General features: G+C 38.1%; 56 protein-coding genes, 1 other RNA gene and 1 riboswitch (2 of these 58 cut by a window edge). Of the genes, 10 read left to right on the forward strand and 47 right to left on the reverse strand.

The window, feature by feature from the left end; translation table 11 throughout:
* Window positions 1-449 carry the 3' portion of an HAD-IC family P-type ATPase gene (locus tag LI241_RS03160; protein WP_008688337.1) on the forward strand. It extends 1,918 nt beyond the left edge of the window, so the window shows 449 of its 2,367 coding nt (coding positions 1,919-2,367); the start codon falls outside the window, past its left edge; its stop codon occupies window positions 447-449.
* A 132-nt stretch (window positions 450-581) separates the two neighbouring features.
* Here the strand turns inward: LI241_RS03160 and LI241_RS03165 are convergent, their stop codons facing one another.
* Genes LI241_RS03165 through LI241_RS03175 form a run of 3 tightly spaced genes read right to left on the reverse strand, consistent with a single transcriptional unit; the run spans window position 582 to window position 3,868 of the window.
* A complete protein-coding gene (locus LI241_RS03165; RefSeq protein WP_008688335.1) occupies window positions 582-1,787 on the reverse strand; it encodes an ABC transporter permease in 1,206 nt (401 codons plus the stop codon).
* The gene (locus tag LI241_RS03170; protein ID WP_008688332.1) at window positions 1,788-2,924 is read right to left on the reverse strand and encodes an ABC transporter permease; all 1,137 of its coding nucleotides are present in this window, start codon (window positions 2,922-2,924) and stop codon (window positions 1,788-1,790) included.
* An 11-nt stretch (window positions 2,925-2,935) separates the two neighbouring features.
* The gene (locus LI241_RS03175) at window positions 2,936-3,868 is read right to left on the reverse strand and encodes an ABC transporter ATP-binding protein (RefSeq protein ID WP_008688329.1); all 933 of its coding nucleotides are present in this window, start codon (window positions 3,866-3,868) and stop codon (window positions 2,936-2,938) included.
* Between the two features lie 151 nt (window positions 3,869-4,019).
* On the opposite strand from LI241_RS03175, the gene LI241_RS03180 reads away from it, so the two are divergent.
* Together LI241_RS03180 and LI241_RS03185 are read left to right on the forward strand one after the other, a co-directional pair.
* A complete protein-coding gene (locus LI241_RS03180; protein WP_008688328.1) occupies window positions 4,020-5,117 on the forward strand; it encodes a sensor histidine kinase in 1,098 nt (365 codons plus the stop codon).
* Entirely contained in the window at window positions 5,098-5,715 is a 618-nt protein-coding gene (locus LI241_RS03185; RefSeq protein ID WP_008688326.1) for a response regulator transcription factor, read from the forward strand. Before LI241_RS03180 ends, LI241_RS03185 begins: the two co-directional genes overlap by 20 nt.
* Before the next feature lie 22 nt (window positions 5,716-5,737).
* Here the strand turns inward: LI241_RS03185 and LI241_RS03190 are convergent, their stop codons facing one another.
* Window positions 5,738-7,345, reverse strand: coding sequence for a gamma-glutamyltransferase family protein (locus tag LI241_RS03190; protein ID WP_008688324.1), 1,608 nt, complete (start codon window positions 7,343-7,345; stop codon window positions 5,738-5,740).
* A 206-nt stretch (window positions 7,346-7,551) separates the two neighbouring features.
* Here LI241_RS03190 and LI241_RS03195 point away from each other — a divergent pair, with 206 nt between their 5' ends.
* Both LI241_RS03195 and LI241_RS03200 read left to right on the forward strand, forming a co-directional pair.
* Entirely contained in the window at window positions 7,552-8,106 is a 555-nt protein-coding gene (locus LI241_RS03195; protein WP_008688321.1) for a chromate transporter, read from the forward strand.
* A complete protein-coding gene (locus LI241_RS03200; protein WP_008688319.1) occupies window positions 8,103-8,672 on the forward strand; it encodes a chromate transporter in 570 nt (189 codons plus the stop codon). Before LI241_RS03195 ends, LI241_RS03200 begins: the two co-directional genes overlap by 4 nt.
* 53 nt (window positions 8,673-8,725) lie before the next feature.
* On the opposite strand, the gene LI241_RS03205 is transcribed toward LI241_RS03200, so the two are convergent.
* A complete protein-coding gene (locus LI241_RS03205) occupies window positions 8,726-9,310 on the reverse strand; it encodes an alkaline phosphatase family protein (protein WP_227161020.1) in 585 nt (194 codons plus the stop codon).
* Window positions 9,196-9,840, reverse strand: a complete 645-nt coding sequence (locus LI241_RS15950) for an alkaline phosphatase family protein (protein ID WP_227161019.1) — start codon at window positions 9,838-9,840, stop codon at window positions 9,196-9,198. The genes LI241_RS03205 and LI241_RS15950 overlap by 115 nt, the downstream gene beginning before the upstream one ends.
* Before the next feature lie 97 nt (window positions 9,841-9,937).
* A riboswitch (cobalamin riboswitch) is annotated at window positions 9,938-10,113 on the forward strand.
* A gap of 76 nt (window positions 10,114-10,189) precedes the next feature.
* Here LI241_RS15950 and LI241_RS03215 point away from each other — a divergent pair.
* Together LI241_RS03215 and LI241_RS03220 are read left to right on the forward strand one after the other, a co-directional pair.
* Entirely contained in the window at window positions 10,190-10,684 is a 495-nt protein-coding gene (locus tag LI241_RS03215) for an ATP-binding protein (RefSeq protein ID WP_008688315.1), read from the forward strand.
* Between the two features lie 485 nt (window positions 10,685-11,169).
* Window positions 11,170-11,592 (forward strand): DUF4430 domain-containing protein, encoded by a 423-nt coding sequence (locus LI241_RS03220; RefSeq protein ID WP_008688311.1) that lies wholly within the window; start codon window positions 11,170-11,172, stop codon window positions 11,590-11,592.
* Between the two features lie 213 nt (window positions 11,593-11,805).
* On the opposite strand, the gene LI241_RS15955 is transcribed toward LI241_RS03220, so the two are convergent.
* From LI241_RS15955 to LI241_RS03275, 10 genes are all read right to left on the reverse strand, one after another.
* Complete coding sequence (locus LI241_RS15955; protein WP_008688308.1) at window positions 11,806-12,549, reverse strand: DUF3781 domain-containing protein; 744 nt, start codon at window positions 12,547-12,549, stop codon at window positions 11,806-11,808.
* A 422-nt stretch (window positions 12,550-12,971) separates the two neighbouring features.
* Window positions 12,972-13,316, reverse strand: a complete 345-nt coding sequence (gene rbfA, locus LI241_RS03235) for a 30S ribosome-binding factor RbfA (protein WP_008688305.1) — start codon at window positions 13,314-13,316, stop codon at window positions 12,972-12,974.
* 14 nt (window positions 13,317-13,330) lie between these two features.
* Complete coding sequence (gene infB / locus LI241_RS03240; protein ID WP_008688303.1) at window positions 13,331-15,181, reverse strand: translation initiation factor IF-2; 1,851 nt, start codon at window positions 15,179-15,181, stop codon at window positions 13,331-13,333.
* Window positions 15,182-15,189: 8 nt separating this feature from the next.
* A complete protein-coding gene (locus LI241_RS03245) occupies window positions 15,190-15,483 on the reverse strand; it encodes a ribosomal L7Ae/L30e/S12e/Gadd45 family protein (protein WP_008688301.1) in 294 nt (97 codons plus the stop codon).
* Window positions 15,480-15,737 carry an RNase P modulator RnpM gene (gene rnpM / locus LI241_RS03250; protein WP_008688300.1) on the reverse strand — a complete coding sequence of 86 codons (258 nt, stop codon included), beginning with the start codon at window positions 15,735-15,737 and terminating at the stop codon, window positions 15,480-15,482. Before rnpM ends, LI241_RS03245 begins: the two co-directional genes overlap by 4 nt.
* A gap of 20 nt (window positions 15,738-15,757) precedes the next feature.
* Window positions 15,758-17,437 (reverse strand): transcription termination factor NusA, encoded by a 1,680-nt coding sequence (gene nusA / locus LI241_RS03255; RefSeq protein WP_008688298.1) that lies wholly within the window; start codon window positions 17,435-17,437, stop codon window positions 15,758-15,760.
* Between the two features lie 20 nt (window positions 17,438-17,457).
* Window positions 17,458-17,925: a ribosome maturation factor RimP gene (gene rimP, locus LI241_RS03260; protein WP_008688295.1), complete on the reverse strand. Its 468-nt coding sequence runs from the start codon at window positions 17,923-17,925 to the stop codon at window positions 17,458-17,460.
* A gap of 224 nt (window positions 17,926-18,149) precedes the next feature.
* Entirely contained in the window at window positions 18,150-18,320 is a 171-nt protein-coding gene (gene rpmF, locus LI241_RS03265) for a 50S ribosomal protein L32 (protein ID WP_008688294.1), read from the reverse strand.
* A 15-nt stretch (window positions 18,321-18,335) separates the two neighbouring features.
* Window positions 18,336-18,845 carry a DUF177 domain-containing protein gene (locus tag LI241_RS03270; protein ID WP_008688292.1) on the reverse strand — a complete coding sequence of 170 codons (510 nt, stop codon included), beginning with the start codon at window positions 18,843-18,845 and terminating at the stop codon, window positions 18,336-18,338.
* A 302-nt stretch (window positions 18,846-19,147) separates the two neighbouring features.
* The gene (locus LI241_RS03275) at window positions 19,148-20,077 is read right to left on the reverse strand and encodes an alpha/beta fold hydrolase (RefSeq protein ID WP_008688290.1); all 930 of its coding nucleotides are present in this window, start codon (window positions 20,075-20,077) and stop codon (window positions 19,148-19,150) included.
* Window positions 20,078-20,251: 174 nt separating this feature from the next.
* Between LI241_RS03275 and LI241_RS03280 the strand changes: the two genes are divergently transcribed.
* Together LI241_RS03280 and LI241_RS03285 are read left to right on the forward strand one after the other, a co-directional pair.
* Window positions 20,252-21,349: a nucleotidyltransferase family protein gene (locus tag LI241_RS03280; protein WP_008688289.1), complete on the forward strand. Its 1,098-nt coding sequence runs from the start codon at window positions 20,252-20,254 to the stop codon at window positions 21,347-21,349.
* Complete coding sequence (locus LI241_RS03285) at window positions 21,322-21,915, forward strand: YdcF family protein (protein WP_008688288.1); 594 nt, start codon at window positions 21,322-21,324, stop codon at window positions 21,913-21,915. The genes LI241_RS03280 and LI241_RS03285 overlap by 28 nt, the downstream gene beginning before the upstream one ends.
* 160 nt (window positions 21,916-22,075) lie before the next feature.
* On the opposite strand, the gene LI241_RS03290 is transcribed toward LI241_RS03285, so the two are convergent.
* The 8 genes from LI241_RS03290 to LI241_RS03325 all read right to left on the reverse strand — a co-directional run bounded on the left by LI241_RS03290 (window position 22,076) and on the right by LI241_RS03325 (window position 31,679).
* On the reverse strand, window positions 22,076-22,594 hold the full coding sequence (locus tag LI241_RS03290) for a GNAT family N-acetyltransferase (RefSeq protein WP_008688287.1): 519 nt from the start codon (window positions 22,592-22,594) through the stop codon (window positions 22,076-22,078).
* Window positions 22,595-22,630: 36 nt separating this feature from the next.
* On the reverse strand, window positions 22,631-24,832 hold the full coding sequence (locus LI241_RS03295) for a bifunctional (p)ppGpp synthetase/guanosine-3',5'-bis(diphosphate) 3'-pyrophosphohydrolase (RefSeq protein ID WP_227150997.1): 2,202 nt from the start codon (window positions 24,830-24,832) through the stop codon (window positions 22,631-22,633).
* Between the two features lie 41 nt (window positions 24,833-24,873).
* Complete coding sequence (locus LI241_RS03300; protein WP_227150996.1) at window positions 24,874-25,389, reverse strand: adenine phosphoribosyltransferase; 516 nt, start codon at window positions 25,387-25,389, stop codon at window positions 24,874-24,876.
* Window positions 25,390-25,448: 59 nt separating this feature from the next.
* Entirely contained in the window at window positions 25,449-27,053 is a 1,605-nt protein-coding gene (locus tag LI241_RS03305) for a DHH family phosphoesterase (RefSeq protein ID WP_117547559.1), read from the reverse strand.
* A gap of 248 nt (window positions 27,054-27,301) precedes the next feature.
* Window positions 27,302-27,547, reverse strand: a complete 246-nt coding sequence (locus LI241_RS03310; protein WP_008978446.1) for a hypothetical protein — start codon at window positions 27,545-27,547, stop codon at window positions 27,302-27,304.
* 47 nt (window positions 27,548-27,594) lie between these two features.
* Entirely contained in the window at window positions 27,595-28,812 is a 1,218-nt protein-coding gene (gene thiI, locus LI241_RS03315) for a tRNA uracil 4-sulfurtransferase ThiI (protein ID WP_008688281.1), read from the reverse strand.
* Entirely contained in the window at window positions 28,793-29,923 is a 1,131-nt protein-coding gene (locus tag LI241_RS03320; RefSeq protein WP_008688279.1) for a cysteine desulfurase family protein, read from the reverse strand. Before LI241_RS03320 ends, thiI begins: the two co-directional genes overlap by 20 nt.
* A gap of 1 nt (window position 29,924) precedes the next feature.
* Window positions 29,925-31,679: a septation ring formation regulator EzrA gene (locus LI241_RS03325; RefSeq protein ID WP_008688277.1), complete on the reverse strand. Its 1,755-nt coding sequence runs from the start codon at window positions 31,677-31,679 to the stop codon at window positions 29,925-29,927.
* Between the two features lie 329 nt (window positions 31,680-32,008).
* On the opposite strand from LI241_RS03325, the gene rpsD reads away from it, so the two are divergent.
* Window positions 32,009-32,611 (forward strand): 30S ribosomal protein S4, encoded by a 603-nt coding sequence (gene rpsD, locus LI241_RS03330; RefSeq protein WP_008688275.1) that lies wholly within the window; start codon window positions 32,009-32,011, stop codon window positions 32,609-32,611.
* Between the two features lie 130 nt (window positions 32,612-32,741).
* Here rpsD and LI241_RS03335 read toward each other — a convergent pair whose 3' ends face one another.
* The 23 genes from LI241_RS03335 to LI241_RS03445 form a co-directional block, all read right to left on the reverse strand.
* Window positions 32,742-33,839, reverse strand: a complete 1,098-nt coding sequence (locus tag LI241_RS03335) for a glycerol dehydrogenase (protein WP_008688273.1) — start codon at window positions 33,837-33,839, stop codon at window positions 32,742-32,744.
* A 161-nt stretch (window positions 33,840-34,000) separates the two neighbouring features.
* Window positions 34,001-34,351, reverse strand: a complete 351-nt coding sequence (locus LI241_RS03340; protein WP_008688272.1) for a hypothetical protein — start codon at window positions 34,349-34,351, stop codon at window positions 34,001-34,003.
* 226 nt (window positions 34,352-34,577) lie between these two features.
* Complete coding sequence (locus LI241_RS03345) at window positions 34,578-34,904, reverse strand: single-stranded DNA-binding protein (protein WP_008688269.1); 327 nt, start codon at window positions 34,902-34,904, stop codon at window positions 34,578-34,580.
* Between the two features lie 176 nt (window positions 34,905-35,080).
* Entirely contained in the window at window positions 35,081-36,364 is a 1,284-nt protein-coding gene (yfmH, locus tag LI241_RS03350) for an EF-P 5-aminopentanol modification-associated protein YfmH (RefSeq protein ID WP_008688267.1), read from the reverse strand.
* On the reverse strand, window positions 36,345-37,601 hold the full coding sequence (yfmF, locus tag LI241_RS03355; RefSeq protein WP_008688264.1) for an EF-P 5-aminopentanol modification-associated protein YfmF: 1,257 nt from the start codon (window positions 37,599-37,601) through the stop codon (window positions 36,345-36,347). Before yfmF ends, yfmH begins: the two co-directional genes overlap by 20 nt.
* A gap of 141 nt (window positions 37,602-37,742) precedes the next feature.
* Window positions 37,743-38,693: an ABC transporter permease gene (locus tag LI241_RS03360; protein ID WP_008688262.1), complete on the reverse strand. Its 951-nt coding sequence runs from the start codon at window positions 38,691-38,693 to the stop codon at window positions 37,743-37,745.
* A complete protein-coding gene (locus tag LI241_RS03365) occupies window positions 38,690-39,793 on the reverse strand; it encodes an ABC transporter permease (RefSeq protein WP_132223120.1) in 1,104 nt (367 codons plus the stop codon). Before LI241_RS03365 ends, LI241_RS03360 begins: the two co-directional genes overlap by 4 nt.
* On the reverse strand, window positions 39,790-41,316 hold the full coding sequence (locus LI241_RS03370) for an ABC transporter ATP-binding protein (RefSeq protein ID WP_008688258.1): 1,527 nt from the start codon (window positions 41,314-41,316) through the stop codon (window positions 39,790-39,792). The genes LI241_RS03365 and LI241_RS03370 overlap by 4 nt, the downstream gene beginning before the upstream one ends.
* A gap of 276 nt (window positions 41,317-41,592) precedes the next feature.
* Window positions 41,593-42,660 carry a BMP family protein gene (locus LI241_RS03375; RefSeq protein WP_008688256.1) on the reverse strand — a complete coding sequence of 356 codons (1,068 nt, stop codon included), beginning with the start codon at window positions 42,658-42,660 and terminating at the stop codon, window positions 41,593-41,595.
* Window positions 42,661-42,756: 96 nt separating this feature from the next.
* Window positions 42,757-43,596, reverse strand: a complete 840-nt coding sequence (locus tag LI241_RS03380) for a YjjW family glycine radical enzyme activase (RefSeq protein WP_008688254.1) — start codon at window positions 43,594-43,596, stop codon at window positions 42,757-42,759.
* A complete protein-coding gene (locus LI241_RS03385) occupies window positions 43,574-45,082 on the reverse strand; it encodes a YjjI family glycine radical enzyme (RefSeq protein ID WP_008688252.1) in 1,509 nt (502 codons plus the stop codon). Before LI241_RS03385 ends, LI241_RS03380 begins: the two co-directional genes overlap by 23 nt.
* Window positions 45,075-47,471 carry a DNA translocase FtsK gene (locus tag LI241_RS03390; protein ID WP_008688250.1) on the reverse strand — a complete coding sequence of 799 codons (2,397 nt, stop codon included), beginning with the start codon at window positions 47,469-47,471 and terminating at the stop codon, window positions 45,075-45,077. Before LI241_RS03390 ends, LI241_RS03385 begins: the two co-directional genes overlap by 8 nt.
* Before the next feature lie 26 nt (window positions 47,472-47,497).
* On the reverse strand, window positions 47,498-49,159 hold the full coding sequence (locus LI241_RS03395; protein WP_008688249.1) for a ribonuclease J: 1,662 nt from the start codon (window positions 49,157-49,159) through the stop codon (window positions 47,498-47,500).
* Window positions 49,160-49,340: 181 nt separating this feature from the next.
* Window positions 49,341-50,780 (reverse strand): tRNA (N6-isopentenyl adenosine(37)-C2)-methylthiotransferase MiaB, encoded by a 1,440-nt coding sequence (miaB, locus tag LI241_RS03400; protein WP_008688247.1) that lies wholly within the window; start codon window positions 50,778-50,780, stop codon window positions 49,341-49,343.
* 86 nt (window positions 50,781-50,866) lie between these two features.
* Window positions 50,867-51,040: a 4Fe-4S binding protein gene (locus LI241_RS03405; RefSeq protein ID WP_008688245.1), complete on the reverse strand. Its 174-nt coding sequence runs from the start codon at window positions 51,038-51,040 to the stop codon at window positions 50,867-50,869.
* A gap of 282 nt (window positions 51,041-51,322) precedes the next feature.
* Window positions 51,323-52,108 (reverse strand): TIGR00282 family metallophosphoesterase, encoded by a 786-nt coding sequence (locus LI241_RS03410; protein ID WP_008688244.1) that lies wholly within the window; start codon window positions 52,106-52,108, stop codon window positions 51,323-51,325.
* Between the two features lie 5 nt (window positions 52,109-52,113).
* Window positions 52,114-53,670, reverse strand: coding sequence for a ribonuclease Y (gene rny / locus LI241_RS03415; RefSeq protein ID WP_008688243.1), 1,557 nt, complete (start codon window positions 53,668-53,670; stop codon window positions 52,114-52,116).
* Between the two features lie 202 nt (window positions 53,671-53,872).
* Window positions 53,873-54,904: a recombinase RecA gene (recA, locus tag LI241_RS03420; RefSeq protein ID WP_008688242.1), complete on the reverse strand. Its 1,032-nt coding sequence runs from the start codon at window positions 54,902-54,904 to the stop codon at window positions 53,873-53,875.
* Window positions 54,905-54,920: 16 nt separating this feature from the next.
* The gene (locus LI241_RS03425) at window positions 54,921-55,397 is read right to left on the reverse strand and encodes a CinA family protein (protein WP_008688241.1); all 477 of its coding nucleotides are present in this window, start codon (window positions 55,395-55,397) and stop codon (window positions 54,921-54,923) included.
* Window positions 55,398-55,988 carry a CDP-diacylglycerol--glycerol-3-phosphate 3-phosphatidyltransferase gene (pgsA, locus tag LI241_RS03430; protein ID WP_008688240.1) on the reverse strand — a complete coding sequence of 197 codons (591 nt, stop codon included), beginning with the start codon at window positions 55,986-55,988 and terminating at the stop codon, window positions 55,398-55,400.
* Window positions 55,972-56,910, reverse strand: a complete 939-nt coding sequence (locus LI241_RS03435; protein ID WP_008688239.1) for a RodZ family helix-turn-helix domain-containing protein — start codon at window positions 56,908-56,910, stop codon at window positions 55,972-55,974. The genes pgsA and LI241_RS03435 overlap by 17 nt, the downstream gene beginning before the upstream one ends.
* Window positions 56,911-57,110: 200 nt before the next feature.
* An RNA gene (gene rnpB, locus LI241_RS03440) (RNase P RNA component class B) lies at window positions 57,111-57,452 on the reverse strand.
* Window positions 57,453-57,458: 6 nt separating this feature from the next.
* A protein-coding gene (locus LI241_RS03445; protein WP_008688238.1) for a DivIVA domain-containing protein crosses the window boundary here: on the reverse strand, window positions 57,459-57,671 show its 3' portion. It continues 114 nt past the right edge of the window; only the last 213 of its 327 coding nucleotides appear in the window; its start codon lies beyond the right edge, outside the window; its stop codon occupies window positions 57,459-57,461.

Here is a 57,671-nt window from a genome sequence, read left to right on the forward strand (position 1 = left end):
TCCCTTCTTTCTTCTTAGCTTTAGAAGCCAATCATGCCAAAGTGAAAGGCAACTTTTTATTAAATGTCTTAGGACGCGCATTGCCAGGAGCTTTATGTGTTGTCTTAAGTATCATTTATGTTAATATCCTATCTTTACTCATGCCGCTTACACCAGATGAGATGTCAACGATGTGTGTGTTGTTAACGGGAGCAAATGGCATTATTGTATTATATCGTGTCTGTATTCCATTTACACGAAAACGTTTTATCATCTTTACCTCAATGTCCATCTTCTTTATCCTTGGCATTGTCTTCTTCCCTAGCCTATTCTCCTTGGTTCGCTTAGACTATCTGCCATTCCTTTGTACAATCGGCGGTATTGCCGCAATCCCATTTGTTATGGATTTCTTCTTTCGCTTCTCCCATTACTTTAAATTAAAACAACGCATCATCAATATAGGTAAATAAACTGAAAGGTTTCTTGTTTTCACTCTTGATTTCAAACACTTCTCATCGCTCTTCTTTGTCTAGATTCTAAAATAATATGATTTACGAGGAATGGAAAACAGCCGTGTCTTGTTACAACGGCTGTTTTCTCATTTATGCTTTATTATTATCAACAAACTCATCTTGTGATCGATGTTTACGCATGATGACAAGACCAATAAGGAAGAAAGTAACAGCAAATAATGATAAGACACCATATGTCTGCCACACTTTCGTCCAAGTCCCTGTATCCACCTGCATTTGCGAAGTCAAAGCATCATTTAAGTTCACATACCAATACGAAGGTAATAGCTTCGCAAACGTGAGAATGCCACTAGGAATCAAATGCTGGGGCACAAAAGCTCCTCCTAGGAAACTGAACCCTAACGATACAACATTGCTAATGCCATTCATCACATCTTCTACATAGCGCACGGTACACGTAAGCGCTGAAAACATAAATGCTAATGTTACCGTCATAATAGCAAATAGTAATGAGTTCAGTAACAATAACATACCACTAGTATTCATCATGACATCTCCATTAAAGATAAAGATAACAACGATCATGATAAGCCATATTATAATACCAAACAAAATATTCGATAACACTAAAAAGGAATTCATATGCAAACTGGAAGTAGGTGATACACTGTTTCGTTTCAAGATTTCTGAACGATATACACTATGCATGGTTAAACCAACAACCATTAATATGATAGCCAATAGCACATAAGACATATAATTAAAGTACATGCCTCTTGTGACCACTTTCATATTTATGCGTTCACCACTTGATAGTTGCATTTTACTTTTGACTTTTAAATCTGCATCTGCCCGCTGTTTTATTTGTGTTAAGGTTTCATTCGGAAACTGTGCTTGATATGTGTACACCCGTTGCAAATAAGCATTCATCTGTTGTTTTAACATCATTCCCTGCGCACTGTCAGGCCGTTGTGCAACATCTAGTAAATTTTCTTTCCCTTTGCGAAAAGCATGACCAAATCCCTTGGGCACCTGCACAACCGTATCTACCTCATCATAAAACAAAGCATCTTGTATTTCAGAAGTGCTGCTGCCTACCTGCTTTATTTCTGTCTTCTCATGCAGATACTCCTTTAGTAGGGCACTTTCAGCAGATTGATCATGATCAATGAAGGCAATGTTCGTTTTCACACTCTCATAAGCGTCTGGCATACTATTATTCGTTTGCATATAGGCTGTAAACAAACCAAAAACAACCGTAAAGATAACCAGATACGTCAAAATGCTTGTTTTTTTATCATAAACGATTTTGAAGTATAATTTCACGATATTCATTTACTGCACCCCCAAACTCTGATAGCGTGTTTTACGCAAAGAACGATAACAGATGAGATAACATAACAGAGAGAATATCAATAAAGAAAACAGATTCAGATAATAGCGTTCACCTACTCCATAATAATATAACGAATATAAGGCATCCGTAACCATGTTAACAGGATTAATATATGCCAAGATAGGAGCATGTACCTGAACCAGATATTTCATCTGAACCATCATCATACCTGCCAGAAAACTTCCCAACATAGTAATAGAGGTCAAAACACCGGTTTTGGTTCCTATATCTTTTTGAGGTAATAAAATTCCAATTAACAGTCCTAAACCATTGCCGGCAAGAACACCCATAAAGATGGCCAAGACAACAAAACCTAATTGGTTACCAAAATCCACTTGTAAGATCGTATACATATAGAAGAAAACGATGCTTAGAATGGTCATTTGAAAGACAATGTTTAAAAAGAGATCAATAAACAAATTTAATCCTTTATGTGTTGGTGCAATTGCTATACGAGCAGCCGTAGTGCTTTGATTTGCCTGCAAGGAATACATGGAATTAATTGCCCAATAGCCTCCAAATAATGCATTCATCGCTAATAAAGTATAAAAGAAGATACAGGATAGATTCGTATTTTCCTCATTGTTTGTTTTGATAAAATCATGCGTATTGGTAAACGTCTGCATAAGTTGTTCTGGGGTACTGCCGGCTGCTAACAGCTGCATGGCCATATGCTCATTTTGGGTATATTCATCAAAGAAATTTTGTGTCATCGTCTGTTTGATTCCGGTTTCTTTAACTAAGATGGTTGTTTCATCACCAATCGTGATCATCGCGTCTACATCGCCCTTTTGCAGTAATTGTTTTCCTTTTTTTGTTGAGACTTCCTGCACCTTAAACATTGGCGTATCTTCCATTCGCAAGGATTTGAGTGTCTTTTGCAAGGTGGTATTCTTTTGATAAGCAGTATTATCAATCATCGCAATGGAAATTGTTTCAAATGTTGTTAGGTCATATGCATGACGCAACACCGCTCCAAATAGCGTTGTCAAGATAAGTGGAAAAAGCAATGTCCAAAACATCAAAGGCCGATTCATGAACATACACTTTGCCCGGTATTTTAAGATATGCAACATAAGCTTCCCTCCTAATCACGCAACTGTTTGCCTGTGATTTCCAGGAAAACATCATTTAGCGTTGGTGTTTGCGAATAAACTTTTCCATAGCTGATATCCTCTTGAGCAAAATAATCCATCAGATTCAGCATATTCCGCTTACCCTCCATAAATTTCACCTGCAGTGTATGCGAATGATAAGAAACATCGTATACATTTGCTATACCCTTTATCTCTTCTATCTGTCTTAGCGATATGGTCACCTGTTCCACTTCTACTTTTTCTTTCAACATGATATTCGCCTTTAATTCTTCCTTACTGCCACTGGCAATCATTTTGCCTTTATCCATAATGATGATACGATTACATAGTTCTTCTACCTCTTCCATATAATGAGAAGTATAAACGATTGTCGCTCCTTCGTTGTTTAAGCGGCGTATTCCTTCTAAGATAGCATTACGACTTTGAGGATCTACGGCTACGGTCGGCTCATCCATAAAGATCAGCTTTGGCTTATGTGCAATACCACAAGCAATATTCAAACGTCGTAATAATCCTCCACTTAATTTTCCTGGTTTAAACTTACGATATTCATCTAACGCCACAAAAGCAATCGCTTCATCAACTAATTTTTTGCGTTTTGCTTTATCACGTATATATAGTCCACAGAAATAATCAACATTATCCTGGACATTTAATTCATGAAAAACTGCTACATTTTGCGGAATGATACCAATATCTTTTTTACTATCATAAGCATCTGGTGTCATTTCTTTATCAAATATTTTAATCTCACCTTTATCAAAACTCAACAAAGATAGCATGCAGTTAATAGCTGTTGTCTTACCACTGCCATTTGGGCCTAATAACCCTAAAATTTCACCTTCTTCTACTTGCATATTAAAATGATCTAACGCAATAACATCCTTATAACGTTTTACTAGGTTTCTTACTTCTATGATCATATGTGATTCCTCCCTTTGCATAGCTACAGTATACGAAAGTTTCATGCGCAAAAACAGTGTATATCTTCACAACCGCATATGACAGATGTCATATTTTCATTTGTAACTAATAAAAAAGCATGCTAAAATCATAGTATATCGGAGGATCATCATGAATATCTTATTAAACGATCTATTGCTACTCTTTATATCTGTTTTATTTCTCATATTTGAAGAGATTGATGTTTCTACAACCACAGCACTTCTTTGTGCTATCATTTTAGCGGCAACCTCTTATTTATATTCAGATAAAAGATGGACATCTTTATTACGTTTATGCTATTTGATTTTAACTGTATGGAATAGGGCTTTTTTTTATACGCTCCCACTTTTATTTTATAATGCTCCGCTATGGAAACAAAAAGAATTAAACATTCCATGCGTATTGCTCTATTTGTTACCCATGATCTTTCATTTGAATTTTCATTATCTTGGATTTGATTTATTATGGTTATTAGCCATGCTGTTTTCTTTGTTATTAAAACAACAAACACTTTCGCAGCAGCAATTGGAACAGGATTATAAAAAACAGCGTGATACATCACGTGAACTAGCGATGATCTTAAGTGAGAAAAACAAAAATTTGTTAATTCAACAAGAACAAGAAGTACGCATTGCCACCTTAAATGAGCGCAATCGCATTGCTCGTGAAATACATGACAATGTGGGGCATCTTCTCAGCAGTGCCTTGTTACAAATTGGCGCTATCCAAGCCATCTTTACGCAAGAAGAGTTACAAGAACCATTAACAAATCTTCGCTCAACCATTTCTACCAGCATGGACAGTATACGAAGCAGCGTTCATAATCTCCATGATGATGCATTGGATCTTCAAGCGGCACTACAAACACTGATACAAAATTTCACCTTTTGTAAGGGAAATTTCGTATATGATGTAACACATTCCATGTCACAAGAAATGATTTATCATATCTTAGCTATCGTAAAAGAATGTATGAACAATACCATGAAACATTCCAACGCAACTGTCTTTACCGTTACTCTTCGAGAACAACCTACGTTTTATCAGCTTATCTTAACCGACAATGGGACTTCTATCAAAAAACAAGATACGGGGATTGGTTTAAAAAACATCCGCGAACGCGTGGAAACCATGCATGGCTTTTTAAACATTCAAACAGAACAAGGATTTTGTCTTTTTATTACTTTGCCAAAGGAGGAAATAGCGCATGAGAATATTAATTGTTGATGATGATGCACTGGTATGCAGTTCATTAAAAACTATTTTAGAAGCTAAAAACATACAAGTAGATGCTATTGGGAATAGCGGTGAGGAAGCAATAGCGTTATACCGACAATATCAAAGCGATGTATTGTTAATGGATATCCGAATGGAAAAGATGAATGGCGTAGAAGCTAGTGAAGCTATTTTAAAAGAATTCCCACAAGCGCGTATTTTATTTCTGACGACCTTTAGTGATGATGAATATATCGTAAAAGCTTTAAAGCTAGGTGTGAAAGGCTATATTCTGAAACAAAATTTTGATAGCATCGTATCTGCTTTAGAAGCCGTTTATGCTAACCAAAACGTCTTTAATACTGAAATTATTGAAAAATTACCTGATTTACTAAATAATAGAGATACAGCAAAAGAGCAATATGATCTAAATGATCGTGAGCAACAGTTTATTTCTTTAGTAGCTAATGGATTGAATAATAAAGAAATTGCTGAGACCTTGTTTCTTAGTGAAGGTACGGTGCGTAATTATTTAAGTAACCTTTTAGATAAATTAGGATTGCGTGATCGCACACAACTGGCTATTTTCTTCTATCAGCATCTAAAATAAAAAAGTATCGTACGATACTTTTTTAATAGCAGGCAATATTGCTATCAGTACGTGATTCACAGCCACCGACATACACACCATTCTCCATGCGCATAATCATTTGTCCACGTCCAAAACTTGACACCTCTTCTTCCACACAAATTTGGTGTCCACGTTTGCGCAGAGCGTCAATGATCGTAGCATCAAAGCTTTTTTCAACCCGGAAAGTTTTATCCTTGATCCATTGCCAACGAGGCGCATCCAATGCCATTTGTGGATTTAAATGAAAATCAATCAGATTCATTGCCACTTGTACATGTCCTTGCGGCTGCATATAGCCCCCCATAACGCCAAATGGACCTAAGGCTTTTCCATTTCGTGTAATAAAGCCGGGAATAATCGTATGATAACTTCGTTTTTGTGGCCGCAATACATTGACATCGGTTTCACATAAAGAAAAATCAGCGCCACGATTTTGTAAAGCGATACCAGTATCTTTGACAACGATTCCACTGCCAAAGCCCATGTAATTGGATTGGATGAAAGACACCATATTCCCCTCACAATCAGCCGTACATAAATAGACAGTACCACTTTTATAAGGCATAGCTACTTGCGGCATTAACGCCTGCTCCTGTATCTGACTTGCCCTCATCTTACCAAATGATGCATCAATCATTCTTAAGACATCGGGATGTGCAGCCCCAGGATCACTGATCGTCGCCATGCCATCGGCAAATGCCATTTTCATTGCTTCAAATTGATGATGAAACATTTTCTCATCGCGTTTTTCAAAATGAAATTCTTTTAACGTATTCAGTGCATGTAAGGCTACGATACCTTGACCGTTTGGTGGTAATTCCCATATATCATGATCATGATAATGTACATGCAACGGTTCTTGCCAAAGAACCTCATGTGCTGCTAAATCTTCATATCGTAAAAAACCATGATGTTTTTTGCTGTCAGCATCGATCGCTTTTGCTAATTCTCCTTCATAGAAGGCTTTCCCTTTTGAATCGGCAATCATTTGCAGACTTCTCGCATGATGTTTTAACACCATGATGGATCCAGGCTCTAGTGATACTCCTTCTTTATGAAAAGTGGCAAACCATTCTTGAAAAGCATCTTCATTTCTATGACTTTTGAATCGTTCACATGCCTGTTTCCACATGCGAGAAATTTCTGGCGTTAAGGGGAACCCATCTCTTGCATAACGAATAGCTGGTTCTAATACTTCTTTAAATGGTAAAACGCCAAAACGCTCATGCAATTCTGTCCAGGCTTTGACTGCCCCAGGTACGGTTACTGGTGTCCATCCATCCGTAGGCATGCGTGAAATATTTCCATGCAGATCTTTCACTTTTTCAATGGTGATTCCTTGTGGTGAGCGGCCGGAAGAATTTAAACCATACATTTTATTTTTAAACCATACGATAGCAAAGGCATCTGAGCCTAATCCATTCGCTGTTGGTTCTACGACTGTTAATGCAGCCGCTGTCGCAATAGCTGCATCTATTGCATTCCCGCCTTTACGCAACATTTCTAAGCCAGCAGCACTTGCTAAATTGTGACCTGTACAAACCATCCCATTCCTCGCTATTACCGGATAGCGATTGGATGCATACACCTGATGATGTACATCAAACATAAAACTTCAACCCCTTTTCTTCTTCATCATTATAGCAGTTTTTTTCAACGTGTCGTAGTGATTTTTACGTTTTTCATTCATGATTTCTGCTCCTTGCGTTAACCTTTCGTATTTTATTTCAATTTCGTATTTTCTTATGCAGAATGAGTTGTCAAATGAGTTTTGATTTCGTATAATGAAATTCGTATGAATTTGAGGTGAACGATATGAAAGAATATTGGGAGTTGTTTTACTCCTTTGCTAAAATTGGGGCCTTTACGTTTGGAGGTGGCTATGCAATGCTACCGCTTATTCAACGTGAAGTTGTTGAAAAAAAGCATTGGGCAACAGAAGAAGAGATTATGGATTATTATGCCGTAGGACAATGTACACCCGGTATCATTGCCGTAAATACCGCTACCTTTATCGGCTATTACAAAAAAGGCATTATCGGCGGTATCTTTGCAACTTTGGGTGTGATATTCCCTTCGATTGTAATCATCTTATTAATTGCTTCGCTGTTGCAGAACTTTTCCGATTTAGCAATTGTACAGCATGCACTTGGAGGTATTCGTGTTGCTGTTTGTGTATTGGTTTTGAATGCCGTTATCAAATTGTTTAAGTCCGGAGTTAAAGATTTCACAGGTACTTTGATTTTTTGTCTGGCTTTATTACTAGCGTTTTTGCAGTTGATACCAACTATTGTAATCATCATTACAGCAGCTTGTCTTGGTATTGGCATTCAGCTATATAAAGCCAAAAAGGAGGTAAAATCCTCATGAGTGTTTATCTTGCATTATTGATTGAGTTTTTCAAAACCGGTCTATTCGCTGTAGGCGGAGGCCTGGCAACGGTTCCTTTTCTATTTGAACTCATAGGCAAATATCATTGGTTTACCAGCGAAATGCTTGCAAATATGATTGCTGTATCTGAAGCAACACCTGGTGCAATGGGCGTCAATATGGCAACCTATGTTGGATATCATGTAACTGACAGCATACTTGGTGGTATTTTAACTACGCTTGCTTTAGTAGCACCTAGTATTATCATTATTTGTATCATTGCACACTTTTTAAAGAAATTTAAAGATAGTGCTATCATTCAACATGCATTTTATGGTTTACGACCGGCAGTCACTGCCATGATTGCATCTGCCGGCTTAGGAATTTTTATGACAACCATGTTTAAAAATGAGGAATTTCATTTTCAAACGTTCCTAGACGCAATTCAATATGTACCACTTATCATGTTCATCGTGGTATTGTGCTTGTCCCGTAAATTCCCTAAGCTTCATCCCATTGCCTTGCTTTGCGGATGTGCCTTAGCTGGTATCGTTTTACAACTATAAATTACAAACAGCTGCCTAAAGACGTCGTGTCCTAATGCAGCTGTTTTTCTATGCTATTTCTTTGCTTCATCTTCCTTTTGAAAACAAATAATCGGAATCATTCTTTCCTCTTTTGTATAACCAGCATGACTTCCCTTTACCGCATAGCTATCATCATAAATCAATTGTTCATCACCGATTGCGATAGCAAGATAATCACCTATAAAAGACGTAAAGAGCGGATGGTTGTTTCCTTCGCCAAAGATATGCTCCTGTAGCACTTCTGCTTTGCTAAGTAATATAAAGCTATTTCCATACTTTTCCTGAAAGTGTTCTTTAAACATCTGATGCTTGCCATCTTGAATAGAAAAGCTGAGAGCTCTTCCTTCTAATGACGGTAATCGTCGTAAACATCTCATCAATTGTTCGTCTTGAACCATACAACGACATGTAACGTCTATCTGTCCATGATCAGCGATAATCAAAAGAGCACTTTTAGCGGATAATGATGGGAAATAGTGTGCCATGAGCTCATCATAGTTTTTTAGCATCGCTTTGCTTTCGGCTGCATGTACCCCATAGTGATGCATGCAATCGTCAAATTCATCCCAATACGCATAGACACACGAAGCACGCTGTGATTGACTCTCTTTGACGATACGCTGACCATCTCCTTGAAACTGTGTACTCCTCCTTTGCGAAAAGCCGGATAGATTTCTGTTGCCCAAATCCCATTTGCTAAGCAGTCTTGCACAAGCGAATTCACTGCTACATGCTCATATGTATAATGAGGCTGCCAATAAGGCTTTTTCTGATAATAAGAACGATTCAAAAACATGACCAAATGCTCATCGATTTCTTCAAAATACTGTTGCCAGCCAAGCCATCCATGTTCACATGGGTATTTTCCACTTAAAAAAGAAGTTGTCGCTGCCGCAGTTGTCGGTGGAAACACAGTTTCTACATATCGTTTACAATGTTGTTTAAGAAAACCTTTTGCTTTAGCAAGTTGCTCTATCTGATACTTTCCTAAGCCATCGATCAATAATACAATGATTTGTTCGGGTTTTCTCTCCTGTAACCATTGATCTAATTGCTCATCGCTTTTATGAAACAGCGGCAAATGATAATAGGCACGTAGCGAATTTGCTATATGTACAAGATTATCCTTCTTCCAATCCATTTTCATTGCATCACCTCATAGTGTTTTTTAATTTATTTATACATTATATCACACTTCTGGCTAGACATAATATAGAAAAAAAAGCTATAATGAGATAGAACAATTGAAAATGAATATTACAGGTGTAGACATACTCAATAAGGAAGAAAGTGAAAATCTTTCGCTGCCCCAGCAGTCGTGATATGGACGAAATCCAAGATACCATTGTGCTTATGCATGAGAAGGTGGAAAGTAGGAAGAAGTTAAGCCGAAAGACTTGCCTGTAATGAATGCATCTGCTGGGTGATCAGAAAAAAGCAAATCATTTTTCCTTTTTTCTGTTTCACACTCCACAAGAAAGAGAGGGTGAAAAAGAATGCGTATGGAATATTGTGCATATAGCTTTTTAAGTGAAGATGGCAGCTTATGTGATTATGAAATTGCAACAGATGAGCTTGCCAGTATGACGGCCGTATGTGCGCATCATGTCAAACACATCAAGAGAAAAGATATACAAGAACTTGTTACACTCATCTATCATGCCAATGGTTCTATCCGAGGTAAATGTGCCATACAAAAGCATGAGGTCATGCGTCTTCATGCAATGTATGAGTTTTACTTTGTCAGGATAGAACATTTTGTTTTACCAGTAGGCAGCCTTGGTACAGCATATTTACATGTTTTGCGTGCAAAAACGAAAGCCATTATACGTATCCTAACGAAATTGCAAAAAGAAGGGCATACCATAAATCACCATTTGCTTGACTTTATGAATTTATTGGCAAATACCTTTTTTATGATGTGCCTGTATGAAAACAAAGCAGAAGGCATTGCGGAACAAGTCTTTATCAGCAAGTCCTATGAAAGCTAAAGAATTATGCTACATTGCGGTTATGGCCGCAATAGAATCGGTTGTATTTACATCATTTTCATTTGTTCTGTATCTGGAATGCATCACCTTTACCATTGTCCTTTTTGCAATGTGTTTTGAAACGAAACAAGCTGTGTTAGGTGCCATCGTATTTAGCATCGTGAATTTATCTATCCAAGGCGTTACCCCTTGGAGCATGATGTATTGTCTGATCTATCCTCTTTACAGTCTGTTTATTGGCATAAGTAAACCATTTTTACAAAAACACTTTTGGTTACTATGTTTCTTATGCGGTTGTTTATCTTTTCTAACCGGTCAGCTTGTCCAGATACCATTTCTTCTTATATCCAAAAAAATCACAATTCTTTATATCTTAGCAGGGCTGAAAATATCATGTATTCAAGGATGTCTATCCGCTTTTTGTTGCATGATCTGTTATCAGCCTATATATACCATTTTAAAAAAAATTACAAGGAGTACTTCTTATGGGAAAATTATGTAAACTACTCGCCATCTGCTGTATCCTGTTTATCAGCGGATGTACGAATAAAGAAACAAGCGAAACAGCGAAATCAGCTTCACAAGAAACAATTACTTTACACATCGTTGTAAATAAAGAAGGCGAAGAAATATTTAATAAAAAAGTTAGTGTCAAAGATCACGTAACTACCTTAGCTGACTTTTTAGAAAAAGCCAATGAGCTAAAGGTAGAAATGGAAGACAGCGCATATGGGAAAAAGATTGTTTCCATCCTAGGTGTTAAAACGAAGGATTGGCAAAAAGGTCCATGGTGGCTATATGAATCGAGCAATAATGAATCCTGCCAGGCTTCCGGCCAATGCGATGCTGCCAGTGCCTTAAAGATTAAAGACGGTGATGATTTCACTTTTAATTTTCAAGGCATGTAATATAAAAACTTTTGGAATGTGAACAGCTTATGTTACACATTCCTTTTTTAATCACTTATATAAGTTTATAACATATGATAATTATCCTTTCATATACGAATAAGCAAGGATGATCATGATAATGAACATCAACAAGTTATAAATATGGTAGAATAGCATATTTTACACGCTATTCGAGTATGATATCTTCAATTAGTGTTCGAATTTTTTAAATCATTTGATAGCATGTGCGGTAATAATCGTATAACGATAGGCGTTAATTGTTATTTTAATCCCATCAATCTCACCATACCAGTTTTTTCCTATGCGATAAATCTTACAGTTTTTATCCAAGAGTTTATCTTTGCAATACGCTACAACATTTGATACGTCTAATTTTAAATTGGTTTTGATACGCTTGCTTCCCTTCTCTGTCGTATGAATCTCATCAATATGATCGAGCAATATCCTTTTATCTTCATTCAAATTATCGTTATGCATAGAAATCGCTTTGTGTTCTTTACAACTCAACTCTGTTACCAGCAATTTAAATACGGCCAGCTTAGCAAGCATCTTAGGTGAGAACTGCCAATCTATTTTGCCAGTATTGTGATACATGATTTGCGATAAAGCATATGCTTTCTCTTTTGCATCTGTTAAGATTGCAATCTTTCCTGTCCCAATAATACTTTGAAAAGCTGCTGAATATGCACAAGGATTTTTTGCTTCTTGTAACTGATAATTTGTATCAAGTTCAAAGCCAACAGGATTTCCTGTTTTCATACACTCAATCTTTCTACCTTCCATAGCACTATGAAAATAAAAAACATAATCTGTTGCTTTCTTTTCAAATCCAAAATTTAATGGCACGATGTAAACGGCACCCTTATCTATAAAACCTAATCTACAACAATAACACTGAGAGATGATCTCCATAATTTTTTTCTCGTCAGTAACTTCTCTATCTTTACGTCTCATTTCCATTCCCCTATAAAATTAAACCTTTCTTTAGCCTATTGTATCATGGTAACTTCTGATAGTGAACTAGTTTTCTTCTACAGTCTCTTCTTGTATGCCTTTTGTAAAAGCAAGTAGGCGATAGTCATTAAACTATCGCCCCTTATCAAACCGTACGTGCCCTACAAGGCATACGGCTTACCAATATGCCTATTTATGATATCCACTATATCGTAAATTCACTTCAGAATTTGCGATTTTCTTTATTCTCTTTTGTGTATAGTATTCGATTCCTTCTTCTTTCAACATCTGGTTTTATTCTTTTCCTGTTGATAAATACAATCCCTTAATAAGAAAGAAAATTCAACTATGCCTGTACATGGTTGAATTATAGCAACTGCCTGTCGCACAAAAAGATGCAGCCACAATTGACTGCATCTTGCTTATGAATGTTCATTAATCTTACTAATAATTTTCTCAATCTTATTGCCTCTTTCTAATGCATCATCGATTAGAAAATGAAGCTCTGGTACTTTACGCATCGTTAAACGTTTTGCTAAAGCACTGCGAATAAATCCCTTACTGCGATTTAACGCCTTCATCCCGGCTTCTTCTCTAGCCTTTTGACCTAAAAAGGATACATAGATTTTAGCAATTGAGAGGTCATTTGTTACCGTGACATCTGTAATCGTAATAAAGCCAATCTTAGGATCTTTTAGCTCAAACTGAATGATCTCACTGACTTCTTTCTGAATGATTCCGGCAATTTTTTCTGCTTTTACTTTCATTCTATCACCTGATGTTATTCTGGCTCAACCTGTTGGTCTTCATACGCCTCAATCAAATCTCCTTCTTTGATGTCATTAAAGTTTTCAATAGTCATACCACATTCAAAACCATTTTGAACTTCTTTCACATCATTCTGGAACCGACGCAGAGAACCTAACTTACCGGTATAGATTACAACACCTTCACGAATCAAACGCACACTGCAATCTTTCGTGATATGTCCATCCGTCACCATACATCCGGCAATCGTTCCCACCTTACTAACCTTGTAAGTCTGACGAACTTCTGCCTGGCCAATGACAACTTCTTCATAAACCGGTGCCAACATTCCTTTCATTGCACTTTCCATTTCTTCTAAAGCCTTATAAATAATGTTATGCAAACGGATATCTACGCCTTCTTCTTCAGCTTTTTTACGCACCATCGCATTAGGGCGTACATTAAATCCATAAATCACCGCATTTGATGCACTTGCCAACATGATATCACTTTCAGTAATGGCACCTGCCGTGCTACGGATGACATTCACCTTCACACCGGAAACTTCAATTTTTTCCATACTTGCCTTTACTGCTTCGGCAGAACCCTGTACATCCGCTTTAACGATGACATTAATATCCTGTACTTCACCTTCTTCAATCTGACGTGCTAAATCATCTAATGACATCGCACTTGAAGAGTTACGTTCTTGATCAATACGTTTTGTTAAACGTGTTTCCGCAATTTGACGTGCTTTCTTTTCTGAATCAAATGCTTTAAAGATATCCCCTGCAATTGGCACATCATTTAAACCAATAATCTCAACTGGTGTAGATGGCAATGCTTCTTTAATTTCGCGGCCACGATCATCTGTCATCTTACGTACGCGTCCAAAAGCAGTACCAACAACGACAGCATCACCGGTATGCAATGTACCATTTTGTACAAGCAAGGTTGTTACCGGTCCGCGTCCTTTATCCAACTTCGCCTCGATAACAGTTCCGGTTGCCATCTTATTTGGATTCGCGCGGAAGTTTTCTACTTCTGATACAACAAGAATGGTCTCCAACAAATCAGAAACACCATCGCCAAATTTTGCTGATACTTCCGCAAAAATGGTATCTCCGCCCCATGCTTCAGGAAGTAATCCTAAGTCACTCATTTCATTCATGATACGATCTTTATTAGCATTTGGTTTATCAATCTTATTCACAGCCACAATAACCGGAACACCAGCCGCTTTGGCATGATCCACCGCTTCTTTGGTCTGTGGCATAACGCCATCATCAGCAGCAACGACGATGATAACCAAATCGGTTACTTTCGCACCACGTGCACGCATGGCCGTGAAAGCTTCATGGCCCGGTGTATCTAAGAAAGTAACTTTTTTACCTTTCACTGATACTTGGTATGCACCAATGTGCTGCGTGATGCCACCAAATTCACCTTCTGTTACGTGTGTTTTACGAATCGTATCCAACAAGGTTGTTTTTCCATGGTCAACATGTCCCATGATCGTAACAACAGGAGGACGGGATACTAAGTTTTCTTCATCCTCTTCTTCAACATTCATCATCTCTTCAAAATCACTCTCTTCGATGATGATTTCCTTATGACATTCTACATTAAATTCCATGCAGACAAGTTCAATCGTTTCATCATCCAAAGTCGAGTTGATGGTTACCATCGTTCCCATCATAAAGAGAAGCTTGATGATTTCACTTGCATTGCGATTTAATTTCTCTGCTAATTCCTGAACCGTCAGTGCAGAACTGTACGTAATCTCTTTTACTTCCACACGTTCTTTCCGTGGTGTAAACTCTTTTTTGCGATTTCCATTGTTCTTACGGTTTCCATTCCCTTTTTTGTGTTGTTGTCTTGCCATATAATCACCTAGCCTTTCAAGCAAGCATGAAGTTTTTGTGCAAAACCTTCATCTAATATTGCAACAGATTTGCGATTCTTATCACCAATAGCCATGTTTAATTCTTCCCCATTCATAAAGACATAGGGCACATGATAATAGGCACATTTATCTGTCAGCTTTTTCTTACCGTTTTCTCCCATATCATCTGCCATAATAAGCAGCGAAACTTGATTGCTGCGCAGTTTTTTAAAGATCGTTTCACCGGTAGCTATCTTATGGGCACGCATAGCCAATCCCAGTGTTCCAATTGCTTTCTTCATTCACCAAATAACTTTTGTAATTCCTCATAAAGTTCTTGAGGAATCTCACATTCTAATGAACGCGCCAAAGCTTTTTTCTTCTTTGCCACTTCCAGTGCCTCAATACTGCGCTTTAGATAGGCACCTCGACCATTCTTTTTCCCTGTTTCATCAATTTCAACATTACCATCAGGGGTACGAACGATACGAATCAATTCTTTTTTTGGAAGACTTTCACCAGTTGCCACACACTTGCGCATAGGTATTTTTCTCATAAAAGCTCCCTCCTTTTTCTTTATTCTTCGTAATATTTATCATATTCATCGAAGTCAATCTCATCATGAATCCAATCATTTTCTTCTTCTTCACGTTGAGCACGTTCGATTTCTTCTAGTTCTTCTTCTGAGTAAATAGGCTTCATTTCATAATCCTTTTTACTCAAATCAAAGGTTGGTTTACGGCGTTCTTCCTTTTCTTCACTCTTTTTCCAACGTGGTTTGCTAACCGGTTTTTCTTCCTGTTTTGCGCTAACATCTGCCAATGTTTCAAATTTTGATTTATATTCTTGTTTTTCTTTGATATTTAAGCCTTCTTGACGCTGTTTTTCCTTAGCAATACGAGCCGCTCTTTCCAGATCGCTCTCTTCTTTTTCTTCTTCAACCACTTCTTCTTCCACTTCTTTTTCAGCCACTTTTTCCACTTCAGGTGCGATGATACTTGCTTTCGCTTCTATTACTACATCATCTACCATTTCTTCTGGCTCTTCTAAAATTTCTTCCTGGAAGGATACTCCTGCATCGGCAAGTGATATAGCTTCTTCACTCGCTGCCTCTTCAAAGCGTTCTTGCTGTGCCAATGCTTTGGCAGCAGCCTGCGCAGCTAAGAATTCTTCACGCTGTTTCATAGCGATGCCTTTCCAATCAATACCAGCTGCATCCACATCGCTCTCTGCTTTAATATCAATCTTATTGCCAGTCAATTTCACTGCCAGACGTGCATTTTTACCACGTTTACCAATAGCTAAAGATAACTGATTATCTGGTACGACAACCAGTAAGCCACCTTTACGTTCTTCGCTTGGGATTACGGCTAATACTTCCGCAGGTGAAAGAGCATTTTTAATTAATTCTGTAACATCTTCACTCCATTCAAAGATATCAATTTTCTCACCGCCAAGTTCATTGATGATAACCTGAACACGTTGTCCACGCGGCCCGATACAAGCACCAATTGGATCAATGTTTTCATTGTGAGAATAAACAGCCATCTTTGTGCGTTCTCCTGCCTCACGCGCGATTGCCTTAATTTCAATCACACCCTGGAAAATTTCTGGTACTTCTTTTTCAAACAGACGTTTTACTAAAGTTGCATCACCGCGAGATACTAACACCTGTGCACCTTTGGTTTCTTTATTTACTTCAATGATCACCACGCGAATACGATCACCTTCATGATAACGTTCGTTAGGAATCTGCTGATTTTTAGGCATTAATGCCAATGTCTTTCCAATATTTACGATACAGAATTTTTCCTCGACAGACTCAATCGTTCCAACAACCATCTCATCAACTTTATCACAATATTCTTCATACACAATCAGTTTCTCAGCTTCACGGATTTTCTGTTTCATAACGTTTTTAGCTAAGATAACCGCTGCTCGGCCTAACTGTGTAATGTCTACTTCTTCCTCGACAACACCATCCAGTTCCAGCTCTTGATTGATTTTCTTTGCATCTTCTAATGAAATTTCCAATTCATCATCTTCTACCGTTTCAACAATCGTACGCTGTTGATATACCTTGATGTTTCCCGTTTTTTCATTAACATCTACACGTACTAATGCATCAGGAATTTCAATGTGTTTACGGAATGCCTTAGCCAACGCTTCTTGTAGCGCTTCTACGACAACTTCCTGAGGTAATTTACGATCACTTTCGATTGCCTGCATCGCAGCCATAAAATCTTTTAACTTCATGTTCTTCTTTTTCCTTTCTCTTAAATTTTCACACTTAAGCGAATTAATGCGATATTATCGCCATCAATTGTTATCTTTTTCTTTACTGCTTTATCCATATATTCCATCGTGATATCACCATTTTCATAAGCACGCAAATATCCTTTTACGGCATCCATGCCTGCTTTGGGATTTTTCAATTTCACATAAACATATTCATCCAGAGCATCTCGAATCTGTGTTTCATCCTTTAATTCACGTTCAGCCCCCGGAGAACATACTTCTAGAAAATATTCACTGGCAATCATATCTACTTCATCCAGCTTTTCTGATATTTTTTCTGACATAGCTGCACATGTATCAATATCCATACTGCCATCTTTGCGCATGATTGCAACCTGTAAAATGCGATTTTTACCTTCTTGCTGCCATGAGACATCGTACAATTCAATATCTTCTTGTGCGAGAAGAGGTTTGATCAATTCTTTGATTTTTGACAATCCGTCCATAACATTCTCCTTTACAACATAATGAAGGAGTGGGCATGACCCACTCCGTTTGAAGTTCTATAGTTAATATACCACGTTCTATGAAATTATTCAACGCTTTTCCCCTTTTTATTTTTAAATTCTGAAAAAGCATATTTTCAAGAGGGGGATATTGTTACTGCTATATTTGTGATACACCATTATATGTTTCAGAAAAGAAAAAACCGGTTGCCCGGTCTGTTTTCTTATTTTTCTACGATTGTTTTACCGTTGTACTCACCGCATGAACACATTTTGTGAGGCATTTTGTATTCACCGCATGCTGGACATTTCACCAAAGTTGGCGCAGCCAATTTGTAGTGAGTTCTACGTTTTGCTTTTCTAGTTTTTGAATTACGTCTCTGCTGAACAGCCATGTTAGCACCTCCTACTTAATCTTCCAATTTGAATTCTTTCAACTTTGCTAAACGAGGATCTATATCATCCTTTTTAGATTTCGTATAGTCTTCCTCTTTGACAACTTCCCAACCGTCACCTTTAGGATACTCTTTGATTCCTTCTTTTACGACCTTCAAAGGAACTTCCATAAGTATCAATTGAAAGATCACCGGCAATAGTTCTACGACATCACCTTTTACTTCGTGTACATCTTCATCCTCTGTCTTGTCAAAAGAGAACACTTCCAAAGATTTTGTGTGGAAATCATATTCTACATCCTCAAGGGTTATAGAACACGGCACGATCATCACGCCTTCAATATCCAGATCCGCAAATACGCGTTCACTGGCTGTATCGTAATGAATATTTCCTGATACCGTAACATCCTGCAATCCTCTGATTTGGTGCATCTTGGCGAACGCCGCAGGATCGAAAGCAATCGTATCCGTAAAATCGATTGTTTGTTTATCCGCCTGTAACAGCTCAGCTCTAGACCATTTCAAAAGAATCACCTCGTTGTCTGACCTATCCTATTATAAGGAAACTGGACAATAAAGTCAATATATTTCTCACTTTCCCATGATTAGGCTAATATATTAAACCACAAAAACGAAATGAAAGAAAGACTTTTTCTTTAATTTTTATTTTTTGTACCTAATTTTTACTAATTCTATCTGCTTTTTATAAAGTTTTGCATTTTCTTATATCCTTCACAGCAGTATCCCCTGAAAGTGAAAAACATGTTATATATGCTATTCTCACTTCATCTTTGTTTTCATTAAAAAGTGCTTATCAAATGAACAGCTTATGTGTTTGTAGTATGTTTATTCAACCATTTCAAAAGATCCCGATACACTTCTCCTTTATCTCTTTCGTTCAAGATTTCATGACGCATTCCTTCATACAATTTCCAAGATACATTCGCATATCCAACCTTACGCATCAACATTACAGCTGTATGGAATGCCTTTTCAGAAATGATACAAGGATCTTGTTTTCCGGCAATGAAATAGATAGGCATTGATGCATGGTGGCATTGCCAACCTTTTTTATCATATACAGTCATCATTAAAGCGAAAAGATTTTCAAAACCGTTTAAAGTAAACGTAAAGCCACATAAAGGATCTTCATCATATTCCTTTACCACATCTTCATCACTGCAAATCCAGCTGTTCTCACTTTTAGCATCTTGAATTCCATCATTATGATGCCCAAATGCCAAACGTTGTAAGAAAGAACTACGATAGTGATCTTGTTTCACTTTCTCCATGATCTGACAAAGTATCTTACCAAAAGCTGCTGCTTTATTTTCACTTGGCGAACCACAAACAATCAATCCATCAATATCCCTATCATAACGTTTACAGTATGCACGTACGGCTAAAGAGCCCATACTGTGACCGAATAAAAACAATGGCACATGTGGAAAATGCTCTTTTATACGCATACTGATTTCATGAATATCTTCTATTAAATAGGTGGCATCAACACCATAGAAATATCCCAGATCTGCTTGTGACTTTACACTTTCCCCATGACCGCGATGATCATGAATGACACATAAATAGCCCGATTGTGCCAAATAATGCATGAGATTTTCATAACGTTCCTTATGTTCTGCCATACCATGTACCAGCTGAATCACACCAACAACTTCTCTATCCGGCACCATGCACATACCATGAATACAAAGACCATCACATTGACTGATAAAACTGAATTTTGTTAGTTTCATAAATGCCTCCGTTTTCTTGCCTTATCTGTTTTCATTGTACCATAGAATCGCTTAAAAATATGCTGACAAAGTATTCACATTGTCTAAGAGAGTACTATCTCCTAGAATTGACAATGTCAATACGTAAAAAATATGATAGAATAAATACCATATAGAAAAGAAAGGAGTTTGCTTATGCAGGTATGCGGTATTGTCACAGAATACAATCCCTTTCATAACGGGCATCAATATCACATTACACAGGCGCGTAGCATTCGTAATTGCGATTGTCTGATTGCCATCATGTCTGGTAATTTCGTGCAACGTGGAGAACCCGCCATCATTGATAAGTGGGAACGTGCTGCTTGTGCTGTTGCTCATGGTGTCGATATTGTCATTGAACTCCCCTATCCTTATGCAACACAAAGTGCCGATATCTTTGCTCAAGGAGCCATCCGATTGCTTACGCTGGCTAATGTCAACCATATGGTGTTTGGCAGTGAATGTAATGACATTGAGAAATTAAAACATTTAAGTGAACAAGCTGCTGCTTTACCAGTACAGAAAAAGCAAGCCATGGTAAAAAGCTTTGCTGATTCGTGTACCCAAATCGCTAGTAATGATCTTTTAGGCATCAGTTATTTAAAAGCATTGCAAGGCAGTGCTATACAGCCTTATACGATACAAAGAACAAATTCATATCATGAATTAACCTATACGAAGACAATCGCCAGTGCCAGTGCCATCCGTCATGGTATCATGCTTCATCAGGATGTTCATCATGCCACAGTAATGGCAAATAAATTAGATACAACATATGCTTTCACACATTATTACCCTTATTTACAGACATTACTTATGACCATGGATCGAGAAGATATTAAAGCAATGTTGATGGTAGAGGAAGGAATGGAGCAGCTATTACAGAAAAATGCCGCTCTCTATAGCGATATGGATAGCTTTGTAAATGCTTGCATCAGTAAGCGTTATACCCGCAGTCGCATTCAACGGACCTTACTTCATATATTAACCCAGACCAAGAAAACGGAAATACAGAAACTCCGTCCTTTACAGCACCTACGCATTCTTGCAATGAATGATGTTGGCCGAGCCTATTTGTCACAATTACGCAAACAAGATGATCTGATCATAGCTTCTCGATTTAACCAGATTCCACAAGACTGGAGAAAGATTGAGTTACGTGCGACACAGGCATATACATATCCATTAACACCAAAAAACAGAAAGGAAGCGATTGCCAAAGAATGGCAGTCTTTGGTTTATATCAAATGATATTACTCATCTGTATCATCCTCTTTGTGTTGCTTGCAAATCTTTATCTATATCATCACTTTCCAAAACCCAAACATCCCTTACAAGACATTTCTTATGATGTCGCAATTGTATTGGGTTATCCTTGTAATGCAGATGGCAGTTTATCAACAGTCCAAAAAAAGCGTATGGAGACTGCTATAAATTTATATGACAAACACTGCGTTCACCACTTATTAATCAGTGGTTCCTGCGTGCAGAATACTTATGTCGAGGCAGAAAAGATGGCCGCTTATGCTTTGACACAAAAGATTCCAAAACAAGCCCTTGTCTTAGAAACCAAGGCGCGTAACACGTATGAAAACTTAAAATACGCGAAATGCATTTGTGATGAAAAACAATGGGAAAACATTATTGTTATCACTAGTCCTTCCCATATGCGAAGAGCTGCCTTTTTTGTACATAAGTTTTTTCATAACTATGTTATGGACACCTATCGTGAGCATAGTAGCATTAGAGTTAGAATGGATGAATACTTTCGCATGTGGAATACATTATATTATGAAAGAAAGCTTAGAAAGAACTAACACATCCTTTTTAAGCTTTTTCTTCGTCTTTTGTGATATACATGGCTTTTATTTATAGCCTTTATATTCTGCCTTATCGCATACCCCACACCAATAAAAAAGAGCAGATAGTCCCTTTAAAAAGAGGAACCATTTACTCTTCTATATCATAGTTGCTTAGCTATTTTTCTTGTTCCCATGCATATACATAATGATACAAAGCTGTTGTAAATTCAGGGACAAACTGTCCAATTGTGACAAGGCGAAATCCATTGCGTTCATACATCTCTCTTAGTTTCACCTTCTTCTCACGCACATCTAAACGCACTTCCGGATAGCCTTCTTTACGTCCCTTATCCTTGAAATAGGTAATCATAGCATCGCTATAGCCTTTTTTGGCATGAGCAGGATCAACACAGATCTTATGCAGATATAAATACTTTCCTTTGTCTACATCCGGCCAGTATAATTCATCGACATCAACAATGAATAATCCGCAAACGACTTCTCCATTACATTTACCAACATAATAATCATCAATCGTATATAATTGCGAAAAGGCTTCCCATGTGACATCTGCTAAGCGCCATTGTGGAATACCATGAGCATTATTATACAAGACCCGACGACGATACATTTCTAAGATTGCGGGAATATCCTCTGTTGTTGCTTTCGTTATTAAAAATGTTTCTTGTTTCATAAAACCTCCATTGGAAAAGGTGAGTGTCACCTCACCTTATTGAATAACTCTTTCGACACTTTTTACGCTATTGACCTTTCTTAGATTCGCCATCAATGTCTGTAAATGAATAGCATTTTCCACAACAACCGTCATTTTTGTCGTTGCTGAAACCTTATCCTCATCAACTGAAGAATCAACATGCTGCAAACCCGCCTTGCATTGTGATACTACCGTCACAATATCGGATAGCAAGAAATTACGATCACTTGACTTCACGATCAGCTTGACTTCATATGTTTTCTGTTCAATGTTTTCATCCCATTCCACATCAATCAAGCGTTGTTTCTCATGCACGATATTGGGACAATCTGTACGATGTACCTTTACTCCTTGTCCTTTTGTTATATATCCTACGATATCATCACCGGGAACAGGAGAACAGCAGGCAGCCAGTGATATTTTCATGGAATCAATACCCGCTACCCGGATACCGGTTGAAGAAACTTTTCGCTTTCGTTCCTGACGATTAAACATTTTCGCTAATTCTTCATTATCTAATGGTACGCTTGTCTTATGTTTCACCAAACGGTCAATGACAGCAGGCAGGGATACTTGTTTAACACCAATCGCATACATCAAATCGTTATAAGAATTAAAACTTAGAGAACCGGCAATGTTTTCAATCTTCTTTTGTTCTGTATATGTCGCAACATCTAAGTTGCGTTTTTTCAATTCTTCCATCAGCATCTCTTCGCCTTTTTTTATATCAAGCGAACGGCGTTCGTTTTCCTGTTTCTGGAAGAATGAGCGTATTTTATTACGTGCATGAGCACTTTTTACAATTTTGATCCAGTCTTCACTAGGACCAGGAGATTGTTTACTTGTACGGATGCTGACAACATCTCCTGTTTTTAATTTTGTATTCAATGGCATTAACACACCATTTATCGTAGCTCCAACCGTATGATGACCAACCTCGGTATGAACACGATAGGCAAAATCAATTGGTGTAGAACCATTTGGCAAAGCAATCACTTTACCTTTTGGAGTCATCACATAAACATTAGCCTCAAAGATATCCTTCTGCAATAGATTCATGTATTCCATAGCATCATCATTGACATCATCACTCATGACGCTGAAATCTTTAAACCAATGCAATTGCTCTTCAATTTCTTTTTGGTGCACCTCACGGCCGCCATTTAAATTTTCTTTATAACGCCAATGAGCCGCAATCCCCTGTTCTGCAACCTCATCCATAGATTCTGTACGAATTTGCACCTCAAATATATTACCATCCTCAGCCACGATAGTCGTATGCAAGGATTGGTACATGTTAACCTTCGGCATAGCGATATAGTCTTTAAAGCGTCCTGGAATCGGACGGTATTTCGCATGAATATATCCTAAGATTTCATAACAAGCCGTATCGGTATCTGTAATGATACGAATCGCCAATAAATCAAGAATTTCTTCAAAACGCTTATTTTTCGTTATCATCTTTTTATAAATACTATATAAATGCTTACTGCGTCCGAATATGCGATATTTTATCTGATGCTCATCCAGTAAAGAACTGATTTCTCTAATCATGCTTTGTACCTGTGCATCTCGTTCCGTTTTACGTTTTTCCACCAATTTGGCTATTTCATAATATTTTTCTTTATTTAAATACTGAAAGCACAGATCTTCGAGTTCATTTTTAATATCACTAATACCTAAACGATGGGCAATCGGCGCATAGACCTCCAATGTCTCACTCGCGATTTTTTGCTGTTTCTGCGGCGTCATATATTGTAAAGTACGCATATTATGTAGTCGATCAGAAAGCTTAATCAAAATAACACGCACATCTTTGGCCATCGCGATAAAAATCTTACGATGATTGCTGGCAAGATATTCTTTCTCATCTTTAAACTTCAATGCACCGATCTTTGTGACCGATTCCACCAAAGAAGCAACTTCTTCACCAAACATCTCGCTAATTTGTTCTAAGCAGACATCACAATCTTCCACCACATCATGCAAAAGGCCTGCGGCTATCGTCTTAGGACCAGTCCGCAACATTGCTAATATATAACCTACCTGAATGGCATGTATGATATACGGTTCCCCGCTTTTACGATACTGCCCTGCATGATTCTTCTCTGCACACAAATAGGCGCGTGTAATTAAATCAATATTTTCTTCTTTTTTGATGTATTGACGAACTTCTTGCATCATCTCATCAAATGTAACGACATTCTTCCTTACCATACTAATCACCCGCATTCAAGAAAAGGGGAACTTCCCCTTTTTTATTTATAAGACATTAAGGAGAACACTTCATAATCTTTTAGATGTTCTCTGCCCTGTAAGCCTTCTAATTCAATTAGAAAACCACAGCCCACAACTTCACCGCCCAATTCCTGAACGATCTGAATTGTTGCATCTACCGTACCTCCGGTCGCCAATAAATCATCGATGATCAAGACTTTTTGACCTTTTTTGATACTATCTTTATGTACATGCAATTCATTATTGCCATATTCTAAATCATAAGAAACACTTACCGTTTCTCTAGGCAATTTCCCTGGCTTGCGAACAGGAATAAAACCAATACCCAGCTCATAAGCAACCGGACAGCCAAAGATAAATCCTCGTGATTCTGGTCCAACAATAACCTCAGCCCCTACTTTTCTTGCAAAAGCAATCATTTCATCACAAGCCTGATGAAATGCTTCACCATCTGCCATTAAAGGTGTGATATCACGAAACAGGATGCCTTCCTGAGGAAAATCAGGAATATCGGCAATATAGTCTTTATAATTCATGTGTAAGCCTCCTAACACGTTTCTTTTATTATAGCAAACTCTCTTATAAATTGCATCAGCTAATATGCCTTGGAGACGTAAATATTTACTTTTTTTCGTCCCATGAAAGAATTTATACGTAAATTTCCTATAAAATTCAGGGTCGCTTCTGGGTTATAGAATTCCCAATCGCGACTTTGAAACTGCATTGCTTCTAAATCATCAGATAAGATCCATTTAGTATGTGCTCCCTTGCTTAAGCTACGGCAATCCTGCACCTTCTGCTTTTCCAATAAGAACAACGGTTCTTCAAAACCTTCTCCAAATGGTGCTAATAATTGCAGACTCTCAACTTCTGCAATGGTAATTTCGCTTCGTTCCACAGCAATGACATCATAGCTACTATCATTATCAAATACAACCTGTTCCATACGGCTGTTAACATAGTCTTGAATCACTTGTTTTTTATCATAAGAAAAGCCTATGCCTGCTGCTGCTTTATGTCCCCCATAGCTAACTAAAGAAGGTTTACATTCATCAAAAAAAGTTGTCAGATCCAACAAACCTTGTGAACGAATACTTCCTTTAAAGTGATCCTGATTGCGGGCTGCCACCATAACTGGCATTTGCAATTCTTCAGCCAATTTTCCGGCCACAAGTCCAGCCATCCCTTCATGAAAAGAATCATCAAACAGTAATTGAAATCGATATTCCTCATGCACTAAGGTTTTGGCTTTTAAAAGCATATCATCACTCATGACTTTTCTTTTTTCATTCAAGTCATTTATTTGTTTTGCCACATGTTGAATTTCTTCCATAGATGTTGACAATAAATATTTTACCGTATTATTTACATTGACCATATCCGCCAATCGACCTGTCACATTTAATTTTGGCACGATTTGATAAGCTATCAGCATCTCATCCCACTTAGGATAACGCTCTTTAGCCAGAAAACGGATTGGTGGACAAATACCCTGTTTTAAATAAGAAATACCTAATTTCACAATCGCTCTTGTTTCCTTATGCAAAGGCATGACATCCGCAATTGCCGCCACACATGCCAAAACGACATGTTCTTTTTTTTCACCAATCAATGCCCTGGAAAGCATCAAAGCCACACCTGCACCACTTAATGTCGTAAATGATTCTCCCATCAATGTTGGGTGCACCAATTGCAAACATGTGACTTCTTCATCCATACTGTGATGATCTGTAACGATCACATCAATTCCCATCGTGTGTGCAAATGATAATGCCGTTTTCGCTTTCACACCGTTATCTACGGTTATTAAAAGTGTATAGCCCTTTTGCTTAGCCAACCCCACGGTATTCTCATGCAAGCCATATCCTTCACTAAATCGATTTGGAATATAAAACCCACAATCAATCCCATAAGAGCGTAAAGCATCTACCATAATAGCGGTAGCGCAAATACCATCTGCATCATAGTCTCCACAAACCAATACTTTTTCTTTCTTTTGCTTTGCTTGATACAGACGATCAGCCACCTCTTTTACGCCATTTGCACAAAACGGATCAGAAAGTTTAGGCTCCTGTAATAATGCTGCTATTTCATCATTGGCTAAATCTTTCGCTGCTAAGACCTTTGCGCATAAGGAAGGCAAACCAAAAGTACACTGTATATCTTCCATTCGTTGTGTCGATAGCTTATTTATCTTCATTAATATCACCGTGATATATCATAGCATATTTCTTACCAATCCGCATGGAAAAGGCACGAAAAGAATTCCCCTATGTCATCCTTTCTATTATGTTAAATCATTCGATAAAGCAATCTTCTTCAATGAGATTTCATTGAAACAGTAAAGGATACTACTCTTCAAATAGCGTTTCTGTTAACAAAAGAAAAAAGCCACCAGAGCTTTCTGATGATTCAGAAATCTGATGACTTTTTTAATGACGCGTTTACTTAACGCTGGTTGTTGTTGGAATTGCTGTTGTTGAAACGATTGTTCTGCTGATTCTGGTTACGATTTCTCTGCTGATTGTTGTTGTTAAAATCATTTTTGAAATCAGAAGAAGAATGTTCACGATCGTATTCATTACGATGATTACGTTTTTCAGCTTCAACATCTGCACCTAATTCAATACCCATTTCGTACTGGTACAAATCTTGATCCTGTTTCTCATTCTGAAACTGTTTTCTTCTTTCCATTTTTATCACCTCACACAAATAGTATGGGTGAGGATAAACATCTTATACTAAAAAATATTTTCGTTTTCTTCTATCATGTTACGGCCTGGATATATATCCACACTTTCCATGCGAGCAATACAATCTTCTATAAGAGACGTAAAATCAAATCGTCCTTCTAAACGTTCTGCACGATGCTTCGTTGGCTTTGTAACCGGATTTTTGGGTGTAAATATCGTACAGCAATCTTCAAATGGCTGTATCGATATATCATATGTTCCGATTTTTTGTGAAATATCAATAATTTCTAATTTATCCAAACAAGCAACTGGACGAATCACCGGCATATCTGTAACACAATTGATCGTTTGCATGCTTTCCAACGTCTGACTGGCCACCTGTCCAATGCTCTCCCCATTCACGATTGCGAGGCAATTTTGCTTTTGGGCCACACGTTCTGCAATACGATACATCATCCTGCGCATGATCGTGATTGCATAAGATTCATCACAATTTTTATAAATGGCCAACTGTAAATCCGTAAAAGGAATAATATGCAAGCGGATATGTCCCTGATATGGAGCTATTGCTCTTGCTAATTCAAGCACTTTATCCTGTGCAGCCTGTGAAGTATACGGTGGAGATGCATAGTGAATACATTCAATTGCGACCCCACGTTTCATCGTCATGTAGCAAGCCACTGGTGAATCTATACCACCACTTAACATTACCAAGGCTTTTCCGCCTACTCCTACCGGATAACCACCATTACCTTTGATTTTTCCTGTCATGATATAGGTTGCCTCTTGATGCAATTCAATCTGTATGCGTAACTGTGGTTCTCTTACATTTACCTTTATATCTGTATTGCGTAAAATTTCTCCAGCTACTTCTCGATTTATTTCATCCGATACCATAGGAAATTGTTTAAAACTTCTCCTAGCCTCAATCTTAAAGGTTTGCGCATCACTTTGTTTTGCCAACACTAGGCATGTTTGTTTGATGACTTCAATATCACTTGCCACCTTCACCGCAAAGGAAAAGGATGAAATGCCAAACACCTGTTGCAAATGTTTTGCTACTGCTTCATGATCTTCACCATTTAGCATGATATACATACGATCATGCGTACGTTCGTATGTCAATTCATTAAAATCTCGTAATGCATTTTTTACATTCGTCAGTAATCGCTTAATGAAATCTTTGCGATTTTTTCCTTTGGTGGATAACTCACCAAAGCGGACCAAAATATGGTCATACGTCAATTTATTTTGTTCGATAGTCATGATGGATCTCCTTTAGTGCTTTTATAAACTTTTCCACTTCATCTTTTGTTGTCATATGTGATAAGGAAACACGAATCGCATGCGTCGCACGTACTTCCCCTAACCCCATTGCCAGTAGCACATGGGAAATCGCCTTACTTTTACTTGAACAAGTACTTTGGGCAGAAACACAAAAACCCTTTGCATTTAATGCGTTTAACATTACCTCACTGCCAATCTTCAAATCAGAAAAATTCAATATGAAACAAGAGGCATCCGCCGGGCTATTGATGACCATATCTTCTATATTTTCAATTTCCCTTCGTAAATATATGTTTAATTCTTGTACATACTGATAAGCTTTTTCCTGTTCCTCTAATGCCAAACGCAGTGTTTTGGCAAATACGATATTTGTTGGCGCATTACTTGTTCCAGCGCGCAATCCTTGCTCTTGCTGACCGCCACTAAGTAACGGCAATAATTCAATATTGCGTTTCTTATATAGAATGGCACTTCCTTTCAAACCATAAATTTTATGAGCTGAGAAGGTTGCCATATCTACATCGTGTAAAGAAATGGGTATCTTTCCTAATCCTTGTACACCATCCATATGAAAAACGGCACGCGAATAGGCATGTACATATGCTGCACATTCTTTAATAGGATTGATAGCCCCCGTTTCATTGTTCACAAGCATCATCGATACAAGTATGGTGTCCTTGCGCAATGCCTTTTTTAGATCTTCCAAATGTATCGTTCCATCGGCATAAACAGGAAGATACGTCACTTCAAAGCCAAACGTTTCTTTTAACTGTTCTAATGCATTATGGATACTGGAATGTTCTACACAGGTTGAGATGATATGCTTCCCTCTGTGGGCATTTTTCCAAGCAAACCCTTTCATTGCATAGTTGTTAGATTCACTCGCACAGGAAGTAAAAAGAATTTCATCCTTTTGCACATGGAAAAGCTGTGCAATTGCTGCACGGCTTTGTTCCATTAATTTTGCTGTAGCCCTTCCTACATCATGTAATGAATCACTATTTCCATAATAGTTTTCTAATAACATTTGATATGTTTCACGTACTTCTTTGCGAATTGGCGTTGTGGATGCATAATCTAAATAGATCATCTTATGCCTCCTCTTTCAATAGATGCGGATCTTTTTTAGCAATTAATTTTTCATAAGCACCCGGATGCATCTTTTCAATACATTGAATACTAATTTTTAAAGCTTTGGTGTATTGTCCATTACGGAAACACAGATCGGCACGTGTCAGTTCTGAATCAATATCGGGATATGTCGATCGATAACGATTACCAAAGACAATGGCATTTTCTACCATCACTGCCATGCCAACTAAATTATTCACACTATTATATAAAGTATAAATATAATCAATGGCTTTACGCAACTCTGCATTCAAATGTTTTACATCTAACGGCGAATTATCCAAAATCACATGAATGTCCTTGATCATCACTTCCCCGCGATGCAAATCATCCTCATATTTTTTCGATACACTTGGTAAGCGATGTTTGCTCATTTTCACCCGGATCTCATTCAAAATCAACTGTAGTTTTACCATTTGTTTCTTCGCTCGTTCTTCATCACTGCAAGCTGTATCTAATTTTTGTTTCATTTCGCTTACTTCATTATGAAAAACAGCACTGCTTTGTTCCAATTCTTTATAAGCGATCAGAATAGAGGTATATGGCTCTTTCTGTTCCTGGATAACTAGCTGTAGTTTTCTTTGCATATCGTTTAATACAGCTAGCTTTGCATTGACCTCTTTTAAACGATCGGTCCAGTTCTCAAAGCCAAATCGTTCATATACACGATTATAGAGTTCCTCAATTCCCTCAACATCTGCATTCATGGTTTTTACACTATCAAAAAGAATGTCCAGGTTTTCATCTACCTCATCAAATGCTTTTTCTTCTTTGGTAATCTGCTCTTGCAATTGAATAATACGTTTTTCACAATCATTTAGATCTTCATTAACTCCATCTGGTTTCCCATTACGTAGACGATTTAAACTTTCTTTCAGCATATCGCTGACGAAGTCAAGATTTTTATGAACTTCTAAATGTTCCAGATAAACCCCTTTATTCTTTGCTTGTGCATATGCATAACCGACTTCATCGATTGCTCTAGGTAACACACCTTTTGCACGTTCATACATACCTGGAAGTATGTCTACCAAATCATTTAGATGAGCAATGTGCTCGCGAATTTCTTTTTGTTCATCAGCAGCTTTGTTGAATTCTGAAGCAAACATCCATTCTTCAAACGATGAAAACATCTTTTCTATGTTAGCAATTTCCATCTCCAGATATTCATACGACTGTGCATAAGATGCTCGGTTTTCTGAAATCTTTCGTTTGATCAAACGGAATTCATCTTTTAATCTATTAATATGTACACGCTGCTCGTTTTCCTGTTCTAATACCTCATCCAATGCTTTATTCACATTCGCTACACGTGATTCCAAAAGCGTCAATTCTTTATCTAAAGCCTCCATGCGATTTAAGGCTGTCTTTACCTTATGCACATAGATCAAATCATCTATTTCGGCCAGCTGCACACTGCTTTCTTTCAGTTTATCCTGAATTTCATCAAAGTCATTACGGCAACTATCTACCCCTTCCGCCATCAATTCATTGACTCTTGATAATGCAACTGCTTTATTTAATTTAAATGCCAAAGGTATGCCTTTTAAGTTGTTGTAACGAATCTCACAATCATCCAATTGCTTCTTAGCTTTCTTTTGGCGAATGACCATCATGATAATCGTCAAAATGATGATAGCGATGATAGCAGCAACGATCCAAATCAATATATCTAGTGATACGACATTTTTTATATTATTTATAAAATTCTCCATAAGGCACCTCTTTCATCCACATTCATTGCTTATATTGTATCATAATTCTGTAAAAATGAGAAAACAAAATTCATCGAGATCTAGAATTCTTATGGTAAATAATGCAAGGAACCATTTGACAACATTTCCACTTTCTGATACACTATAATGGCGTAAAATTGATAGCAGCATGCAAAGTCTTACACAAGCGCGTCTTTGACGTAATACATATACGGGATATCACGTAACTCGGCTGCCTAAGAGCGAAGATATCGTAAGCGAAGACACCAGGTAATGATGATTTGTACTGTTATTGTTTTATAGCCATAAAACAATAAGGAGGACATGAAATGTCAAGAGTAAAAGGACCAGTTTGGAAAACATCCCGTCGTTTGGGTTTCTCAATTCTGGAAACTGGAGAAGAACTTCAGAAACGTGCATACGCACCAGGTCAGCACGGACCTACGAAACGTGTAAAATTAACGAACTATGGTTTACAGTTGCGTGAAAAACAGAAAATCCGCTACATGTATGGATTAAATGAACGTCAGTTCCATAATCTGTTTGTTAAAGCTAGTAAAATGAAAGGTGTAACAGGTGAAAACTTCTTAAACCTGTTAGAATCTAGATTAGATAACTTAGTATATCGTTTAGGATTTGCCCGTACACGTCGCGCTGCTCGTCAGCTGGTTAACCACGGACACATTTTAGTAAACGGTAAGAAAGTTGATATTCCTAGCTTTATCGTAAAACCAGGAACAACGATCGAAGTTAAAGAAAAATCTAAGAACTTAGCAGCCATCAACGAAGCATTGGAAGCTTGCTTAAATACAGTAGCATTCGTAGACGTTGATAAAGATGCTAAAAAAGGTACTTACCTGCGCTTACCTGAACGTAGCGAACTGAACCAGGAAGTAAACGAACTGCTGGTAGTAGAATTCTACAACAGATAATGTTCATAAAAACCGGAGCAATCCGGTTTTTTTATTTATTAATAGTCTTATGTTATATATGAAGCCTATCAAAAAAAACATCTGCTATTATCTTATTAGATATTGCAGATGTTTTAACTTTCTTCTCTTTTTAAATGCCTAAGAAATAATGTCCATAAGCATCCGCTGCCAGAATAGCATCACAAACGGTTGCTGGTGTAACCTCAAATGGCATATTGTGTAATGTGTCATTTTCAGCACAAGCAGCTTCTGCCACGGCCATAATTTTTTCTTTCGTGACTTCGTGAACACCTAACTGCTGTAAAGTGACTGGCAAGCCTAATGCGATGCAGAATTCAATGATTTCCTGCAATTCCTGCGCATCAACATTTTCCAACACAAGTTGTGTGATGGTACCAAATGCCACTTTTTCCCCATGATACATTGCATGACATTCTTCTAATACTGTTAAGCCATTATGAATCGCATGGGCACCAGCCAAACCAGCACTTTCAAAGCCGATTCCAGATAATAATGTATTTGCTTCGATAATTTTTTCAACTGCTGGTGTACACGCTTTTGCCTCTAGTGCTATTTTTGCCTTAACACCCTCTTCCATCAGTGTATCAAAGCACAATCTTGCTAAGGCCATCGCTGCCTGTGTTGTCTTACCTCCTGCACAACTCATTGCATCACTTTGCTCACAAGCACGTGCCTCAAAATAAGTTGCTAAGGCATCTCCGATTCCTGCCATCGTTAAACGTACAGGAGATTGTACAATAATATCTGTATCCATTAAAACCATGTTTGGATTTGCTGGTAAAAACAGATATTCTTCAAAAACACCATCATCCGTATAAATAACAGATAAGGCGCTGCAAGGTGCATCTGTAGAAGCAATGGTAGGACAAATAAGCACAGGCGTTTTCTCATAATATGCCACAGCTTTTGCCGTATCAAATATTTTTCCTCCACCTACTCCAATGATGCAATCACATTTTGTTTCTTTCATGATATTGCATAAACGAGTGATTTCATTTTTGCTGCACTCCCCATGAAAAAAGTCAAAATGATATTCACAAGTACTCTTTGCAAAGCTATCTTCGATCATTTTACCAATACGTTTATAGCCGCCATCACTAATAAGAATCAAAGCCTTTTTCCCATACCCTTGCGTATAGCTTCCCAGTTTTTTCAGTTCCTTAGGTCCTTGCACATATTTACTAGGACTGATTAAGATTTTTGCCACGATAGAATCCTCCTTATTGTCTATACCTATCAATATTTTATATAGAGTAATAGAAATTGTCAATAATTGTCAGAATGTTATGATATTAATGTTGTCAATTAAAAAGAAAAGTGCAGCCATCAATGCTACACTTTTCCTAACATCAATTCATGTATTGGTAGTTAACACACCAAATCTTTTTTTAATGCCTCTTGCAGATTGCGGGCATGACGTACAGCTTCGTGATAATCAAGATTATTGCGGATTAATGGTGTTTCATTCATTAACAACAATTCTCTTGTCTCATCTTCAAAACATACTTGTACTGCCACATTGACTTTTTCATTGCCATTTCCTAAACTGCTACTAGCCGCATTTGCAATCGCGTTAGCAACTTCAACACCGCCAGACTTTAAGACAGGTGATATAATAACTTCAACTTTAGCCTTAGCCGGCAAGGAATGATGATTTTCTGACTTTGTAAAGAGTATTTCGTGCGAATCTGTTATTTTATAAAACAAATCTTTTTTCATTTTCCATACCTCCTTTTTACATAAGTCATCTCTTACTTCTATTATGCTCCATCTCTTGTAAAAGTCAATGACATGCAAATAGTTTTCTTATATGTTATTAAGCAAATGGATTTTTCCCTTTTTTGATATAGCAAACCAATGTGCGCTCATAGTTTGATACGCATTCTTATGAATTTAAAAAAGAGCAATACTATAATAATACTTAAAAAAACGGGACAAAAGCTGTTTAGCTTTGCCCCTCTCTTTGTATCAATGATACATATTCAGCAATAATATCATAAGATCGATGTTGCTGCCCATCATTACCTTCAAACGTATGCGATTGTATTCTTCCCTTCACTGCTACCGTGTCACCCTTTTGAGCAACCTCGGAAGTTGTTTGGGCAATTCCTTTCCATAACGTAACTGCCAAAGTGTCAACTTCATACACCCCTTCACTGTTAGGAAATGCTCTTCGTACATTAATCTCCATCACGGCGAATTTATTTCCCATCGCTGATTCACGAAGCTTTGGAGGTTCGACAATATTTCCCACAAAAGCCACTAGATTCATATAAATAATCTCCTTTCACAACATTTGTTGTCTCTTTATGGCTTACATTATGTCAAAGGATGCTCCTTTGTGCAATTTCACGTATTTGTATGAAATAAAGAAAAAAGATGAAATCAAGCTGATTATTTATACTCTTTCCAACCTATTTCATCTCTATTTTACAAATTTGGTTAAAGTTACTTGCTTTTTTCTGGCAATAACGTAACGATACTGCAATGTCCCTGCTTTAGCTTATTTGCTGCATCTTTAATATCTTTTTCATCAATAGCATCTAGAATATCCATTGAAGAAAAGAAATCTGTCTTGTCAAAGTAGCAACGAGCCGATGTAATGACAATATCATCAAAACTGTTTAAGCTTCGTATCGCTTGTCCAAAATAACGTCGTTTCAATTGCTGTAACACTTTTTTATCAATATCGCCAGATTCCATACGCTTTAATGTATCCTGTACAATTTCTTTAAATTTTTCTTGTTTTAATGTTTCGGCGTAAAACATAATCATTCCATAATCTTTTCCTAAGTCTACTTCACAGCCCACATAGTCATTAAAAATCTTATCATCTAACCATGTTTGAAAATCTGGATACAACGAACTGAAATAGGCATCGAGCAATATACGAATACACCATTCTTCCTTCATGCGTTGGGATACATCCTCTACACCATCTAACTTATAGGCGATGGATACCTTTGGCAACGTAACATCCATTGAAAATGTATAAGTCTCACGTGCTGGCTTTTCACTTTCATCAAATTCTAACCGTTTGATACCTGCCATTTTAGGGAATTTTTTACCACTCTGATTTTCGCGTATGATTTTCATTATATTCTCAGGATCTTCGCTGCAAACACCCACCAACACCATATTGCTAGGATGATAATTAATACGATAACATTCTTCTAACTGTTCTAAAGTAATGGATTGCACACTGTCATCATCACCGCCAATATCATAGCGTAGTGGATGATTTTTATACAAGGATGCATATGTTTCCATCAGCAAACGCGAATCGCTCATTTGTTTATACATATGGAGTTCTTGTATGATGATACCCTTCTCTTTCTCTACACTTTCTTCATCAATGGCAAGTTCTTGCACAAAATCAAGTAATAGTTTCAATGGTTCCTCGATTGCATTACTTGTGGTGAAATAATATGCCGTTTCTGTATAGGAGGTAAAAGCATTGACATTTGCCCCCATTGTTGAAAAAGCATCCATGACATCCCCATCTTTCATTTCGAACATCTTATGTTCAAGAAAATGAGCAATACCGGCAGGGAAATGATATTCTTTACCATTTTCATCAACCTGTTTCATATCCATGGCACCTAAAGGGGTTACCATCATAAACATGGATTTCACATAATCTTTTTTTTGCCAAAGGATAACATGCAGACCATTTTCTAAAGTTTCTTCAAAGCGCGTTTCTTGATAACGCTCATTCACAATTTTCTTCATCGTCATCCTCCTTTGTCACTACGACTCCCATCTTATACTCACAACGCTTCATGACTTCCATAACTTCCTCACGCGTTACCTTCTCTACCATATCCATCAAATCTGATACACTATAATCCCTTTGTAATAAAGCATTTTGATAAGCGAATGCCATCAAAGAATACATGCTATCCTCACTGGCTTTTAAAGAATTAATGACCATACGTTTACTGGTATTTAACAAATCTTCGCTAAAATCCCCCTCACAAACACGGTGGAATTGTGTTTGAATTAATTCCATTGTTTTATCGATATGTTCTTTCTCAATTCCTGTAGTCACTCCCATAGCACCATCATAGCTAATCAAGTTCGAAAAAATGGAATAACACAAGCTGCGTTTTTCACGAACTTCTTGAAAAAGTAAAGATGTTGAATATTGTCCAAACACAGCATTTGCCACACGTAATGCATAATATTTTTCATCGGTAATCGGGGTATGGGTAAACCAGGTCATCATGATGTAGCTTTGTGAAATATGTTTGGTTAATCGTTTAGTCTCACTCTTTCGCTCATTTTCAACACAATACCAGCTTTGCATTTGCGTATTACGCGGTGTGAAACGCAGTGTTTCTTTTACCAACTTTAAAATGCTATCTTCTTCTATGTCACCACAAACAAGAATATCGATTAAATCTTCTTTCATCATCTCTTGATAAATCTGTTGAATATCGGATAGTGTCAATTGTTCAACTTGCTCATAAGTTCCAAGCGCCGAGATTCCTAAAGGCGTTCCCTTGCCTGCCTCTTGTAAACCGCATGTAATAGCATATTGTGATGGATCATCTTGCATTCGTTTGATTTTTGCCAACAAGATTTCTTTGTTTTCATGAAACACCTCTTCTTTGAGCAACGGTGAGAAAATAACCTCATGGAGAAACGCAAAGGTATCTTCTAACAGGGTGTTTTCTTCATTTAGAAAAGATGGATTAATGATTTTTGAACGTAGTTCAATGATCTGACTTGCACCAAAACCGGCTGTTTGAGCTGTTAAAGTCGCACCATAAAGCTCATCCTGCATCTCACTCATCTTTAATTTTGTATCATATTTCTGACAGCGGTCTACCAACATGAGTGCCAGTAATGAGCGCTTTGCTGATTTACCATCTTGTAAGGTATTGCGAAAGCGCACACTGATGCCGATATCTTTAAACTTTGTAGTTGGAATAAATTGTACCTGAATGCCATTTGTTATTTGCATATCTTCTACCTCCGTAGTTATTAGTATGAACAATCAAATTATTTTTATATCATTATTGGCATATTATACCATATACAATACAAAAAAAGAACCGTCGGCAATAGCAGACGACGATTCTATCAGATTATTTTGACATTCTTTTTAACGTTTACCTGAATCATATATCTCACCAGATGCCTTAGGTCCTACGGAACTGCGGGCAAATAGCAATAAGGCGATAATTGTCAACAGATATGGCAAAGCAAAGAATACTTCACTAGGCAGCGATTTTAAGAAGGGAATCTGTCCAGAATAATCACTCAACACCTGTGAGAAACCAAAGAAGATACCGGCCCCTAAACAGCCAAATGGTTTCCACTTACCAAAAATCAAACATGCCATGGATATAAAACCAATTCCATGAATAGAGAATACGGTAAACTGAACATCCAATGACAGTACCATGATAGCACCTGCTAAACCACCTAAGCAACCGGAAATCAAGACACCGATATAGCGCATTTTTTCCACATGGATTCCCATGGAAGCACTGGCTTGCGGATACTCACCACAAGAGCGCAGATGCAGACCAAACTTTGTCTTAAATACAACGAACCAGGTAATGATTGCTAAAGCAATCGCTAAATAAAAGGTTGGAAATACATTTGTGAAGAATAATGGTCCAAGTACTGGTATATCCTTTAAAACGGGCACTGATATTCTTGAAAAGCTTTCAATGAATTGTTCAGAACGCTGTGCATTAAAGATAATCTGACATAGATAGACAGTAAGTCCTGTTGATAGCATATTTAATGCAGTACCAGAAATGGTTTGATCTGCTTTTAAACTTACAGATACAAAAGCATGTATTAAAGAATACAGACAACCTGCCAACAAACCGGCTAAAATACCAATCCAAGGTGCTAAACTACCAAAAGAACTTTCCAACAATAAAGAAACGGTAGCACCAAAGAAGGCTCCAACAAGCATAATGCCTTCCAATGCAATATTTACTATACCGCTTCGTTCAGAAAACAATCCACCTAGTGCACATATAACAATTGGAGTAGCGACACCAAGTGCCAAAGGAAACATCTGAAATAATAAGGTCATACACTCTTCTCTCCCTTCGGCTCTTTTGCGTCCTTTTTATGACGCAATTTCGATAACTTATTTAATATAATGCGAATGCCATACTGCATTGCCACAAATAATACGATAGCAGCTGATATAATCTCTCCGATTTCCTTAGGAATACCTACGGATTGTAAGATTGGCTGTGCCACCTTTAACAAACCGAACAATAAGCCAGCTAATACAACACCAATAGCATTGCAGGCACCCGTTAAGGCAACGGCAATACCATCAAAACCATAATTTTCAAAAGAAGATAATACACGTCCATAGTTAAAAGTTCCAAGGGAAATGATCGCACCGGCTAAGCCAGCCATTGCACCAGCAATCATCATAGAATAGACGATGTTACGCTCTACCTTCATACCGGCATAACGAGCACCTTCTTTATTAAATCCCGTAGCACGCAAGCCATATCCAAAGCTTGTTTTCTCAATGATAAACCAATATGCCAAAACAGCTAGGATGACAAAGAAAATACCTAGATTTAAACGCGAATGATTTGTCAAAGATTCAAAGAAAGAATTACTTAAGCTTGCTGATTCCGGTATCAAAGCTGTTCGTGACGTATCCGAGCCCGGAAGTTGAACATATACATAATTAGCTAAGTACATACCGATATAATTCATCATAATACAAATAACAACTTCATGAAGATTAAACTTACTCTTCAAGATTCCCGGCAAAAAGCCCCATGCAGCCCCCGCAAGTATGCCTGCCAATACAGAAACGAGCATATGAACAACAGGAATCTGTGGGAATAAGACGGCAGTTGCAATAGATGCGCAAGCTCCCACCATTAGCTGCCCTTCTGCACCGATATTAAACAAACCGGTACGATAAGCAAAGGCAACCGATAGTCCCGTTAAAATAATTGGCATACTAGCAACAATAAATTCACCGATATAACGCGGATTGATAGAGCCACCTTTGATTAAATCTAGACCACTGGCACCACGCACTAAACCATAAAACAAATAGAAAGGATCACGTCCTGTTAAGAGAAGGATAACAACTCCTAACAAAACACCAAACAGAATTGCCAGAAGTGATATTTTTAAAGCATCTTTATTTTTCATTCATCTTCACTTCCCTTCTTTGAACCTGACATATAAAGACCCAATTCCTTGTCATCCGTATCTTTTGCCAGCATTTCCCCATTTTTATGTCCGTCAAATAGAACAACAATACGATCGGAAAGATCCAGAACTTCATCTAACTCAAAAGATACTAGAAGAACGGCTTTTCCTGCATCACGCTCAGCGATGATTCTTTTATGTATGTATTCAATTGCCCCAACATCTAAACCACGCGTTGGTTGTACGACTAATAACAAATCAGGACTGCGCTCAATCTCACGGGCAATAATTGCTTTTTGCTGATTACCACCGGACATACTGCGTGTAAGGGAATCCTTGCCTTCACCGCTTCGCACATCAAATTCTTCAATCAGTTTATCCGCATACGCATCCATAACATCTTGTTGCATGATCATATTTTTACAATATGGCTTACGATCATATTCATGAATAATAAAGTTTTCTTTTAAATGGAAATCAAGTATGAGTCCATGCTTATGACGATCTTCTGGTATATGTCCCATTCCTTTATCAAAACGATCACGAATGCTTGTATGGGTAATATTTTCACCCTTTAAAAGAATTTCACCGCTCTCTACAGAGGTCAAACCGCTTAATGCATGCACAAGTTCTTCCTGTCCATTTCCATCAATACCAGCAATACCAACGATTTCCCCTGCCCGTACGCTTAAATTAAAATCCTTAAGTCCTAAGACGCCTTTACTATTTTTTACATTCAGATGTCTTGTTTCCAAAACTACCTCACCAGGAGCATGGGGTCCTTTTTCTACCTTAAAATTCACTTCACGACCGACCATCATTTCGGCCATTTGCTGTGTCGATGTTTCCGCAACATTGACCGTACCGATATATTTTCCACGACGCAATACACTGCACTCATCAGCAACTTGCTTGATTTCATTCAGCTTATGTGTGATAAGCAAAATACTTTTTCCTTCTTTAATCAGCTTTTGCATGATTTCCATCAAATCTTCAATTTCCTGTGGTGTTAATACAGCAGTAGGTTCATCAAAAATCAAAATGTTTGCATTGCGGTAGAGCATTTTTAATATTTCTACACGCTGTTGCATGCCAACCGTAATATCGGAAATTTTGGCATATGGATCAACATTTAAACCATACATCTTAGAAAATTCTTCGATTTTCTTCGCCGCTGATTTAATATCTACCATACCAAATTTGGTAGGTTCCATACCAAGGATGATATTTTCAGTAACTGTAAAGCATTCCACCAGTTTAAAATGCTGGTGCACCATACCAATGCCTAGCTGGGTTGCATCATTTGGATCATTGATCTTGACTTCTTTGCCATTTACCTTGATCGTCCCACTGGTTGGCTGATATAAGCCAAACAAAATGGACATCAGTGTGGATTTTCCCGCACCATTTTCACCAAGCAAAGCATGAATGCTCCCTTGCTTTAGGCGTACAGTCACATTGTCATTTGCACGAATACCAGGAAAATCTTTTGTGATATTCAGCAGTTCAACTGCATAAGTCATAGGTTTCCTCCTTTAGATTCATGAAAACAATATACGAAAATAATGTTTTCGTTATAGCAAATCATGCGTACTCATATCTTACAAAGGATTCACACACTCCATGTAGTAGGCGAGTTACGCAAATGATTGCTTATTACTGATTTATTATATCATATTTTTTATTAGGAAATATACAAAAACAGACAGGAAAAGAATAACTTTTTTATCTTTACGTTACTCTCTTTCATGCAAAAAAAGCCTCTCACAAGAGAGACTTTATCACATATGTAGAAATAATTAACCGTTGCTTCCTGGAGCAATCGTACGTTCTGCAGAAACTTTGATTTCACCAGATTTGATTTTAGCAGATGCATCTTCAACAGCTTTCTTGATGTCATCAGACAGGTTAGGGTTTTCATCAGGTAAACCTACACCATCATTTGAACTGTCATAAGTCTGCAAACCAGCTTTAAACTTGTTGTCCAATACAGATTTAGAAACAGCCTCTGTAACAGCATCTACACGTTTCAAAGCAGAAGTTAAAGTTACAGATTTATTTTCTTTCTTATCATAGATACCTGTGCTGAACTGATCGGAATCAACACCGATAACCCAAACTTTTTCACCTTTTTTAGCGCGGTCTTTGGCTGCAGCGAAGACACCGTTGCCAGTACCACCTGCTGCGTGATAAATAACCTTAGCGCCTGCAGAGTAATGTTTTTCAGCTAAAGATGTACCTTTTTCCGTTTTATCATAACCACCAGCATAATCTACATAAATCTTGATGTTTTTATCTACTGATTTAACACCTTGTTCAAAACCAGCCTGGAAAGCACGAATCAAATCAACATCTTCACCACCGATAAAGCCAACAGCATTTCCGCCTTCAGCCTTTGCCTGCATAGCTGCAGCTACACCAGCTAAATAAGAAGATTCTTCTGCTTTAAAGGTAGCACTCTGTACGTTTTCAGAATCAATCACCGTATCGATGACCAAGAATTTTGTATCTGGATTTGCTTTTGATACATTTGCCATTGCATCATTAAATTTATAACCAGCTGCAACAACTAAATCATAACCATCTTCTGATAACTGATTTAGGTTTGGTTCATAGTCAGCATCACCTTTTGATTGTAGATACTTGATGCAGTCCGTACTGATATTATTGTCTTTTGCGAACTTTTCAATACCTTTCCATGAACCCTCATTGAATGAGTGGTCATCAATACCACCGGTATCCGTAACAAAGCCGATTTTTACCGGACAGTCTTTCTTCTTGCTGTCACCATCGTCTTTGCTGCCGCAACCGGCAAGAGTTGTCGCAGCCATCATCGCGACCAAACTCAGTTTTGCAAATTTGTTCATAAGGTTCTCCTCCATTTATTTGACCTTCCTAATGGTCCTATCAAAAGTTTACAATTAATCTTATCTTTTGTCAAGAAATTAAGCCCTTACAAAGCCCTAGATTATGATAGAAGTCGTATTACCATTTTCCTCACAGATTTGCTTATACTGAGCCACGTACATTTGCGAAACCGTTGTATTTCCCAGCGCTTTCAAACCTTCTTCACGCACTCCATACTGGCGGTAGCGTATCAGCTTATATCGACTTTGCTGTTTCAAAAGCTCACTGACATAGCGTACTGTTTTCTCATTTTGTTCATCTTGATTAGGTAAAATCACCGTACGTACTTCTTCCAACTTCTGTGTATGTAATAAATACGCTAGATTTTTTAATACCATAGTATTGTCACAGCCGGTAAGATATTGATGAAATTTTGCATCAACTGCTTTGACATCCAACATGACCCCATCACAAACTGCCATCAGCTGAGGATATTGTGAAAAGTCGTAATACCCATTACTGTCAATCAAACATGTTAACCCAAGCTTTTTTACTTTTTTAAATAGGTCCAATAGGAAAGCCGCATGATTCATACACTCTCCTCCACTCACCGTGATTCCTCGCAGAAAAGCTTTTTTAGCTTTAATTTGCTCAACTAATTCTTCTACGCTCATATAGCGTATCTTAGGTGATGCTAAATGCGTACACGTATGAATACATGTATCACAATCTACGCATTTATCAGAATTCCACAAGACCTTTCCCGCTTCCAATGTCAAAGCGTTTGTTGGACAAGTTGTAACGCAGTCCCCGCAATGCATGCACATATGGATTGTTTCGGGATTATGGCAATACAGACAGGAGAAGGGACAGCTTTGAAAAAAGATGGCGCAGCGATTACCTGGGCCATCTACATTGGAAAAAGGAATGATCTTATTTACGGGCGCTTTCATCATATACACGACGATCCAGAGCGTTTGCTGTGTTACGTGCTCCCTGTCCAAACACGGTCACATTATTCAAACTTGCTTCTTGGCGGTCCAATTTTTCAATTTCACTTTTCTTTACCAGATATCCGGTCACGCGTACTACATCATTATCCGCATTATAGCCGGTAAAATAGCGCATACCTTGAGCAAAGGCTCCCTTGATGATATCCAATAATGCATCCGGTGTATTGTTCCATGTATCATCAAATTTAAAGATATCACCGATTCCGGATACAAAATACTTATGGAAATTGCACTCTACAGCGATATGATCACATAAATCCGGTTCACAGCCAATCGGGATACGAGCACCTGGTGAATTTTCGCGGCCATCACTGTCGATACCAACCTGTGCATGCAGCACATATTGGTTATGACAGCCTTCACAATACAGACCATGATGGTTTTTTACCATCGTTTCAATCGCATTCATGATTTCGACACCAAGTTGATGTGCTTTTTCATTATGTCCATAACCTTCCTTAGGATCTTTTATACCTAAAAGATGGTTGCAGCATTCTGCCAAGCCTACAACACCAAACATACCTGTGAAGTTTTCACGTTTAACAAAGCCTTCTTTTACCAAGAAATTAGCCTTGAAAAAGTTACTTTCCTCTACGATATAGCGAATACGATCGTCCATAAATTCTAACATCATGTTTACATAATATGGTAAGATATGCTCCATGAAATCAGCTTTATCTTTTGCCTTGCTAGCTACATTATATAAGCGTATTCTTGGCAGCGTATAACCGCCTCCCCCGATCTTTAACGCATTGTAGCAACTGGCGATGCCATATTCTCCGATACCATCTTGTCGATACATGACATCATTAGCAAAGCTTGGTTTAGCTGTTGCCAGCATACAATCAATGCAGGCTTTCGCAAACTCATCGCTTGTCCGTTCTGGATCATACAATAAAGTAACATTTGGTATTGCTAACTGCATTTCTTTTGTTAGATCTAAGATGATTCTTGCCACACGACAATCTTCTGGTCCGATGTTGGCATGTACAAAAGAATCCGTCAACGTTTTATCGATATGCAGCAAAAACAGACGCAACGCTTTACGCGTTTCTTCTTCGTCCTTATCAAATGGAGTGAATAAATCAGCAAAGTTACCCAGATAGACAGGAAAAGAAGTAATGCTTGGAACATGTTTGTACATAATTAATAAAGCATTGGTAGCTTCCCAGATATCTGTCGGTGGCTGCAAGCCTAAAAATGCGCAACCTTCTTTCATCAACTTTTGATAATCCGGCAAGATATAGCGAGGGCGATAAGGTGCTCTTCCTTCTCCTAAATCACATAAAGTTTCTTCCTCCAATGCCTTTTTCATCTCCGGTTTTAAAGGTAATGAATCATCATCGTTTTCAGCCAATCTGGCTAATGCCAATAATTGTTGCTGATAAGTTAGTGTAGGGTCACTGATAATATCTTTTACTCTACTCATCAAAATCATCCTCCTCATAGCGTACAAGCACCTCACGCGGCTTAGAACCACGACTAGGTCCGATAACGCCTTGTTCCTCCAATACGTCGATCAACCGCGCAGCTCTGGCATAGCCAATACTGAACTTACGCTGTATCAATGATGTACTAGCCTTCCTAGTACTTATTATAAAAGATTTTACCTCTTCATACAAGGGATCTGCACTTTCCTGCGTAGCAGCATATTCACTATCTACAGCCTCTAAACGTAAAAAAGCATCCTCATATTTGGGTTTTCCTTGGGCACTGACAAAGTCACAAATGCTCTGTACCTCCGCATCACTTACAAACACACCTTGTACACGGGTAGGATTGGTCTCTCCCACCGGGATATATAACATATCTCCATAACCTAAGAGCTTTTCTGCACCCATCTGGTCCAGTATCGTTCGTGAATCCACAGCGCTAGATACCGCAAAAGCGATACGCGATGGAATATTGGCCTTAATGACACCAGTGATAACATCGACACTAGGGCGTTGTGTGGCTACGATCAAATGAATCCCGGCTGCGCGTGCCAACTGCGTAATACGTTGAATACTTGCTTCAACCTCTTTCGCTGCAACTAACATTAAATCAGCTAATTCATCTATGATGACAACGATCCACGGTAGTTTTTCTAAACCATCCTCAGGATGATTTTCAATATATGTATTATAGCCGGCAATGTTACGTACACCCGCCATAGCAAATAGTTCATAGCGTTTATCCATCATGGCCACAATTACCTTTAAGGCGCGATTTGCTTCCTCTCCATCGGTAATGACCGGACCTAACAGATGGGGAATTTGCTTATAAGGTGTAAACTCCACCTTTTTGGGATCTACTAATAGCAACTTGACCTCATCTGGTCTTGCACGCATTAATATAGAGGTAATGATAGAATTCACACATACACTTTTCCCGCTTCCGGTTGCTCCAGCAATTAACAAATGGGGCATCTTGTTGAGTTCTCCATATACACAGCTGCCCATGAGATCTTTTCCTAAGGCAAACAACATTTTTTTATCCTGGTACTTTTCCGGAACTGATTTCATCAATTCTTTCATGCTAACACTAGTTTTTTCCACATTGGGAATCTCGATGCCAACAGCACTTTTGCCAGGTATCGGTGCTTCAATTCGGATATCTTTTGCTGCTAGTGCCATTTTAATATCATATTGCAAATTGCTGATTTTATTGACACGCACGCCAAGATCCGGCTTTACTTCAAATTTAGTGACAGATGGTCCAATGTGCGTAGCCATTAAAGTAGCACGTACACCAAATTCATCTAAGATTTCAATCAACCGCTGGCCACTTTCATTTGCTGCCTTGATATTCGCAGTACTGCGGGCTTTTTTTCCTATATCATTTAACAAGGTCAGCTTAGGCAACTTATATTTTGACCAATCCTCTTTAAAACTACTTACGAATGTATCACTTTTTCCTATCGTTTCTTCAATGATTCGTTTATCTTCCTTTTGCTGTTGCACGGCTTTTGAAGCTGTACCAAAACCTATGACAACCTCATCCTCTTCCTCATGAGCATCCTGGCTTGACACAAGCGGTTCAAAAGCATCATTGCGACCATCCGTAATAATATCAAACTCATCATCCACATCTAAGAAAGACACCTGTCCTGGACGAACGCGTTCTTCCAAGTTGATCTTACCAAACATGCTTTCCTTAGCAGGTGTGGTATTTGCTTGTTCACTCGTCTTTTCGACCTTTTGTTCCTTTTTCAACGCTTTCTTATTTCGTCGCTGTTCACGTTTGGCTTGAGCATTTTCTTTCATTGAGGAAAAAGGCTTTTGGAATGCGGATGCCCCTTGCCGTAAATACGCAAATAAAGGCCCTGATATAAGCAAAATACAGCCTAAGACCACTAAAGCGATGATAATGATCTTAGTACCCGTATAATCCACCAAAAAAGTCGTGATGGACACAAGAAAAGCACCAATTAGTCCACCACCAATCTGTTCACCATGAAAAACTTGCGCACTGTTGCCAAGAAAATGGGATAGTATGTCCATCCCCGTTAGTTTTTCATCATTAGGCAAACTTGCCGCAATTAGCCATGCGCTCAGTAAAACGATGACCCCTGTTGTATATTTCAGAGGTACATCGCTAATATTTTTCTTAAGCATCCACATGAAGGAAAAAACAATGATAAGACCGTAAACGACACCATATAGATTTCCAGTCACATATTGGATAACACCTGTGATCAGATTGCCTAAAAAGCCAATTTCCAGACATCCGATAATGGATAAGGTAATGAGGACCAAAGCATAAATATAAACCAGAATTTCATTTTCAGCTGCCTGTTTTTTCTTTTGCGCTTTCTTTGTTTTCTTTTTTGCTGCCATACTGTCCTCCCTTCTCTACAAAATACTTATGAATTAATTTCCATAATGACCGGTAAGACCATCGGGCGTTTCCCGGTTTCCTTCATTAAATATTTACTGATCTTATCGCGCGCTTCTGCACGTACTGTCAAATTATCATAACGTTTTTCTTTTACTGCTTTTTCGATACAGTTTTCCATGATATTACCGACTTCTTTAATGATATATTCTGCATCCTTTAAATAAATCAGCCCTCTAGTCTGCACATCCGGACCATTGGATATTTCCTTCGTCTTATGATTAACACCAACACCGATGATCATCACCCCATCTGTCGATAGAACCTCACGATCCTTCAAGACAACACCTGTCACATCCCAATTTTCCTTACCGTCAATCATCGTATCTTCTAATTCCAGACGCTGTGCGACACTCTTTAAGATTTTATTTTCAAATAAGGCAATCTGTCCGTTTTCCAAAATCAGAATACGATCGGGTGAATACCCCATTTTCGTTGCTAAATTTGCATTTACATATAAATGACGATACTCGCCTTTGATCGGTATATAATATTTAGGTTGGAAGAGATACAGCATCATTTTCAGATCTTCACTGGATGGATGCATAGATAATACGGTTTTAGAATCCAGCGTATAAATCTTGCCGCCCTCTTTATAAATTTCGTTTTCCATATTGCTGGCATCTAATTCTGTACCACTGACAATTGGACTGGCTACAATAATCGTATCACTCGTACGGAAACTTACATGCGCATCTTCATGATTAGCGATATTTGTCATCGTACGGAACAGATTTTTACCATTGCCACTAATCAAAACGACAACATCTTCCATGTCATCACTAAAGTTCTTTTCATTGATTTCCATCTCTTTAGGAACGCGATAGTATTTCATCGTTTCTAAATGTTTTAACAGTTCACGAATTCCTTTATCATGAAAAAAGATCTTGCGATTAAACTTTTTCGCCAATTCAATAATTTCTATGATGCGGAATAAACTTTGGGAATAACAGGAAATCAAAATTCGTGTTCCTTCACTAGCTTCAAAAATCGGTTCAATCAAAGATGTAATGCGATGTTTAGGAGCCGTGTGTCCACTCTTATCAGCGCCCTGGGATTCACACAACAGACACAAAACACCTTTTTTTCCTATATCACTTAATTCGTTTAAATCACATAAATATTCTTTTTGAAGCATATCATAATCTACGATAAATTCTCCTGTATAGACGATATATCCCTGATCGGTACTGATCGCCAATCCAAAATTGTCAGGAAATGCATGTGTCATTGGGAATGTACGTATTTTGACACCGCCAATTGTCTGCTTACTGCAGCGTTTTAAACGATGAATCTTTGCATTCTTTATGCCTTCTTTTTTTAGCATCTCATGAATGATATTCGCAGTTAAAGCACCTGTATACACTGGCGCATTCACCTGTTTTAATAAATATGGCAAGGCTGCCACTACATCATCATGGGCATGGGTGATGAAGATCCCTTGAATACGTTCTTTGTTTTCGATCAGATAAGAGAAATCCGGAATGATGAATTCCACTCCTAACTGTCCTGTATCCGGATATTTTAATCCGGCTTCAATAATAAATATAGCTTCATTGACTTCAACGACAAGCATATTCTTGCCATCTTCATCAAGTCCACCAAGCGCAAAAATGCGTACTTGATCCATAAATCGTTACCTCCGTTTTCATATTGTTATTATGTTTTCTTATTGTTTCATTCTGAATGAACTCGAAATTCCATGATAAACTAATGATATTATACCACTAAACATCAAAAAAAAGACAAGGGAATTGCTTTTTATCGCAAAAACCATAAACGAAACCATAAAAAAAGTGATTGCTCACTTTTTATAGAATTTGTTCACCATCTAAAGAAAATGTCTTACATGCTGTGATTTTCACTTTTACGATATCCCCAGCAGTCACATGCTCACCAGTAAAATTTACAAGCTTATTGGTTTCTGTATAGCCACTCCATACATTCGCCTTTTTCTTGCTGGCGCCATCCACCAATACCTTGACTACTTTACCGAGATATGCCTCATTTTTAACGTGAGCATACTGATTCCAACAAGCATTAAGTTCCGCCAAGCGACGCTGTTTGACTTCCAAAGATACACTATCCGCCATACGTGCAGCCGGTGTTCCTTCTCGTGGAGAATAAATAAAGGTAAAAGCATTATCGAACTGACATTCTTTCACTAGATCTAACGTATGTTGGAACTGTCCTTCGCTTTCATTAGGAAAACCCACAATGATATCTGTAGAGATTGCACACTCTGGCATACGTTCTTTGATCTTATGGAATAAGGTGAGATATTGTGCGTTTGTATAACGACGCCCCATAATCTTCAGAATTTCATCATCACCACTTTGTACCGGCAGATGTATAAATGGCATAATATTGTCATAACGTGCAATCACATCAATCATCTCATCACTAAAATCCCATGGATGGCTTGTTGTAAAACGAATACGTTCTATGCCAATTTTCGCCGTTTCCTCCAACAATTTCGCAAAACCACCTTCGATATGCAAATCTTTTCCATAAGAATTAACATTCTGCCCCAGCAAGGTAATTTCTTTATAGCCATCTTGTTTTAACTGACGTATTTCTTGCAATACATCTTCCATAGCTCGGGAACGTTCTTTTCCTCTAGTATAAGGGACGATGCAATATGTACAAAATTTATCACATCCATACATAATATTGACCCAAGCCTTATGTTTGCCAAAACGTCTTACCGGAAGATTTTCAATGACATCGCCTTCTTTTGACAACACCTCGACACTACGCTTATGCCCAACCATCACCTCATACAAAAGTTCTGGTAAACGATGAAGGTTATGTGTTCCAAAAATAAGATTGACATGGCGATATTTTTCTAATAACACTTGTACGACATCTTCTTCTTGTGCCATACAACCACACAAACCAAAAATCAAATCTGGATTGCTTCGTTTCAAACGCTTTAAAGAACCGATCTCGCCCAACACCTTATCCTCAGCATTTTTACGAATAGCACATGTGTTTAACAAAATCAAATCAGCCTGTTCAGGGTGTTCTACCGGTGTAAACATCAATTCTTCTAAAATACCTGCCAAGGTTTCAGAATCGCGTTCATTCGCCTGACATCCATAAGTTCTTAGATAGTATTTCTTTCCCTGTCCCAGTGTTCTAACTTCACTAGGTATTTGAAACAAGCTTTTTTCAATCGTGACTTCTTTCTGTGTACGTTTTTGGGCCTCATGCAAATTAGGCAACGCCCATCCTGGCTGTGTTTTCATTTACTTCCCTGCTTTCTTTTTTCTAATATAATAAACATCCTAAGTGGATGATCTTGACTTAAAAAAACCAAGCATTTCTACTTGGTTTACTGAGAGATTGCTTCTACTGGACAAGCGGAAATACAAGATCCGCAGTCAATACAAGTTCCTTCATCGCATTCTGATTTAGAATCAGCGTTCATGGATAAAGCTCCAACTGGGCAAACTCCTACACAAGCACCACAACCGATGCAAGTATCAGCATTTACATTTACTGGCATTCTTTATTCCTCCTTTACAACCATTCCTATTATACCAATATCTCCAAGGACATGCAAGCATTTAAAGCCAAAAATACTTTTGTGAAGACGCACTTGTTACGTCTTTCACAAAACTATGAACAACCCTTTGAGAAATCTTTTCTTGTACATATCCGATCATCATAAAGTTTCCCCTAAATAAGGCTTTAAACATTTACCTGTTAGAAAGATGAAAGCAATCAAAGTTAAAAAAAGGAAGAACATTCAATGGTTTTCCATTGTCTTTCTTCCTATTTTAAGCAATTAACATTCAACATGTTCTGGACGTATTTGAATGCGTTCGATACCTATTGCACGATTCGTTGTATCATCGATATCCACTAAAGCACCACAGAAAATCCCTTCACCTTCAGCAATTTTGAATTTGGTCTTCTCTTGTGTTGTAAAACGCGTTACTATTTCATTCACATCACGTCCTAAAACACTGGTATACGCACCGCACATCCCCAAATCCGTAATAGCCGCACACCCATACACGATTCGTTCATCTGCAGTTTGTACGTGCGTATGTGTGCCAACTACAGCGCTTAAGCGATCCGCAAAGCAATACGTAAAAGCGATTTTCTCGCTCGTTGCCTCAGCATGAAGATCAACCAGATAAATGTCTGCTTCCACTTCTTGAAGAATATCTTCCATGCAATAAAACGGCGAATCTATTACATTATTCATCCAAACTTCACCACTTAAATTCGTGATGGCAACCCGTTTCCCCTGTACCTTAATCACAACGGTATGTTCCCCATATTCTAAAGGTTCCATATTGGCAGGGCGTACCATACGCTCAGCTTCATCAATAAACTGATAAATATCATTTTTAGAAAATGTATGGTTTCCCATGGTGATGACATCAATCCCACAGGCCAGCAGTTGGTTATAAATGCGGCGGGTAATACCTTTCCCATGAGCAGCATTTTCACCATTTGCAATTACCAAGTCGATGGCATACTGCTGTTTCAAAAGAGGAAGCTGCCGGCTAACAGTTTCCCTTCCGGCAGCTCCTACGATATCTCCTATAAATAAGACTTTCATATTTTTTATTTAGCCAGCTCACAAGATCTTGTTTCACGAATGACCGTAACCTTGATCTGTCCTGGATATGTCAGTTCCGCCTCAATCTTGTCCTTGATGTCACGGGCAAGTTTATGACAAGCCAAATCATCCACCTTATCCGGTACGACCATGACACGAACTTCACGTCCTGCCTGGATCGCATAAGAACTATCCACACCATCAAATGATTTTGTAATCTTTTCAAGCTCTTCCAGACGGTTGATATAATTCTGTAACGCTTCATAGCGAGCACCTGGACGCGCTGCACTAATCGTATCAGCAGCTATAACCAAATTGCTTATGAGAAATTTCGGTTCAACTTCTCCATGATGTGACTGAATCGCATTCAATACCACATCGCGTTCACCATGTTTCTTACAGAATTTGTAGCCTAATTCAATATGACTACCCTCAACCTCAAAATCCATAGCCTTTCCTATATCATGAAGCAAGCCTGCTCGTTTAGCCAGCTGCTGATTTAAACCAAGTTCAGCTGCCATCATACCGGCCAGATGAGCAACTTCCATACTATGTTGTAATGCATTTTGTCCATAAGAATAACGGTACTTTAAACGACCAATCATCTTAATGATTTCACGGTCAATACGACCGATACCCAATTTAAAGACGGTATCTTCACCAGTCTTCATGATGTTGGTATCCATTTCTTTCTTGATTTTATTGACAACTTCTTCAATACGGCCCGGCTGAATGCGGCCATCTTTGATTAAATGTTCCAATGCCAATCTTGCAACTTCGCGGCGAATTGGATCAAAACAAGAAACAGTAATCGTCTCTGGCGTATCATCAATAATCAAATCAACACCAGTCGCCTGTTCAATGGCTTTGATATTACGCCCTTCGCGTCCGATGATTCTACCTTTCATTTCTTCACTTGGTAAAGCAACAACGGAAACGGTGCGATCAACGGCCTCATCCTGCGATAAGCGCTGAATGCTTTGTGCAACGATATTGCGCGCCTTTTCATCTGCAGTTGCTTTGGCCTCTTCTTCTTTTTCTTTGATGTAGGCAACCAACTCTTTTTCCATACGTTTTTCGGTGATTGCAAATAATTCTTCTTTTGCCTCACTGGTAGACATGGCCGCTACACGTTCCAATTCCTCTACCTGTACATCAATCTTTGCCTGTAACTCTTTGTCTTTTTTATCTAGCATTGCCATTTTGTCAGCTAATTGAGCACTTTTCAGATCAATCTGTTTTTCTTTGCTTGTCAATGTTTCATCGCGGAAATTCAGATTGTCTTCTCTGCGCAGGAGTTTATTTTCCATATCGGTAACCTCCTGCTTGCGTTCTTTTATCTCTTTTTCTGCCGCAAGTTTCAATTCATGCGCTTGTGTACGACCATCCAATACTGCCTGCTTGACGGTTGCGTCGGCTTTTGCTTCCGCTTCCTTCAGCAGCAGGTTGGCCTTTTGCTGATCTTTATTTAAACCTGCCTTAGATACCACTATCATAACGATAATTCCAACGGCAAGACCTATCAACGCAGACAAAAAGATGAGCAGTGCATTATTTTCCATAACACTATTCCTCCATTCGTCATGTAATGAGAATTTTATTCTCTAACATATATTGTACATAAATTTCACATTTTTCTCAACTAAAAACCGCAGTTTTTGGAAAATTAGAATCAAAAATTGAAAGCCGTTCCATCAAAAAGTAAAAGAAGGGCAATCCTGTCCTTCTTTTTTGATAGGTAAACTAAACGATCCTTAAAGCTTTTTAAGCTTTTTCAGCTGCTGTTTTCTCCATGAGCTTTGTTTTTAACTCTTCTAACAGTTCTGGATTAGACTTGATCGTATTTTTTGCAGCTTCTTTCCCCTGGCCGATTTTCTCACCATTGTAAGAAAACCAAGCACCACTTTTCATAACAATATCATGATCCACACATAAATCTAATAACTCCGCGATATAAGAGATGCCTTCGCCATACATGATTTCAATAGCAGCCGTTTTAAAAGGTGGCGCTACCTTATTTTTCACAATTTTTACATTTACTTTATTTCCAATAATTTCAGTTCCATTTTTAATTGCCTCACTGCGTCGAATATCCAAACGCACACTGGAATAAAATTTTAAAGCACGACCACCAGGTGTGGTTTCAGGATTGCCATAAACAACTCCAACTTTTTCGCGCAGTTGATTAATGAAAATTGCCGTACATTCGCTGCGATTCATGACACCACTTAATTTACGCATCGCTTTTGACATCAAACGAGCCTGTAATCCTACTTGTGAATCACCCATCTCACCATCCAATTCAGCCTGTGGTACCAAGGCGGCAACCGAATCCACGACAACCAAATCAATAGCACCGCTTTTTACTAACATTTCGGTAATATCCAGCGCCTGTTCTCCACTATCTGGCTGTGATAAGATCAACTCATCAATATTGACCCCAAGTTTTTGCGCATATACAGGATCAATCGCATTTTCTGCATCAATAAAGGCAGCACGCCCGCCTTTTTTCTGTACTTCAGCAATCGCGTGCAATGCCAATGTCGTTTTACCACTTGATTCCGGACCGTAGATTTCAATGATACGACCTTTGGGATATCCACCAATACCTAAAGCCTCATCTATTTTGATGGAACCACTGCTGATAGCATCAATTTCTACCGCAGCACGATCTCCTAATTTCATGATGCTGCCTTTTCCATATTGCTTTTCTATGGCCTTAATTGCATCACTTAATAAGGTATCTTTTTTATCTTCTGCTTTTGTCTCTGTTTTCTTATCTTTCTTTTCACTCATGCTACTTTTCCCTTTCTCATTCACTGAGGAATGCGACTGCTTTTTCCATCATAAATTGTACAGCATACGCCCGCAATTCATTGCGTGTCAATTTAGAATGTAATGCAAATACTTGTACATGTTGGATATCTGCTATTGCACAATACACTAAACCTGCCGGTTTGCCTTCCCAGGCATCCGGTCCGGCATTTCCCGTAAAGGAGATACATAGATCAACATCCAATACAGCACGTGCGCTTCGCGCCATTGCAATTGCACATTCTTCACTGACAACACCATATGTTTCGATGATTTTTGCATCAACATGTGCCAATGCTATTTTTTCTTGTGTGGCATATGTGACTAATCCACCTTTTAAAACGGCACTTGCTCCTGCAACATCTGCTATTGCTGCACAAAAGGCACCCGCTGTAAAACTTTCACAGCTGCCAATTGTCAGTTTTTTTTCTTTCAGCAAAGCCACGAAAGATGCTGCTGTTGTTACCTGTTCCATCTACATCGTCTCCATGACAACATCTTTCAACTTCATAAAATAAACAATTCCACTATACACGGAAGCTATTGTTGCTCCCCAAATAAAAATTTGATCCATCGGAATACCTAAATAAGCAAATGGTAAATCATACAGCATGACAAAAATAATAGCAAACATTTGCAGTACCGTTTTAATTTTCCCTGGCATGCCCGCTGCCACCACTTTGCCTTTTGCACTTGCTGACATTCGCAAGCCATCCACGATCGTATCACGCCAAATCATAATGATCACCGCGATGATTGGCACTCTATTGCCAACAGCAAATAAAATCAGCATCGTATTTACTAAAAGCTTATCAGCAATCGGATCAACAAATTTACCAAAAGAGGTAACCAGATTTCGTTTGCGTGCAATATTTCCATCCAAAAAATCAGTAAAAGAAGCAATCGCAAATAAAATCAGCACCACGATATCGCTCCATTGCACTGTCACCATAGCATCCTGTACATTCACTTGGAATGCCATACCCAAATCACAAAACAAATATAGAATAGCGATGATTGGTACTAAAACGACACGAAACAAAGATAATTTATTTGGCAGATTCATTTACTTCACCTACCGTAAACGTCAACGTATTGCTAGGACAATATCCAGGATATGTGCTTGGATTTATACTGCTATCCGTCTTTACGACCTTTCCATTAATTTTTATATCAGTTTGCACCATACAACCGATATAGATAGAAATCTTCGTGCCTTTTTTCACTTCAATTTCACTTGTAGCTGTCTGCCCCACATTAAATATCTTATTTTCACGAATATCTTTTTCATCAACCGTAACACTATAACCAGAATTGCTGCCGTTAAATTTCGTTTCCACTTTTAATTTCTCGCCTTCTTTGACATTGTTGATTGTATAATCGGTCACATCATTTTTGACGATTTCTAATTCTTTGACTTCTTCTTTCTGTTCTTCTTTTAGTTTCTCGTCATCGCTAGGATAGGCTTCTTTATCATTTTCACCGGCAATTGGCATATTGTTTGTCGGTTTGTTATCCTTGCCACTATCTGTCTGCATGAAAATCACAAAAGCAAACATCAATACGATGACCACAACACCAATAATTGCCACAAGCGAAATTAAAGAAACATCTGGTTTCGCTCTTCTGCGCTTTTGGCGTGGCATTTTCACATCTGCGGTCTGCACTTTCGTAAGCTTCTCACTCTTAGCGATATTATGTTCAATTTCTTCATGAGAAAGCTGTGCGCTTTGTACAGATGTCATGGTATAATCGTCAATGCTTTCACGCAATTCATCTTTCATATCTTCAAAATCAATACCGACCGCATCACAATACGATTTCACAAAAAAGCGTAAATAACTCAGGTCCTCATGAAAAAAAGAAATATCTCCTTCTTCTAAGGCTTTGATGTGCTTTGTTGTAAGTCTGGTTTTTTCACTTATATCTTCGACACTCATACCGAGTTCGATACGTTTTTCCTTTAACATGTTTCCTATTTTTTCCATTTGCACACCTCTTTTATAGTACCTGAACGACATTCTTCGATATCTTCAGTATGTCCCGTTTTTATAGTCCTTATTATTATAACAAGCAAAAACTAAATTGTAAAATTATTATGAACATTTTTGAAAATCTCACAGCATTTCCACAATTTCGCGTCATTTTTACATTGAAAAAGCAGGATTACTCCTGCTCTACGGTTTCATTGCATAAGCCATGTTCTGTACTCCAATGGAGTGGCAGTCATTTATCTGCGTTTTTTCAAACGCCCCACCGGATGATTTCACTTCACCTCCAGCAGGTTCCCCTACCAAATTTGGGTTTCTCGCTTGCGGGGTTTACCCGTTCCATCTTTTATGTTTCCATAAAAGCTCGTCTCTGTGGCACTTTTAAAGAAGTACACCATAGTTTCCCTTAGGTTTCCTTCAGCCGTCAGTAATTACACTGCCTGGATTTATTGTTTCATCCAGCACAAACACTACGATCATCACAGATCGTGCGAGCATGGACTTTCCTCTAGTCAAATGACCAGCGACTGCCGCAACGCTGCCGATTATTCTTTTTCTTTCCGAAATACCGCATTTTCTAAACGTGTTAATCGTTTCAGAATATCGATGTTATCTCCGCTCAGTTCAGCTTTTATAGCTTCCACTTCCTGTTTTCCTTCTAATTCTACGATTTTCGCTTTTAGGGTGGCGATATGACGTTCATACTCTTGAAGATGATTGCCAAGATTTTCAATCATGTGGTCATATTCTTGATAGTC

Source organism: Longicatena sp. 210702-DFI.1.196 (assembly GCF_020563125.1).
GTDB classification, from domain to species: Bacteria; Bacillota_I; Bacilli_A; order Erysipelotrichales; family Erysipelotrichaceae; genus Longicatena; species Longicatena caecimuris.

Excerpts from the sequence above, each read along its gene's own strand:
- LI241_RS03220 (WP_008688311.1), top strand. The coding sequence starts at position 11,170 with ATGGGAAAATTATGTAAACTACTCGCCATCTGCTGTATCCTGTTTATC.
- LI241_RS03370 (WP_008688258.1), bottom strand. The coding sequence starts at position 41,316 with ATGACTTATGCAGTTGAACTGCTGAATATCACAAAAGATTTTCCTGGT.
- LI241_RS03375 (WP_008688256.1), bottom strand. The coding sequence starts at position 42,660 with ATGAACAAATTTGCAAAACTGAGTTTGGTCGCGATGATGGCTGCGACA.
- yfmH (WP_008688267.1), bottom strand. The coding sequence starts at position 36,364 with ATGAAGAAAATTGTGAATGAGCGTTATCAAGAAACGCGCTTTGAAGAA.
- LI241_RS03385 (WP_008688252.1), bottom strand. The coding sequence starts at position 45,082 with ATGAGTAGAGTAAAAGATATTATCAGTGACCCTACACTAACTTATCAG.
- rbfA (WP_008688305.1), bottom strand. The coding sequence starts at position 13,316 with ATGAAAGTAAAAGCAGAAAAAATTGCCGGAATCATTCAGAAAGAAGTC.
- LI241_RS03180 (WP_008688328.1), top strand. The coding sequence starts at position 4,020 with ATGAATATCTTATTAAACGATCTATTGCTACTCTTTATATCTGTTTTA.
- rny (WP_008688243.1), bottom strand. The coding sequence starts at position 53,670 with ATGGAAAATAATGCACTGCTCATCTTTTTGTCTGCGTTGATAGGTCTT.
- LI241_RS03295 (WP_227150997.1), bottom strand. The coding sequence starts at position 24,832 with ATGGTAAGGAAGAATGTCGTTACATTTGATGAGATGATGCAAGAAGTT.
- LI241_RS03290 (WP_008688287.1), bottom strand. The coding sequence starts at position 22,594 with ATGAAACAAGAAACATTTTTAATAACGAAAGCAACAACAGAGGATATT.
- LI241_RS03395 (WP_008688249.1), bottom strand. The coding sequence starts at position 49,159 with ATGGATCAAGTACGCATTTTTGCGCTTGGTGGACTTGATGAAGATGGC.
- LI241_RS03195 (WP_008688321.1), top strand. The coding sequence starts at position 7,552 with ATGAAAGAATATTGGGAGTTGTTTTACTCCTTTGCTAAAATTGGGGCC.
- LI241_RS03300 (WP_227150996.1), bottom strand. The coding sequence starts at position 25,389 with ATGAATTATAAAGACTATATTGCCGATATTCCTGATTTTCCTCAGGAA.
- LI241_RS03165 (WP_008688335.1), bottom strand. The coding sequence starts at position 1,787 with ATGAATATCGTGAAATTATACTTCAAAATCGTTTATGATAAAAAAACA.
- LI241_RS03365 (WP_132223120.1), bottom strand. The coding sequence starts at position 39,793 with ATGAAAAATAAAGATGCTTTAAAAATATCACTTCTGGCAATTCTGTTT.
- pgsA (WP_008688240.1), bottom strand. The coding sequence starts at position 55,988 with ATGAATCTGCCAAATAAATTATCTTTGTTTCGTGTCGTTTTAGTACCA.
- LI241_RS03200 (WP_008688319.1), top strand. The coding sequence starts at position 8,103 with ATGAGTGTTTATCTTGCATTATTGATTGAGTTTTTCAAAACCGGTCTA.
- LI241_RS03310 (WP_008978446.1), bottom strand. The coding sequence starts at position 27,547 with ATGGAAAGAAGAAAACAGTTTCAGAATGAGAAACAGGATCAAGATTTG.
- rimP (WP_008688295.1), bottom strand. The coding sequence starts at position 17,925 with ATGGACGGATTGTCAAAAATCAAAGAATTGATCAAACCTCTTCTCGCA.
- LI241_RS03245 (WP_008688301.1), bottom strand. The coding sequence starts at position 15,483 with ATGAAGAAAGCAATTGGAACACTGGGATTGGCTATGCGTGCCCATAAG.
- nusA (WP_008688298.1), bottom strand. The coding sequence starts at position 17,437 with ATGAAGTTAAAAGATTTTATGGCTGCGATGCAGGCAATCGAAAGTGAT.
- LI241_RS03215 (WP_008688315.1), top strand. The coding sequence starts at position 10,190 with ATGCGTATGGAATATTGTGCATATAGCTTTTTAAGTGAAGATGGCAGC.
- LI241_RS03425 (WP_008688241.1), bottom strand. The coding sequence starts at position 55,397 with ATGGAACAGGTAACAACAGCAGCATCTTTCGTGGCTTTGCTGAAAGAA.
- LI241_RS03390 (WP_008688250.1), bottom strand. The coding sequence starts at position 47,471 with ATGGCAGCAAAAAAGAAAACAAAGAAAGCGCAAAAGAAAAAACAGGCA.
- rpmF (WP_008688294.1), bottom strand. The coding sequence starts at position 18,320 with ATGGCTGTTCAGCAGAGACGTAATTCAAAAACTAGAAAAGCAAAACGT.
- LI241_RS03305 (WP_117547559.1), bottom strand. The coding sequence starts at position 27,053 with ATGAAGATAAATAAGCTATCGACACAACGAATGGAAGATATACAGTGT.
- LI241_RS03405 (WP_008688245.1), bottom strand. The coding sequence starts at position 51,040 with ATGCCAGTAAATGTAAATGCTGATACTTGCATCGGTTGTGGTGCTTGT.
- LI241_RS03175 (WP_008688329.1), bottom strand. The coding sequence starts at position 3,868 with ATGATCATAGAAGTAAGAAACCTAGTAAAACGTTATAAGGATGTTATT.
- LI241_RS15955 (WP_008688308.1), bottom strand. The coding sequence starts at position 12,549 with ATGAGACGTAAAGATAGAGAAGTTACTGACGAGAAAAAAATTATGGAG.
- LI241_RS03380 (WP_008688254.1), bottom strand. The coding sequence starts at position 43,596 with ATGATGAAAGCGCCCGTAAATAAGATCATTCCTTTTTCCAATGTAGAT.
- yfmF (WP_008688264.1), bottom strand. The coding sequence starts at position 37,601 with ATGCAAATAACAAATGGCATTCAGGTACAATTTATTCCAACTACAAAG.
- miaB (WP_008688247.1), bottom strand. The coding sequence starts at position 50,780 with ATGAAAACACAGCCAGGATGGGCGTTGCCTAATTTGCATGAGGCCCAA.
- LI241_RS03360 (WP_008688262.1), bottom strand. The coding sequence starts at position 38,693 with ATGACCTTATTATTTCAGATGTTTCCTTTGGCACTTGGTGTCGCTACT.
- rnpM (WP_008688300.1), bottom strand. The coding sequence starts at position 15,737 with ATGAGAAAAATACCTATGCGCAAGTGTGTGGCAACTGGTGAAAGTCTT.
- LI241_RS03190 (WP_008688324.1), bottom strand. The coding sequence starts at position 7,345 with ATGTTTGATGTACATCATCAGGTGTATGCATCCAATCGCTATCCGGTA.
- LI241_RS03185 (WP_008688326.1), top strand. The coding sequence starts at position 5,098 with ATGAGAATATTAATTGTTGATGATGATGCACTGGTATGCAGTTCATTA.
- thiI (WP_008688281.1), bottom strand. The coding sequence starts at position 28,812 with ATGACTATCGAACAAAATAAATTGACGTATGACCATATTTTGGTCCGC.
- LI241_RS03285 (WP_008688288.1), top strand. The coding sequence starts at position 21,322 with ATGGCAGTCTTTGGTTTATATCAAATGATATTACTCATCTGTATCATC.
- LI241_RS03345 (WP_008688269.1), bottom strand. The coding sequence starts at position 34,904 with ATGAATCTAGTGGCTTTTGTGGGAAATATTGTCGAACCTCCAAAGCTT.
- LI241_RS03275 (WP_008688290.1), bottom strand. The coding sequence starts at position 20,077 with ATGAAACTAACAAAATTCAGTTTTATCAGTCAATGTGATGGTCTTTGT.
- LI241_RS03170 (WP_008688332.1), bottom strand. The coding sequence starts at position 2,924 with ATGTTGCATATCTTAAAATACCGGGCAAAGTGTATGTTCATGAATCGG.
- LI241_RS03435 (WP_008688239.1), bottom strand. The coding sequence starts at position 56,910 with ATGGAAAAAATAGGAAACATGTTAAAGGAAAAACGTATCGAACTCGGT.
- LI241_RS03340 (WP_008688272.1), bottom strand. The coding sequence starts at position 34,351 with ATGAAAAAAGATTTGTTTTATAAAATAACAGATTCGCACGAAATACTC.
- LI241_RS03320 (WP_008688279.1), bottom strand. The coding sequence starts at position 29,923 with ATGATCTATTTAGATTATGCATCCACAACGCCAATTCGCAAAGAAGTA.
- LI241_RS03280 (WP_008688289.1), top strand. The coding sequence starts at position 20,252 with ATGCAGGTATGCGGTATTGTCACAGAATACAATCCCTTTCATAACGGG.
- infB (WP_008688303.1), bottom strand. The coding sequence starts at position 15,181 with ATGGCAAGACAACAACACAAAAAAGGGAATGGAAACCGTAAGAACAAT.
- LI241_RS03410 (WP_008688244.1), bottom strand. The coding sequence starts at position 52,108 with ATGAAAGTCTTATTTATAGGAGATATCGTAGGAGCTGCCGGAAGGGAA.
- LI241_RS15950 (WP_227161019.1), bottom strand. The coding sequence starts at position 9,840 with ATGAAAATGGATTGGAAGAAGGATAATCTTGTACATATAGCAAATTCG.
- recA (WP_008688242.1), bottom strand. The coding sequence starts at position 54,904 with ATGAGTGAAAAGAAAGATAAGAAAACAGAGACAAAAGCAGAAGATAAA.
- LI241_RS03325 (WP_008688277.1), bottom strand. The coding sequence starts at position 31,679 with ATGGAGAATTTTATAAATAATATAAAAAATGTCGTATCACTAGATATA.
- rpsD (WP_008688275.1), top strand. The coding sequence starts at position 32,009 with ATGTCAAGAGTAAAAGGACCAGTTTGGAAAACATCCCGTCGTTTGGGT.